Genomic DNA, 54,552 nt, shown 5'->3' with positions numbered 1-54,552 from the left:
GTGCAAATAACCTGATGGTTGAGAGATATGGTAGAACCCTGCTAGTAGTTCTTCAGTCAGGTTATGTCGGTGGTAGATCAGTGTTAGGGCTCCATGAGCTCAGCCAGCAGGGCTTCGATGCGGTGCTCCTGGCCGGTTTCCCGCAGGGTGTCCAGGGCAGAATCCAGGGCGGCGGCCGCTGAAGTGGGCAGGTGGGCGTCCTTGAAGATGTCCCGGGCGGTCAGAAAAGCCTGGATTGCGGCCTCAAAATTACCCCGCTCATGCTCCACCTCGCCCATGAGGACGCGCAGGTTGGCAGCCTGGCGCGGGTAGCCCAGTTCCAGGTAGGTGGTGGCAAGCTCCCCCAGCAGGGCCTCGGCGGATTCTTCGGCCGGGCCCCCGGCTGCAATCAGGCGGCCGGTGAGCTCCTGGGCCGCCAAGAAGAGAAGCAGGCTTGCCTGGTTGTGCGGGCCAGAATCAGTAACAGTAAGGGCCTGCTCGGCCCGTTCCAGGGCCAGGGAAGCGGCGTCTACTACCTCATCGAGTTGCCCGGTTTTTTCGGCGGCCAGGCACCAGAGTCGCACTGTCTCTACCAGGTAGGCCGGGTCAGCGTCCTGCCCTGCCAGCAGGGCGAAAGCCCCGGCAAAATCCCCGATCCCCAGTAGGTCTTCGGCCTCGGCGAGCACAGGGTCGGCGGGTTCTGAAAGGACGGCCGCGCCCCCGGTGAGGGGCTGGGGGGAGGATGGCGCGGGGGCGGCACTAGTGCCAGGGTCACCTGCCCCGCTGGGAAGGACCAGGGGTGCCAGGGCCGGGGCCTTCGTGGCGTCTTCGAGGTTTTCGGTGAAGCGGGTGTTGCCTGCCCGGCGGTCGAAGGCCGCCGCGAGGGGGCGGGCTTCGGCCAGGGCCCAGTCGTAGAGCTCCCGGAGGGTTTCACGTGAAACATCGGTTTTCGGGTTGTTTTTCTGTCCTCCACCCGGGCCAGCCCCCTTGGCACGGTAGGGTGACAGGCCGGTGGGCATATCCCCGTGCTCCTCTAAGGCCCAGGCTAAACCTGCAACGATGTAGCGCAAAAAGTTCCGGTTATCCCCCGGATCCCCGGCCAGGGCCAAAGACCGTTTGCCGTGATCAGCCAGGAGCTTGAAGGCTCTCTCAAGGAGGCCGCCCCGGGCTAGCACTTCAAACTCAACCCCCAGGTCGTCCGGGTCATACTGGTCGCGGGTCGCTTGGGCCCTCAGTAGGTGCCGCCCAGCGTCCTCCCCCCGGCCCAGGTGCAGGTAGGCGACCGCCAGCTGCCGGTGGGACGAGGAGGGCTCACGGTTGCAAAAATCTTCGGTGGGCGGGCCCATCTCAACGGCCCGCTCAAAGTCACCGTCGACCACATAATCGCGCAGAATCCCGCCGTGTTTGCAGGAGCCGCAGTCCATCTCGTCCTCACCGTGGGAGAGCCAGCGGGCCCGCCATTCTTCTGCCTCTTCATCCCGGCCAATGTGGGCAGCCCACATGTATTCGGCCCTGTCAGGGGCGGTATCGCCTAGCCCGGCCAGTCGGTAGCGTTTCCGCATTTCATCAAGGAGGCCCCTGGCCTGGGCCTGAGAAATCTGGGGCCAGGCGGTGATGTCACCGGCGATCCACTTGAACTGCCAGAAGAGCACGTTGGTGGTTTCGGCATCAAAGTATTCAGGGTGGGCATCCCACAGGCGCAGGAGCTTGGAGAAGACGGCAAAGGAGGCCGGACTGGGCTGCCCAAAGACATAGGCCTCGATTAGGGCCAGGTAGGCGGCGGGGAGGGCCGGGGCCGGGCCTTCCTTTTCGAGGGTGCGGACGATGTGTTCGGCAGCGGCGGTACGGGCGGTACCCAGGGGCATCCCCCGGACACTGTCGATTTTACGGTGGGCTTCGTCAATGGACCACACAGTGTTCTCCCTTGTAGTTCTAGGATTCTGCGCGGAGGGCGCTGTCGAGTAGGGTAGCGAGGCTATCGCTGAGGAGGCGGGTTTCAGCCCCGTGCAGGCCCTCCCCGGCCAGCATGAGGGCCGAGAGGTAGAGGGTGGTGAGCCCCGGTTCGAAGGCAGGGTTGTGGGGCTGGTGGAGCAGGCGGCGAACGTTATCGTTGGTGTCGTTGAGCACCAGGGTGCGGGTCGGCTCTGCCCGCTCCTCGGTGAAGGCCCCGAGCAGGCCGCTAAAGACGTCGTCGGCAGCTTCAGCTTCGGTGGCCAGATCGCGGGCCCGTTCCGCCTCGGCGTCGCGGAGGAGGACGGCAGGTACGTCGGCCGGGTCAAAGGCCCGCAAGAGGACGCCGCAGTCGTGCTCAGCCAGGACGGCGCGGGCCCGATCCAGCCCGGCCAACACCTCAAATTCGCGGGCCATATCGACCGGGGTGAGGGTCTGGGAGACGTCAGAGCTGGTGAGCTCAGCGACCTCCCAGGACGGGCGGGTAGCCAGCTTAGCGAGGAGGTCAGCGTCGTAGACGTAGCCGCCATTGACGACCCAGAGCCCCTGGGCGCGGGCAACCGGGGCAATCCGCCGGTAGGCCTCGGTGGTGGGGGTGTAGAGGATACGACCGGCCTGTTCGGCCACGTCAGCGAGGGTCGCTGGCCCGCCGGTGGTTTCAAAGGGCAGGGCGCGGGCTACGACGTCGAGCATGTCATCGCTGGCGAGGGCCACGGCGCGTAGGGCCAGGGAGTGGGTCTCGATAAAGCGCAGGCTTTCGGGGCTGGGTTCGGCCAGGGTGGCGGTAATCCAGGCTTTGAGCTGCTCGCCGATAGCTTCGCGGGTGAGCAGGAGGATTTCGTCCTCCCGCAGCTGCTCGCGGGAAGCCGTGGGGGTCAGGGCCTCGGAGTTGACGACGGCCCGCACGAAGAAGGCCCAGTCGGGTAGGAGGGTGTCTTCACGGGTGCTGACCAGCATGTTCTTGACGTAGACGCGGTGGCGGCCAGAGCCGGGGGACACCGCCTGGGGTAGGACGTAGGCAACCCCGCTGGTGCCGGTAGCCGGTACGTCCAGGTCAATGGTGGCCAGGGGGTTGAGCCCCAGGGTTTTGTCGGCGTAGGTTGCCAGGGCCAGGGCGCGTTCGTGCTGGTTGGGCTGGCCGGGTTCGGTGCCGGACGCCGCCCAGGGCAGGGTGTGGTGGGAGATCCGGCGGGGCACGCGGCGGCTGCCTGCCGTGACCATGACCGACACCTCTACCGGCAACATATCAGCGTAGTCCCTAGCCAGGGTTAGGATGGTTTCTTCAGCCACCCAGTGCTCAGCGTCGCGGCGGGCCTTGAGGCGGATAGTGGTGCCAACCTCGGTGCCGGGGCCGGTGCCGTCCTGCTGGGGGGCCAGCTCTTTCACCTCAAAGGTGCCGTCAGCGTGGCCGACCCACTGTACCGGGGAGGAGCCGGGCCGGGCGCTCAGGGAGGTCACCTCAATCTGGTCGGCAATAAGGAAGCAGGCCAGCAGGCCAATGCCGAACTGGCCCAGGTACTCGGCCCGGCCCTCGTTGAGCACCTCATCCCGCTTGGAGGTGCGGCCAATCGTGGCCAGGAACTCTTCAGCCTGCTCGGCTGTCAAACCTACCCCGGTGTCGGTAATGGTGACGCCGGTGCCGTCCTCCCAGGGGTCAAGGACGACGCGCCCCGGGGCTTGGGGGTCAAGCTCCCGGCGGGCGGTGATAGCGTCCACCCCGTTTTGAATGGCCTCGCGCAGGTAGACCTGGGGGCCTGAATACAGGTTCTTCGACAGCAGCTCAACCAGGCCACCTAAATCAACCTTAAACCGCTCTGACATGCGCTTAGTCCCCCTCGGTGTCGAAGGTTGAGGCTACCGCGTCGAAGTATTCCAAGGAAGTCTGCACGGCCGCTTTCAGGTGCTCTTCAAGCTGTTGGGTCGTCACCCCGCCCGCATAAACCATCGACAGCTCGGTGGGGAGCACCAGGAACCCACCCTGCTCCCCCTCCCGCACCGCATGAACAAGGACCTTGGGGAAGAGATTCTGCTGGTTCCAGTAGTTGGTGAACTCAGCCAGCGGCCCCGCCATATCCAGGGGGAAGGTGCCCCGGTAACTGCCCCGGACACTAAAAAGGCACCCGGTGGGAAGCTCCGTGAGGGTGTAGTAGAGGTAGCCTTGCGCAAAGTGCACGACGGCAGTGCCTGCCTCGTCGATTTCAGGGTTGAGCTCTAGGCGGTTGAGGGCTTCAAGGACGCGGTCGTCCGTCAGCGGGGCAGGGGCAGTAGCCAGGGGCTGCACGGTATCAAAGTAGCCCATGTTTCCTCTTTCGACGGTGGAAGGTAACGGCAGGGACTTCTCTATCCTATAGGTTCAGGCAAAGGTGGGGTTGGGGTGGAGGACGGATGTGGACGCTGAGATCTGTCGAGACCGCCCTACAGATTGCTGATAGCATTTGCTATCTTAAAACTATGGATACCGTGCAGTTAGCCCGGGAGGCTCACACCGCCCAGCAAAAGATAGAAGAAGGACGCCAGCAGCTTGTGAACGCTGTACGTTCGGCTTATCGGGCGGGCATGTCACAGCGGGCTATCGCTCAGGTTGTTGGACGAAGTCAACCAGAGGTCTCCCGTATCATTCATTTTCACGGAACCTCACCTCACGGCCGCGTTCTCAGAGAGCGCCGGGCAGAGCTCATAGACTATTTCGAAGAACACGGGGTAGATAACGTAAGGGTCTTTGGGTCTGTAGCAACTGGCCAAGATAAACCCACATCAGATATCGACCTGCTTGTCACAGCGCACAAGCCGCTCGGCTTACTCGCACAGAGCCGTTTGCAGGCTGAAGCTACACAGATTCTGGGCGCCCCCGTTGATATTGTTTTTGACCACGCGATTCGCCCTGATGTGCGTGACCGAATTGTGAATGAAGCGGTGCTCTTATGAGCAGAACAGTTCAAGAGATACTCGATGAATCCCTACTGCATCTTGACTACGTGCAAAGATATGCTGAACGAGACTTAGATGACTCTCTTGTGCTCGATGCTATTGCCCTGAGGCTCTCTGCGGCCATTGATGTGCTCAACCGGTTGCCAGGAGCTATTAAGGATGATTTATTCGGGGCAACCTGGCCACTTATGTATGGCATGAGAAATAGAATCGCTCACGGTTATGCCCTGATCGATAGTGCCATGGTTCAGGTAACTGTTACCGAGGAAATTCCTAATCTCATTGCCATCATCACCGCATATAGGCAGAGCCTTTAATCCTCTACGCCCCTTCGCTCCTACCTCCGGGACGATACACCGGGGACAGAAACGAACTGCGGGGTTTCCTTCGAGATGCGGAAGGAAGAACCGCATCTCGAAGGAAACCCCGCAGTTGGCAGAAGGACGGACGCCGGGCGGGGCTAGGCGCTCGCCAGGGCGTTGCGGCGGGCCTGGCGTTCTGCCTCAGTCTTATCCTCGCGGCGGTGGCGGATCCAGATGCTCAGGGCGGTGCCCGCAACAGCCAAGGCAATCCAGCCCAGCAGCCAGGCGATACCTGACGTCAGGCCGATAGAACCGCCAGCGATCAGGGATCGGAAGGCTTCTAGGGCATGGGTCAGCGGCAGCCAGGGGTGGATAGCCTGCAGGAAGGCTGGGGCAGTCTCAATCGGGTAGGTACCGCCCGCCGCACCGATCTGCACCACGGTCAGAATCAGGGCGATGAAACGGCCGGGGGCATCCAGCAGGGCAATCAGAGCCTGGTTGATGGCCAGGAAGGTGATGGAGGTCAGGACGGCAAAGCCGGTCAGGCCCCAGAAGTTCCTCTCTTCAATGCCCACCCAGTAGTGGATAACGGTAGACATCACCGTGCCCTGAACAATACCCATGAGGAGCACCGGCACCAGGGCCCCGCGCAGGGTCCGCAGGCCGGAGTGACCGCCGCGGGCGAACTTGCGGGAGATAGCCGGGTACATCATGAAGTAGGCAATCGCGCCAACCCACAGGCCCAGGGTCATGAAGTAGGGGGCCAGACCGTGACCGTAGGTGGATACCTCGTTCAGGCGGGTCTTTTCAATGGTGACGGGGTCGCTAGTCACTGCACTCAGTTCACTGGCCTGGTCAGTGGTGTAGCTGGGAACCTGCCCTACGGCCTCCCCCAGGGAGGTTGCCAGCTGGGTGTTGCCGTCCTCTAGCTCGTTCAGGCCGCTGGCCAGGGAAGAGGCCCCGTCTACGGCTGAGCCTGCCCCCTCATCGAGGCTGGCAGCCCCGCTAGCTAGGCTGCTTGCCCCGTCGCTTAGGCTGCTAGTGCCCTCGGCCAGGGTCTGGGCGCCGTCCTTGAGGGTGGCTGACCCGCTGGCCAAGGAGCTGGTGCCCTCAGCCAGGGTGCTTGCGCCGGAGGAGAGGGTGCCGGTGCCTTCAGCCAGGGTGTTCGCCCCGCTGGCCAGTTCACCGGTGCCTGAGGCGAGCGAAGCGGCCCCATCGTTGGCTTGAGAAATAGCGGTGACTAGGGAGTTCAGGCTAGTGGATAGGGTGCCCGCCTTGCTGTTGAGGGTAGCTGCCCCCTCACTAAGAGTATCTGCCCCGTCCGAGAGGGAGGTGGCCCCGCTAGCTAGCTGGCTGGCCCCGCTGTCTAGGGCGGACGCCCCCGCCGCCAGCTTGGTCAGGCCACTTGAGTCGCTGCCCACCAGGGTATCGGCCCCGGTTGAAAGCTGCCCGGCGGCTGTATCGACCGCGCTCGCGCCACCGGCAAGGGTGGACGCTCCCGTGTTGAGCTGCTGCAGGGCAGCAAGTTTCTGCTCATCGGTGAGGCTACCCCAGTTATCGATGAGGGTCTGGGCACTGGTGGAGAGCTCCTGGGTGCCCTCGGCCAGGGTGCCTGTAGCGGTATGGAGCTGACCGGCCCCATCGGCAAGGGTCTGGGCACCGGTGACGGCGGCGGCCGCCCCCTCAGAGAGGGAGGTGGCTCCGCTGGCAAGCTGCCCGGCGGCGTCCTCAAGATTCTGGGCTCCGCTGGCCAGGCCGTCCGCGCCGGACGCCAGGGCGCCGGTGCCCTCGGTCAGGGCGGGTAGCTGCTCGGGCAGGGCAGATACCTCAGAGTTAATCTGGTTCAAGCCGTCCGAGAGGGAGGCGGCGCCGCTGGCCAGGCCGTCCGCGCCGGACGCCAGGGCGCTTGCCCCGCTGTTCAGGTCGGTGGCCCCGGACGCTAGGGAGCTAGCGCCGTCGTTCACCTGGCTAGCCCCGTCGGCGAGAGAAGCAGATCCGGTTGCCAGCTCACCTGCACCGCTCTTGACCTGGGTGGCCCCGTCCGCAAGGGTGCTCGCCCCCGAGCTCAACTCGCTACTACCTGACTTGAGATCGGTCAGGCCCACGACCAACTGGTCGGAGCCTTCCTGGGCACTGGTGGAACCCTCAGCCAGCTGGCTGGCCCCGTCCGCCGCCTGCCCCAGAGAATCGTGAATATCGGTAAAGCCCGCGTAGATGTTATTGAGGTACTCGGTGGACACCTGGCTAGCCAGGGTATCGGTGACCGCTGTGCCCAGGGAACTGGCGATATTACCCGAGATGATATTGGAGCCGTCATTGGTGGCGATGGTCAACGTAGCCCTCTGGGCTGCCTCAGCCTCGTTTTCAGAAACTGACGCGACGTTGGCAGAGAAGTCGGCGGGAATGGTCAGCACCGCCTGTACCTCACCCTTTTCGAGCTTGGCCTGAGCCTCATCAGCGCCCATGGTGGACCAGTCAAAGTTCTGCGAGCTGTCGTTGCTCAGCAGTTCATCGGTCAGCTGCTGCCCCAGGCTAAGGGTGTCGCCGCTTGCTGTGGTGGCTGGGGCGTCCTCATTCACAATCGCCGCCGGAACGGCATCAATCGTGCCCGTAGGGTCATAGTTCGACCAGGTCAAAATGCCTGAGTAAATCGAGGGAATAATAATGACGGCCAGCAGCACCAGGTACTTCATGGGGCTGAACCTGTCGTGGAGTTTGGGACGTTTAGCGCGCGTCGACGGCACGGGATTCCACCTGCTTTCAGGGTGTAGGGGCAGTAAAAGTAAGGGGCGGGCTAGGAGATAGCTGCCTGCATCATCTGGGCCAGGCGCTCGCCGGTGGCTTCTGCGGTGTGCTCGCCGGTGAAGTCAGTGGCTAGCCAGTGCACGGCGAGCCAGGCGACTCCGGCAGCAACGAACTGGGCGTAGTTGCTGGTCAGGCTGGGGGTTTTGGCTGTGAAGCGTTCGGCGACAGCCGGGCGGCTGAGGAACCGGTGGCTGAGGAAGTCGATGAGTTCGGTGACCAGGGAGGAGTTACCTGAAAATGCCAGCACCCTGCGGTAGAAGACGGCGTCGGCCTGGAGCTGCTTGAGCAGGTTGATGCTGACCTCGCTGGTGAAGACCGCAACGGACGCGCCGGGGTCAGCCGGGAGTAGGGAGTCGAAGGCGGCACTGAGTTTGGTGAGGGCCGCGGCGTGGACGAGTTCGTGCACGTCGGTGAAGTGCTGGTAGAAGGTAGGGCGGCTGACCCCTGCCGCCTTGACGAGCACGGTGATACTGAGATTGCCGGGGTCGCTGGTGCTGAGGGCCTCGGTGGCAGCTTCGATGAGGGCTGCGCGGGAGCGGACCGGACGCGGGTCGGCGGCGCGGGCGTCCTCTGCGGCGGGTGCCGGGATGGGGGTCATGGGTTTTCCTCTGCCAATAGTTTTTCTTACAAATGTAAAGTTTACATCTGTAAGAAAAATTGGCAAGTAGGCTGGCGTGGAAACGAACTGCGGGGTTTCCTTCGAACTGCGGAAGGAAGAACCGCATTTCGAAGGAAACCCCGCAGTTGGCAGAAGGACGGACGACGGCGCCGCCCGGCAAAAATAGCCAGGGCGGCGCCGTCCTTGGGGAAAGAAAACGGAAGCTGGGCGCTTCTACCAGTTCATCACTTCGGACTCAACGCCCATAATGATGCGGTCAGCGTCGCGTCCTTCGCGCAGGAACTGGGTCATGCGGTCAGGGGCGATCGCAATGCAACCCCAGGACTGGTAGGCAGCCACACTCGCGGCGGCCCCGGAGTAGGGGATGGTGTGCAGCATGATGGCAAAACCTGCGGTGCCTGAGGGTACGGAGCCGTCCAGGTTGCGGTTGTAGTTGATCATGAGGCCCTGGCGGTAGTCGCCGCGGGTCATGTAGTTCCACATGTTTTCGTTGGGATAGCCCAGGGCGCCGTTTTCGATGTACCTGTTGTAGTACCAGGTGTTGCGGTCGCCGCCCCAGCGGGAGTTACGGTTGATGGTCTTGTAGTCGCTGAAGCCGCTGCCGGGGTTTGCGACGCCGAAGGGGGTGGAGAGGCTGAAGGAGCCGGTGGGGCTGTAGGCGCCAGCGGTGTTGCCGGTGACGCCAGCGGGCAGAAGCTCACCGGTCTCGTAGTCGCGGATCCGCTTCCAGGGGGCCAGGAACCCGCTCTCACCAAAGGCGGCGGGGGTGCTCCACTTGAGGGTGTACATGCCGTGGGTGTTCTGGCAGGAGTAGAACATGCCGTGGGAGCCCACCGGGTCGTTACGGTAGGCGGAGTAGCGCGGGGCGAGAGCCAGGGCTACCTGGCGGGCCCCCTGGGCGGAGTATTTGGAGCGGCCATTGTTGAGGGCGTGGCACTTCTGGGCCTGGTGGCCGTGGGTACCACCGCCGTAGTTGTCCCAGGTAATGACGCCGAACTCGTACTTTTGGTAGCAGCGGCCGTTGGAGCAGGTCTCAGCTGAGGTGGGGAAGCCGTAGCGGCGAGGGGTGTCTACCCCGCCCGCACGGAAGTTCCCGTTGGACGCCCAGTAGCTGCCGATAGCACCGCCGAAGTAGACGTAGTGGGTGCCGGTGCCCCAGTTGGTCCAGTAGATGCCGCCGTCCTGACGGGTGGGGCTGTAGAAAAGCTGTTCGGCGGCTTGCCCGTTGTGGTGGGAGATTTCGTCGCTGACGGGAATGCCGTAGCTGGATTTCATGCCGCCGGCTGCCAGCCAGGTGCTGCGGATTGCGCCGAAGAGGCCGTGGGTGCCGTAGCCCGGTGACCATACCACCGTGCCGTGTTGGAAGTCCTGGTAGCAGGAGTTGTGGATGAAGCCGCATTGTTCATCGCTGGTGGGGTAGCCGTAGGCGCTACCGGCGGCACCCATGCGGTTCCAGAGGTTGCCAATGGCTCCGCCCAGGTTGACGTAGTGGGTTCCGGTTCCCCAGTTGGTCCAGTAGATGGCGCCTGCTCGCCCTGCGGGGGTGAGGAAGCGCTGTTCAACCGCCTGGCCACCTGACCGGGCAATTTCTTCGGTGGAGGGGATGCCGTAGCCGGAGGTCATGCCGCCAGCGGCTTTCCAGGTGCTGCGGATGGCGCCGTAGAGCAGACGGGTTCCGGTGGACGGCGACCAGACGAGGGTGCCGCGTTCGAAGTCCTGGTAGCAGGAGTTGTGGATGAAGCCACAGGTTTCGTTGCTGGTGGGCTTACCGTAGGGGGCTTTATCGAGTCCTCCATCGGCCTGGTATCGCTGGCCGATGGCGCCGCGCCAGTGCACAGTGTAGGTGGGGTTGGCGGCGGCTGCCGCTATCGGGGTTTCGGTGGCTGCCGCTGGGGCAGCGGGTGCCTGGTTGACAGTTTGTTCGCTGGCCTGCTCTGCAGTGGCGGGGGTTGGTGCCGAGTCTGTGACCGGGTCAAGGGTGGGGACGTCGGTCGGTGAAGGTGCGGCGGACGTGCTGCCTCCACCGGACGTTGCGGGAGCTGTCTGTTCTGTGGTTGAGGCGTTCGACGCGACACCGGGAGCAGACGCCGGGGTGGACGCGGCGCTGGTGGCCGTGCTGGTGCTGACGGACTGCGCCGCCGGGATGGCGGGCGCGGCCTCCTGGGCTGTAGCCGGTGCGACCGCCCAGCTGAGCCCTGTGAGCAGGGTAAGTGAGAGGGCAAGTCCCTGGGTGAGTTTCATGGTGTTCTTTCTCATCGGGTGCGTGTGTGGTGCGGTTAGAAATCTGTTTGAACCGTAAGGGTTTGGGTGGGCTCAAGGGGGTTGAGCAGGGTGATGGACAGGACGCTGGGGGCCTGGTCGGTGGGGAAGAAGAGGGTGAGTTCTTGGCTCTTTCCCGGTTCGATGATCCCGTAGGTGGTTTCGGCTCCGTCGCTGGTGAGGGCGAAGCCGGTGACTTCGGTGCCGTCGTCGAGCTTGAGGGTGGGGAAGCTGAGGGGAGCGGCGTCGATGGCCTGGTTGGAGGTATTGGCAATTTTAAGGTTGACCTGGACGCCTGCGGTGCCGGCTAGGGTGCGGCCAGCGGGTTGGCTGAGTTCAGCCTGACGGGCGTCGGTGATGTCAATGCTGATGGCGTCGAAGCTGAGGGTGGCGGTATCTGCTGGGGCGCTAGCGTCGGTGCTGGCATCGGTGGACGGTGCAGCGGCTTCGGAAGTAGCTGCCTCGCTGGATCCGCTGGTGCTTGCGCTTGAACTGGCACTCGCACTGGTGGACGCGCTGGGGCTGGGAGTGGAGGGGGCAGTGCTGGACGTGCCGCTACAGGCGCTGAGGGCCAGTAGGGTAAGTGCGGTTAGGGTTGCCCGAAGGATGTGGGTGCGCATGGGGTTCCTCTGGGTGGTGCGTATGTTGTTCTCATTGTAGGACGTGAGCTACGAGATAGCTCCGAACATACGCGAGTTGCGGGGTTTCCTTCGAACTGCGGAAGGAAGAACCGCATCTCGAAGGAAACCCCGCAGTTGGCGGCAGGGGTGGGCTATCGGAAGGAGACACCTACAGCAGGCTTGGTATTCTGGTGTTGACGGGTAAAGAGGCCTGTCACACACCACAAGGAAGGATGCAGCAGTGATCCACCCGCTCGATGTCAGAAGCACCCAGCCCGGAAGGCTCTTTCGCAGATTCCTTACCCTGCCCGCGCTAGCGGCGGCGGGCGTCCTCACTTTTGCACCCCTTGCCTTCGCACCGGCCCAGGCAGCAGACCTGCCTGCCGCCCCGGCCTCCGGCAATATTCGGGACGACGCCAACCTGCTCACCGATGCCCAAGAGGACAGCCTCAACGACCTCATCGACCAGAAAAACCGCGGCACCGACCGCGCCCGCTTCGCGATCTACACCACCAGCCAAAGCCCCGCTGACCTACCCGCTTACGCCACCGACCTGGGCAACGCCTGGGGCGTCGGCGATCAAGGCAAAGATAACGGTGCTGTGCTGGTCATTGATATGGAGGGCCGCGAAACCTTCATCGCGGTTGCCGACGGCGCCGGGGACTACATCAGTGACTCCGAGGCAGAAACCATCGCCAACGACGTCCTGGGCCCCTACCTGACCGAGGGCAACTATGCTGCCGGGCTTGAGGCTACTATCGACGAGGTCTACACGGCAGCAGAAACCGAAAGCACCGACAACAGCCTTGTGATCTGGGGTGTTGCAGGAACCCTGGGTACCGTTGCTGCCATCATTGTCGGGTGGATTGGGCTTGACTATCGCAAGGTCAAGCGGGCTGCCGAGGACGAGATGCGCCGGGCGAAAGAAGAAAACCCCGGCCTGAGCATTCCCGATGAGATGCGCCGCGACTACATCAAATACCGCTACGCCAACCGCACCGCCCCGGCAGACCCCGACCAGCGCGAGGCTGAGCTGGCTGAATACGAGGCGGAAACCAAAGAAACCTACACCCGCTACGCCCCCACTTTCAACACCTGGCTACCCCTCTACGCAACCATGCCCCACCTCTACTCGGGTACTAACTTCGTACCGGAAAGCTCGGACGCCTCAGGGGCCAGCTTCTCGGGCGGCTCATCCTTCGGCGGTGGCGGGGGCTTTAGCGGTGGCGGGGGAGGCGGCCGCTTCTAGCCCCCAGCCCCGTCTCGACACAACGAAAACTTCACCCGCATGTTTTGTGAACCTGTAGGTGAAGTTTTCGTCTATCGCAGGGGTGAAGATTGGGTTAGGACGCTCCTGCCCGGCTGGCTAGGTCCAGCAGGGCCCGGTGCACGGTGGTGTCGCCGGTGAGTTCCGGGTGAAAAGAGATACCCAGCAGGTGGCCCTGCTGCACCCCAACGACCTGCCCGGCGTGACGGGCCAGGACGGTGACGTCCGCCCCCACCCGGGTAACAATAGGGGCACGGATGAAGGCAGCCTTCACTGATACCTGCCCGCCTGCATCGGTAAGCTGACCGGAGCCGTTGGCCCCGGCTTCACCCCAGATCAGCTCGGTTTCTGCCGAGTCAACCTGGGAACCAAAGGCGTTACGGCGCACGGTCACATCCAGCAGACCCAGGGTCTGTTGGTCGGCGGCCGGGTCCTCAATCTCACGGGCCAGAAGAATCAGCCCAGCGCAGGTTCCCAGGGTCGGCAGGCCGCCCGCAATAGCCTCAACCAAGGGTTGACGCAGGCCAAAAATCCTAGTCAGCCGGTCAATAGTCGTAGACTCCCCACCGGGAAGCACCAGAGCATCTAGATTTTCTAAGTGCTCCGGACGCTTGACCCAAACCACCTGCGCCCCCAGCTCCTCCAGCAGGGACGCGTGCTCAGCAACCCCACCCTGAAGGGCAAGGACGCCTACAACAGGGCGAAAAATCATTTTTACCAGCCACGCTCCGCCAGGCGGTGCGGGGCAGGTAGGTCTGCCACATTGATACCCACCATAGCCTCACCCAGCCCACGAGAAGCGTCCGCAACAGCAGCCGGATCATTATAAAAAGCGGTAGCCTTCACAATAGCCTTGGCGCGGGCCTCAGGATTACCCGACTTAAAAATGCCAGAGCCAACGAAAACCCCGTCCGCACCCAGCTGCATCATCATGGCCGCATCCGCCGGGGTCGCCACACCACCGGCAGTGAAAAGGACAACCGGCAGCTTGCCAGTCTCGGCCACCTCACGCACCAGCTCGTAAGGGGCAGCAAGCTCCTTGGCCTTGACGTAAAGCAGGTCGGGGGCAGTGGCGTGCAGGGCCTGCAGCTCAGCGATCTGGGTCTTAATAGTGCGAATATGCTTGGTGGCCTCAGAGACATCACCGGTGCCAGCCTCACCCTTAGAACGGATCATAGCCGCACCCTCGGTGATACGGCGCAGGGCCTCACCCAGGTTGGTAGCACCGCAGACAAAGGGCACCTTAAAGGCGTGTTTGTCGATGTGATTGACATAGTCAGCAGGGGAAAGCACCTCGGACTCATCAATGTAGTCCACCTTGAGGTGCTCAAGAATCTGGGCCTCAACGAAGTGGCCGATCCGGGCCTTAGCCATAACGGGAATAGAGACAGCGTCAATGATTCCCTCGATCATGTCGGGGTCGCTCATGCGGGCCACGCCGCCCTGGGCGCGAATATCGGCGGGGACGCGTTCGAGGGCCATGACAGCCACGGCGCCGGCGTCCTCAGCGATTTTTGCCTGTTCGGGGGTGACGACGTCCATGATGACGCCACCCTTGAGCATGTCGGCCAGGCCGCGCTTGACGAGGGGGGATCCGGTAATGGTTTTGTTTTCAGTCATGGTTTCTAGGGTGCCCCGAAAGGGTGGACTAACAATAGAGCCAATTTATTGCAAAGTTTTTAGACCATGGGCGGGTTGTTTCTGGGGGCGGCGGTGGGCGGGGTTGTGTCCCCTACCGAGTCTTTTGGGGACAAATGGGGGACAAATTAGGGGACAGACCTGTGGGTAAAGGGGGTGGATGCTGGCTTGTTGGGACAGTTTTTCAGAGTTTTGGGGGACAAAATCCCCTCGCTTATTTGAGATAGTTAGATAATAATTCTAAATAGGGTGCCCGTGAGGGCGCTTGGAAAAATTAATCTAAAAAATTTTTTGACCCTACAAGACGGGTCTGACAAGGAAAAATGAAAACACTTTCATATGAAAGTATCACTTTTGTCCCCAAAGTGACTTGTTTTGTCCCCCAAACGTCCGTAAAGTTTTCTACCGAAGCACGAAGGGCTCCCCAAGCCCGGGTTCCTCCCCAAGGAACCAGATCCTCCCCAAGGATCATGCAACACCCCAGGGTTCTCCCCAAGAACCCACCGCCCAGACAACCCACACGAAACACGAAAGAACCCCAAACAATGCTTTCCGTATCCCGCCGCAACTTCCTGTCCCTGACCGCAGCAACCGCAGTTGCAACCGCGCTGTCCACCCAGGCTGCCCAGGCCGCCACCGTTGCTACCCCCATGAACGGTGCCAACCTCAAGTCAGGCGTCCTGCGCGTTATGCCCCTGACCGACGTGAACTACACTTCACCCTTCGCTCAGGCCTTCACCAACGCAGGTTCCTTCACCCCCTCCGGCGTCAAGACTTCCGACGCCCTGGTTGAAGCCACTTTCACCACCTCCCGTCCGGCAACCGGCGCTATCTACACCCGCGTCCTGGCCCGCCGTTCCGCTAACGGCCGCGACTTCTACGCTGGCCTGCTGGAAATCACCAACACCGGCCGCCTGCGCATCGTTATCGAACGTGTCATCAACCACCGCACCACCGTTGTTGCCCAGAAGTTCCTGACCATCAAGGCACCTGCCGGAACCTTCTCCTTCGACCTGGCCCTCTCCGTCCGCGCCACCCGCCTGGTTGCCCAGGTTCTGATTCCCGGCGCAGCCGCTGAGACCCTCATTTTTGACGACGTCAACGTCCCCCTCGCTTCCACCCCCGCAGGTGTCGGCACCGCAGCCTCCGTCTACGCAGGCAAGACCGCACCCGCCACCCACGCCATCGAGCTGACCGCCGCTAAGGCTGATAACTGGGGCGAGCACCGCGGTGCCCTCACCGCCGCTGGCTGGGGCCAGATGATTTTCGAGGACGACTTCAACACCGGCGCCATTGACGGCACCAAGTGGAACGTCCGCGACAAGAAGTACCTGAGCTACGACTCCGGTGTAAACCTCAAGGAAGCTGTCACCATGGGTGACTCCTCCACCAAGATTTGGCTCAAGAAGCTGGCTACCCCCGTCACCTACAAGGACGGTAAGCTGCGCGAATGGGCTACCGGTTACATCGACACTATCGGCAAGTTCTCCTCCGAGTACTTCCGCCTGGAATACCGCGCCAAGCAGCCTGCTTCAACCGTTGAGCACATCGGCGCCTGGGGTGGCATCTGGATGCGCCCCGACAAGACCTCCCTCCTGGGCGAGATCGACATCTCTGAGTCCTACGGTTACACCTCCGGCAAGCAGAAGATCGACATCTCCAACCGCTCTGAAGGCACCGTTCACTACGGCCAGCAGCAGGGCAATACTGCCAAGAAGAACGCTCTGATTCCTGTTCTGGGTCAGAACCTGGCAGATGAATACCACACCTGGGCTATCGAGAAGACCCCCGCTGGTATCAAGTTCTTCTTCGACGGTGTTGAGTACCTCTTCGTGTCCTCCACCGACCCTCGCTACCAGGCCGCTCTGCCGGTCGGCGAGAAGTTCAATATCCGCCTGTGCATGCAGGCAGGCAACGCGTACTGGGGCGGTCTGGCTTCCACCACCGCTGACTGCGCGATCGAAGTTGACTACGTACGTGTTTGGGAGTACGTAGGCTAGTCAGATTCCCTGGGAAGAATCTGGTGCACATGAGGCGTCGGAGCCAGCAGCTCGGCGCCCCACGTGTTTAAAAATTGAATATGTTTGGGTGAAGATGTCTACCGCTGTTTGGGTGCGGTAGGCATCTTCTTTTGTGTCGGCAGGCTGCCTGGGATGAGGCGGTAGTATCAGGGGGTAGGGCCGCAGGCCCCGGGCTAGCTGGCCTACTGGTTGCGAGGATAAGGAGGGGCTTGTGGCTGGATTTTCTCGAGGGGACGAGCTGCCGGTGAGGGTGGTGCGGTCGGCGCCGGGTTCTTTGCCGTCGCAGATCGCAGAGCAGGTGCGGGCCCTGATTTCAGATGGTTTTTTGGTGGCCGGTGATCTTCTTCCGTCGAGCCGGTCCCTGGCTGAAAGACTTAATGTTTCACGTGGAACGGTTGTTTTTGCTTATGAGCAGCTGGTGGGGGAGGGCTACCTGGTCACCGCCCGCGGGGGGACGCGCGTCGCTGAGGGCCTAACCTTCGGCGCTACTATCAGCCCTGCCCGCCGTAGCCCGGACGGGCCCGTCCTTCCCCGGAGCCCTAGGCAGCCTGAGCCTATCCTGCCCCCGCAAGCTGGCCCCCACCGCGACGTGGCGCAGACCCATAAAGGCCTTATCGATTTGAGGCCTGGCGCCCCAGATACCTCCCTGGTGGCCTCGGCTACCTGGCGGGCTGCCTGGCGGGAGGCCGCTGCAACTCCGGGGCCTGCCTACCCGCCGGCTGGATCCTTGGCCCTGCGGGTGCAACTGGCTGACCACCTGCGGTTGATGCGGTCGGTGCTCCGCAGCCCCGATGATCTGATTGTGACTGCCGGTGCCCGTGACGGTTTCCGCCTGATTCTTACGGCCCTCCGCCAGCGGGTGCGGTCGCGGCCCCTGCGGGTAGCTGTTGAGGAGCCAGGTTACCCCTCCCTCCACCGAATCCCCCTGGCCTTTGGGCATGAGTTGGTGCCCGTGCCCGTTGACGAACAGGGCCTGAACCCGGCCTACCTGCCCACCGGGGCAGCCCGTCCGGATCTTGTTCTGGTAGCCCCTAGCCACCAGTATCCCCTGGGGGCCTCTATGTCTGCTGCCCGCCGCCTGGAACTGCTTGCCTGGGCCCGGGAGCACGATTCCCTCATTGTTGAGGACGACTATGACTCAGAATTGCGCTACACCGGTGACCCCCTGCCGGCTTTGGCTTCCCTCGACCGGGTGGGGGGCCGAGGCGCTGAGGGAGGGGACCGGGTTCTAACCTTGGGGTCCTTCTCGAAGACGGTGACGGGGGGCCTGAATCTGGGGTTTGTGGTGGCCCCCCAGCACCTGCGGGATGACCTGCTTGATTTGCGGGCTGACTTGGGAAATCCTGTCTCGTCCCTGGTGCAGGACGCCATGACCTCCTACCTGGCTGTGGGCGGCCTGCGCCGCCATACCTCCCGCATGAGGCGAATCTATCGGGGCCGACGGGAGCGGGTGGTTGATGCTCTGACCGGCCTACCGGGGGTGCAGGCCCTGCCTATGGACGGGGGGCTCCACGCTGTGGTTCACCTGCCCGCCCTTCCCCCTGCAGGGGAGGACACCCTGGTCGCCCGGGCTGAGGAGGCCGGGGTGCTGGTAGCCCCCCTGGGGGCCTACTGGTCGGCCTCGTCCGGCCCGGGTGCCGTCCGGGTGGGGACGGAGCCAGCCCACCCCCAGCCCTTGACCGGCCTGGTCCTCGGTTTTGGTGGGGTGCCAGACCGCAAGCTGGATGAGGGGCTGGGGATTTTGAGGTCGATTCTGCAGGGGGTATGAGGGGGTTCGTCTGCTGCCTAGGTGCTTCATAGGGTGGGCTGAATCCGTTGGGGTGGTTAGACTGGTGGGGTGACTTCTCAAGATCAGTTCCCCGTCTCTGCCTCTGACCGTCCTTACCCTCTTGAGGGGGGTGGTGCCCTGGCCGGTGCCCTGGTGCGTCCCACCCTGCTTCATGCCCTGGTTTTCTTGGCTTTTGGTTTGACCACTGTCTTTTGGCAGGAGCCGACCCTGGGTGTTATTACCGTGATGTTGGGCCTGTACCTGCTGGGTTATGCGGGGGCGTCCTATATAACGTCGGCGACCTGGCGTCGGGCTACTGCGGATGGGGCTACCGCCCAGGCTTTCATGTCGGTTGCCCTGATTCAGGCTGCCGGTGGTGTGCTTGCCCTGGTGGCTTCGCGGAGTGAGTTCTGGCTGACTGTGATTGCTTCGTGCGCCCTGGGAGTGACCGGGATTCTGAAGCTGTTAGCTGGTATGCGGACTCAAGGTATGAACCCGGCGGCCCGGGACTGGCAGTTGGAGGGGGCTGTGGTGACCCTGTCGGCAGCGGCCCTGCCGGTGGTGTCTGAGATTGGCGATAAGGCGATTATGGGGACGGCCGGTGGCGGCGCCCTGATTGCCGGTATTTTCTTGCTGGTTGGGGCCTTGACCCTGCGGGGCGAGGCCCGCCGCTCCTAGTTGTTGAAGTGTTGTTTCTCTTCCTTATCCGGCCTTGACCTGGGTAAATGATCCTTGTGGGCGGTTTTTGTGCTCTTGGGGCTGCAGGGAGTTGTTTAATAGTTGTTTTTATTAGGCCAGCAGCGCCAGGGAGGCTTCATTACCTCGCGCAGGTATCGTAACGCTAAATACGGATATTCCCAGCGCCCGGAGCATCCGGGACCGTAACCTGGTGGCCAAGGTCTGCCATGTCCATGACGTGAACTATGGCGTGTATGGAGTGAGGGAAATATTGGCTGTGGGTTACAGATATTACTTATGTCCGAACTCGCGCCGCGTTTGTCACCGACGTATTCCTCGCAAAATTGTGGGCTGGGCGCTATCAGATTCCATACGCACAGAAGTGCCACCACTATAGGCGTCGAACCAAGCAATCATCAGTGCGAAGGAAACAACAGAGCTGATTCCACCACAGTGATTACGGAATCCAGTACGTCAGTATTGTGCATAACGAGCGCCTCAGCGAGGCAGGTATCACCCCATTGGCGGGAACGGTTGGGGATTCCTATGATAATGCGCTAGCCGAGAACGTCAATGGCTCTTACAAGAACGAGCTCATCCATAACCGTACGTGGCGCGATGTGCTCGAGGTGGAAATCGCTACTTTTGGGTGGGTGAGCTGGTGTGGCGACGGTCTTTTCCGGTGTAGCTTGAGGTTATTTATAGAGATTAACACTCATATTTTTGCCGCCTGGTGGGGCCATTGTCTAGCTGGTGAGGGTTGGGTGCGGACCCCCTTATAAGTATGCCTCGTAGAAGGAAACCATATCGTTTCATGTGATGTGAAATGATATGGTTTCCTTGTTGAATGGCGGAGAGCACTAATCCTTGTTCCTGCCGATGTTCTTCTGTAGATAGCCGAACCAGCCAAAAAAATTGAGCGCTAGTACGCAGGGTATTACATAGAGAAAGAGCCCTGTCCAGGAGAAGGTTATGTCCTCAGTGCTGTTTCTGACTAAGAGGTCTATGTTGAACTGGAGTCGTAGGAAGTAGATGAAAAGTCCTAGTGCTAGCCCAAAAATGTTCAATGGAACAAGGTGTTTCCAGAGGGTATCTTTCGAACGGGCTGTATTGCTCATTTATACCCTCAGATCTTTGCAGGCGTTGACGATAGCTGTGTAGCCTAGGGCACGTCCAAGAAGAAAACCCATCTCTTTGCCCCATTTTTCTGTAACTATATCTTGCAGATTCTGCTGGCCTTGGTTATTGAGGATTTCGCTCATTCCTTGGGCAAACTCGGTAACTCCACCTATCACTTCAATGGCACTCCAAACCACTCCGATAGCTGTACCTCGCTTTACAAGCGTTGTAACAACAGCCTTTGCATAAGCGCTAGCTGCTCCAATGTCAATATTGGGTGTAGTTACCCCCGAGCTAACGAGGGGGAGATGGAAGCTAGCAGAGCATCTTGAACGGCTGGGGAATCATAGGGTAATTCTTTGAGGTGGTTTGGCAGATTATGATAAGCGTTGACAACTTTTTGAAGTTCAATGGCAAGTTCAGTTGCGTCAGAATCTAGCCCCTTTGCTTGGGCTTCAGCTCGTATTTCCGAAAGTGGTCTGTAGGGCAGGTTGGCAGGTGTTGACTGCTGCGTTGTTTCATTGGTGCTAACTGAAGCGGGTTGTGGGTGTTGCGTCGTTGCGTGTGCTGTGGGAATCAGGCCCGCCATAAGGGTTAGGCTGGTTGTGGTGACTAGGAGAGTGCGGGTCAGCTTTGAAAGCATGATCATTCCAATAGGTTGTAGGTACAGGACTTCGTTGTGATGTACGTCTTAATTAATATCAAGTAGATGAGCTGAAAGCAAGCTTGCTTATTGAAAGGCTTGTTCATAAGGAGGTAGGGGCATGTCTCACCAACTAGATAGTGAAGTGCCCCAGGTTTTTTCCGTCTAAATAGATAGGAAAATCTGAACCATGCCCAAGAAATTTGATCAAGACGCGAAGAGTCGCATTGTCCGAATGGGGGCATGGGTTCATGAAAAGGCTCATGACGGCGGGGTGATTGCGGCTGAGGTCGCCTATAAGTATGGGATGGAACGCCAGGAGGTCGCTACCTTGTTACGGCGATTGCGCAGGCAGGGTCTTGTGAGAATTGATCCCCCTGGGCTGTAGAAAGCTCTGGGTGGGCTTGGTGCCTGAGCAAATTGGGGGCTGACCCCGTAAACTGGTGGGTAGTTTGTATTCAGGAGGATTGGTTTAGTGACTGAGAAGAATAAGGCCCCGCAGGGTAAGTTGAAGGCTCAGGTGAGTGGCCCGCTCATTATTGCTTTTGTGCTGGCCCTGGTGGCTTTTGGCGGTATTTCAGTGTTTGGTGCCGGTGGAACGAATAACACCCCGAATTTTGCTCTGGCGGCTACTGTTGCCGGTGCTGTTTTTGTGGTCACCTTGGTCATGTGTGCGACTCTTATTTTGGTGGAGAAGCCGAATGATCCTTCTTTGGGTGAGGGTACCGGCATTAACCGGTCGTCTGCCAAGTTGTACGCGGAGGCTAAGGCCCGCCGTGAGGCCGAAGCTAAGCGTCGTGAGGCTGAGGAGAAGGAGCGCCTGGCCCAGCGCATTGATGAGGCGAATGCTGCCCAGGACGGCCAGCAGTAGGCCCGCGCGGTAAAAGCTAGAAAGGCCGGGGGCAGGTACCAGTGGTGGTACCTGCCCCCGGCCTTATTTCTTAAGGTTCTTAGGCCTCGGGGGTTCGGAGGACCCCGTCGAAGTAGGCCGCTAGGGCTGCGTGGTCTGTCAGGGGCAGGACGGCGCCGACGTACTGGTCGGGGCGCACGACGACCACAACGCCGTCGCGGGAGAGCTTACGCTCCTCGAAGATATCCTCGTCAGGTAGGGCGCAGTAGATGTTCTCCCAGTACTCAATCTGGTAGGTGCCAACCAGCGGGCGGAAAGCTGCTGGTACATCGGTCACCTCAAAATCAGTGTAGTTCTGCTGGTAGACCACCACCGGCTCAATCAGGGCGTCAAAATCTTCCCCTTCAGCCCGGTAGCGTACAAAGGGGGAGGTGGCGTCCTTGGTCAAAAAGTCACTCAGGGCCCGCACCGAAGAATCAGCGGACGCAGGGTGGGCGGCGTCCGCAAAAACATAGAGGCGGTAGCGCCCATCGGCCATAGCCTCGTGGCCCAGGTGGCGGGCAAAAGCATTCTCACGGCGGTTGACTCGCGCGGAGCGGAACCGCTTACCCACGGGGAAGCCCTCAGCCAGGTGCTGGTGCTCAGTGCCACCGGTCAGAAGAGAGGGCTTGTACTCGGTCATGAACCCGGCCGGGAACTCGGCGGTCTTGACGTAGAACTCCTCAAGGTACTCGGGGCTGGGCAGGTCCTCGGGCTTGGTGGCCATGAGGGTAGACCACTCTTTATCGAAGTCAATCAGGTTCTTGGCAATCTCCTGGCGCTCGCCGGAGTAGGTGTCGAGCAGGGCCTCGGGGGCGCGTCCTGAGAGCACATGGCCAAGCTTCCAGGCGATGTTGAAGCCGTCCTGCATGGACACGTTCATGCCCTGGCCTGCCTTGGCTGAGTGGGTGTGGCAGGCGTCGCCGGTAATGAAGACGCGGGGGGTGCGGGTGCCCCGATCACAGGTGTCGACGTCGTCAAAGTGGTCGGTGAGGCGGTGGCCCACCTCGTAGACCGAGTGCCAGGCCACGTTCTTCACGTCGATGGAATAGGGGTGGTAGATGGCGTTGGCGCGGTCGATAATTTCTTCGATGGGGGTGGAGCGCACGGCGTGGTTGTCGTCGAGGGGGACTTCGCCCAGGTCAACGTAGACACGGGCCAGGTGGCCACCCTCGCGGGGAATGTGCAGGATGGAGCCCTTGGTGGAGGTGATAGCGCACTTCATGCGCCAGTCGGGGAAGTCTGTATTGACGACGACGTCCATGACGCCCCAGGCGTGGTTGGCGGCGTCGCCCGAGAGGGTGCGGCCGATGGCCTTGCGGACGCCGGAGCGGGCCCCGTCGCAACCGATGACGTACTTGGCGCGAACGGTGCGTTCTTCGCCGTAGCGCTCGCCGGTGGTGTGGCGGACGGTGACTTTCACGGGGTAGTCCTGCCCGTCCTCAATGTCTAGGCCGACGAATTCAATGCCGTAGTCGGGGGTGATTTTGCCGGGGGAGTTGCGGGCGAAGTCTGCGAAGTAGTCGAGAATACGGGCCTGGTTGATGATGAGGTGGGGGAATTCGCTGATGTTTTGGGGGTCGTCGGGTGTGCGGGTGGTTCGGATGATGTGGTCGGGGTTGGCCGGGTCGGGCTTCCAGAAGCTGGTTTCGGTGATGTGGTAGGCCTCGCGGATGACTTCTTCGGCGAAGCGGAAGGCCTGGAAGGTTTCGACGCTGCGGGCCTGGATTCCGTCGGCCTGGCCGAGTTCGAGGCGGCCTGCCCGGCGTTCGATGATTCGGGTGCTGACGGTGGGGAATTGGGAGAGCTGGGCGGCGGCGATCATGCCGGCGGGGCCGGAGCCGACGATGAGGACGTCCATTGTCTCGGGGAGCTGGTCTGGGCGGTTGATACCGTGCCCGGCTGCTTCTTCGATTCGGGGGTCACGGGAAACGTAGCCGTTGTGGTGGAAATGCATGGGTGTCTCCTTGGGCGGGTGCGGCTTTGCACCGGACTGTGAGTGTGATGGGTAGCACCTATTGTGCTTGAATCATATACGATATGGGTTTGGGGTGGCAAGGGTTTAAAAGATGGGATTCTTGTTGGCGCACCCCTGGTGTGCCCTGGGCTGCTGCCCTGTGCGGTTACCGCCCGTCTTGGTGCGAGTGGTTTTTCAGTGGGTCTTGATATGACCTAGGTTACTTGCTAGGCTGGGGGCAATCATATACGATTTCTCGTGAAGTCCACCGAGCTCAAAGAGGAGGCTCAATGACCACCGCCCCCGTTCCCGTCACGCCCGGCAAGATCATTGCCGTCCATGTGGCCTACGAATCCCGTGCTGCCCAGCGGGGCCGCCGTCCGGCCCAGCCCTCCTACTTCTTCAAGCCCACCAGCTCCCTGGCAGGCTCCGGCGCCCCCGTCGAACGCCCCGAGGGCACCGAGCTCCTCGCCTTTGAGGGGGAAATCGCCCTGGTCATCGGCACCCCGGCCCGCCGTGTCTCCCTCGATGAGGCCTGGAACCACGTCGCCTATGTCACCGCCGCCAATGACCTCGGTATCTACGACTACCGCCCCGCTGACAAGGGCTCCAACGTGCGCTCTAAGGGGCGCGACGGCTACACCCCCCTCGGCCCCGGCCTTATCGACGCCCGCACGGTGTCAGAAGACCAGCTGCGTCTTCGCACCTGGGTCAACGGCGAGCTGGTGCAGCAGGACGACACCGCTGCAGCTAACATGATCTTCCCCCTCTCCCAGTTCGTCGCTGATCTCTCCCAGCACATGACCCTAGAGACCGGTGACGTCATTCTGACCGGCACTCCGGCAGGGTCTTCCGTACTTGCTCCCGGCGATACGGTGGAGGTAGAGGTAGACGCCCCTGACGCTCCCGGAGCCCCCACATCAGGCCGCCTGGTCACCCCTGTTATCGCAGGTGAGGGCGGGTTTGACGAGGCCATCGGCACCCTACCCGCCGTAGACGAGAAACAGACTGAAGAGGCCTGGGGCTCCCGCGAAGCTGCCGGCCTGCCCCCGCTTGCTGAACCGGCCCCCGTCCTGACCGACGACCTGCGCCGTCTCCTACAGGCCGTACCCACCGCCGGGCTCTCCGCCCAGCTCCGCGCTCGCGGCCTCAACAACGTCGTCATTGAGGGCGTCTACCCCCAGACGCCCGGCACCAAAATCGTCGGTACCGCCAAGACCCTACGCTTTGTGCCCAACCGCGAAGACCTCTTCAAGACCCACGGCGGCGGCTACAACGCCCAAAAACGCTGCTTTGACGAGGTCGCCGAGGGCGAGATTATCGTCATTGAGGCCCGCGGGGAGTCCGGCTCCGGCACCCTGGGCGACATCCTGGCGCTGAGGGCGAAAGGACGCGGGGCCGCCGGCGTCATTACCGACGGCGGGGTGCGCGACTACGCGGCCGTCAAAGAAATCGGTCTGCCCGTCTTCACCCAGGGACCCCACCCGGCCGTCCTGGGACGCAAGCACGTCCCCTGGGAGGTCGATGTCGCTGTGGCCTGCGGTAACGCCACCGTCCTGCCCGGTGACATCATCGTCGGCGACGACGACGGCGCCATCGTCATCCCCCCGGCCCTCGCCGCCGAAGTCGCCCAGGCAGCCTTCGAGAAAGAACATGAGGATGCCTGGGTCGCCGAGCAGGTAGCCGCCGGGCACCCGGTGGACGGGCTCTTCCCCCCTACAGGAGAATGGAAGGAAAAGTACGCTACCTGGCGTGCTGAAAATCCACCTACCCAGCCCTAACTCCTGGAGGAGCCAGCCGTGACCACCCCCGACACCCCCCGCACTGCCACCCCCGTGAAGGTCGACTACATTGCAGCCCCTCCGGGCCTCTCTAAAGCTGAGATTGCCTACCAGAAAATTCGCGGAAGAATCGTCTCCCACGAGCTGGCCCCCGGGCACCGTCTCACCCTCTCAACCCTGGCTACCGACCTCGACATGTCAGTAGTTCCCGTGCGGGAGGCAATCCGCCGTCTTGAAGCCGAAGGGCTGGCAACCTTCGAACGCAATATCGGCGCCAAGGTGGCCATGGTCGACGAATCAGCCTACACCCACAGTATGCAGTGCCTGGGGCTACTGGAAGGGGCAGCCACCTCAAAATCTGCCCCCTACCTCACCGCCCAAGACCTCCAAGAAGCAAAGGACCTCAACGCCCAACTCGAAGCCCTCCTCGAAGACTTCGACCCCAAAGCCTTCACCGAGATCAACCACCGCTTCCACCAGAAACTCTGCTCAGCCTGCCCCAACGACAGGCTTCTGGAACTGGTCGAAGCCGAATGGAGCCGCCTGGGAAACCTGCGAGAATCAACCTTCTCCTTTATCCCCGCCCGCGCCGCCCAATCGGTTGCCGAACACGCTGAAATCATCCGGCTTATCGAAAGTGGAGCCAGCGAGAACGACATCGAACGGGCTGCCCGCGACCACCGCAAGGCAACCCTGGCCAGCTACCTCACCAGCAAAGAACCCCAACTCACAAGCCCCTAGACCACCAGCTCGTACAAACGAAGGAGTTTCATCCATGAGCACCCCCGCACCCGCCAAGCCCGCCGGCCTCCCCGAGCGCATCCAGCACTACATCAACGGCCAGTTCGTCGACTCCATCGACGGTGAAACCTTCGACGTGCTCGATCCCGTCACCAACCAGCCCTATATCCAGGCTGCCTCGGGCAAGAAGGAAGACATTGAAGCTGCCGTAGCTGCTGCCCGCACTGCCTTCACCGAAGGCCCCTGGCCCCGTATGCTTCCCCGCGAACGCGCCCGCGTGCTCATGAAGATTGCCGACATTGTCGAATCCCGCGAGGACGCCCTCGCCCAGATGGAATCCTTCGACTCCGGCCTGCCCATCACCCAGGCCAAGGGCCAGGCTCGCCGCGCCGCTGAAAACTTCCGCTTCTTTGCCGACCTCATCGTCGCCCAGACCGACGACGCCTTCAAGGTCCCCGGCCGCCAGGTCAACTACGTCAACCGCAAGCCCATTGGCGTAGCCGGCCTGATCACCCCCTGGAACACCCCCTTCATGCTGGAGTCCTGGAAGCTGGCTCCGGCCTTGGCAACCGGCAACACCGTCGTCCTTAAGCCCGCCGAATTCACCCCCCTCTCCGCCTCCCTCTGGGCCGGAATCTTCGAAGAGGCAGGCCTACCTGCTGGCGTCTTCAACCTGGTCAACGGCTTCGGCGAAACCGCAGGTGACGCCCTGGTCCAGCACCCCGAGGTCCCCCTCATCTCCTTCACCGGTGAATCTAAGACCGGGCAAATCATCTTCGCCAACGCCGCCCCCTACCTCAAGGGCCTCTCCATGGAACTGGGCGGCAAGTCCCCGGCCGTTGTCTTCGAAGACGCCGACCTCGAAACCGCCATCAACGCCACCATCTTCGGTGTCTTCTCCCTCAACGGCGAACGCTGCACCGCAGGCTCCCGCATCCTGGTCCAGCGCAGCATCTACGACGAATTCGTTGAACGCTACGCAGCCCAGGCCAAACGCGTCAAGGTTGGTCTGCCCTCAGACCCCGCCACCGAAGTCGGCGCCCTCGTCCACCCCGAACACTACGAAAAGGTCATGTCCTATGTAGAAATCGGCAAGTCCGAGGCCCGCCTGGTTGCAGGCGGCGAACGCCCCGCCGACTTCCCCGAAGGCAACTTCGTCCTCCCCACCGTATTCGCCGACGTCGCCCCCAACGCCCGCATTTTCCAGGAAGAAATCTTCGGCCCCGTCGTCGCCATCACCCCCTTCGACACCGACGAAGAGGCCCTGGAACTGGCCAATAACACCAAGTACGGCCTGGCCGCCTACATCTGGACCTCCAACCTGCAACGCGCCCACAACTTCTCCCAGGCCGTTGAAGCAGGTATGGTCTGGCTCAACTCCAACAACGTCCGTGACCTGCGTACCCCCTTCGGCGGCGTCAAAGCCTCCGGCCTGGGCCACGAAGGCGGCTACCGCTCCATCGACTTCTACACCGACCAGCAGGCCGTCCACATCAACCTCGGCGAAGTCCACAACCCCGTCTTCGGCAAGGCCGACTAACACCCACCCCACCTCCGCGGCCGCCGGGTGCGCACCGTAGCCGCCCGGCGTCCGCCCCACCTAAGAAAGCAAAAACCCATGTCACCTACCTTTGTCGACTACCCCGTCATCGTGCCCGACGAAAACGCCCCCGACATCGTCCGCTGCGCCTCCATGGAACTGGTCGTCACCGACCTCGAACGCTCCCGTAACTTCTACGTCGATGTGCTCGGCCTTGTTGTTACTGAAGAAGACGACAACACCATCTACCTGCGCTCCCTGGAAGAATTCATCCACCACAACCTGATTCTGCGCAAGGGCGATACCCCCGCTGTGGCCGCCTTCTCCTACCGTGTCCGCACCCCCGAAGACCTCGATAAGGCAGAAAAGTTCTACACCGCCCGCGACTGTGAGGTGCGCCGCAAGAAGGACGGCTTCGTCAAGGGCCTCGGCGACTCCGTGCGAGTGCTCGACCCCCTCGGCTTCCCCTACGAATTCTTCTACGAGGTGGAGCACGTCGAACGCCTGGCCTGGCGCTACGAACTCCACACCCCCGGCGCCCTCGTCCGCCTTGACCACTTCAACCAGGTCACCCCCGACGTCCCCAAGGCTATTGAATACATGGAAGACCTGGGCTTCCGCGTCACCGAAGACATCCAGGACGAAGCTGGCACCTCCTACGCCGCCTGGATGCGCCGCAAGCCCACCGTCCATGACACCGCCATGACCGGTGGCGACGGCCCCCGTATGCACCACGTCGCCTTCGCCACCCACGAAAAGCACAACATCATCGCCATCTGCGACAAGCTCGGCGCCCTGCGTCTTTCTGACCACATCGAACGCGGCCCCGGCCGCCACGGCGTCTCCAACGCCTACTACCTCTACCTGCGCGACCCCGACGGCCACCGCGTCGAGATCTACACCCAGGACTACTACACCGGCGACCCCGACAACCCCCGCGTCACCTGGGACGTCCACGACAACCAGCGCCGCGACTGGTGGGGCACCCCCGTCGTCCCCTCCTGGTACACCGACGCCTCCCGCGTCCTCGACCTCGACGGCAACCTGGTACCCCTGGTAGAGCGCACCGATGACTCCGAAATGGAACAAACCATCGGCGCCGACGGCTTCTCCTACACCCGCGCAGGCGAAGAAGACATGCCCGACTGGAAGAAGGGCGAATACAAGCTGGGCCACCAGCTGTAGGGGGTTCCATGCTCACTCAAGAACAGCTCACCAAAATTGCCGATGACCTGGCCGAGGCCGAGGCCAAGCGCACCATGATTCCGCGCCTGACCGCCACCTACCCCGACATGACCGTCGAAGACTCCTACGCGGTACAAAACATGTGGCGGGCTCGGGGTGAGGCCGCCGGTCGCCGCCTGATCGGCCGTAAAATCGGGCTGACCTCCAAGGTCATGCAAGAGGCCACCGGCATCACCGAACCCGATTACGGGGCAATCTTCGCCGACCAGGTCTACGAAAACGGCTCGGTCATTGAGCACGCCCAGTACTCCAACGTGCGTATTGAGGTTGAGCTGGCCTTCGTCCTCAAGGACGACCTGACCGGGCCGAATACCACCATCTTTGATGTTCTGCGGGCTACCGAATATGTGGTTCCGGCCCTAGAGATTCTCAGCTCCCGCATTGAGATGGAGGGCCGCACTATCGTCGATACCATCAGTGACAACGCAGCCCTAGGTGCCATGGTCTACGGAGGCAACCCGTTGGACCCGGCCTCTATCGACCTGCGCTGGGTCTCAGCCCTGCTCTACCGCAATGAGCAGATTGAAGACACCGGAGTGGCTGCCGCCGTCCTCAACCACCCGGCTAACGGTGTTGCCTGGCTGGCCAACAAGCTGGCTGCCCACGGGGATTCTTTGAAAGCCGGTGAGATTATTTTGGCCGGGTCTTTCACCAAGCCCATGTGGGTTCACCCGGGCGATACCGTCCACGCCGATTACGGGGACTTGGGGGCGGTAACGTGTCGCTTCGTCTAGACCCTCCCTTTGGCCAGCACCTACAGACCCTGGGCCGCCCGGCGGCGGGCATGTGGGTTTGCTCGGGTTCGCCGGTGGCCGCTGAAATCTGCGCGGGTTCCGGCCTGGACTGGCTGCTCATTGACGGTGAGCACGGGGTTGTCAGCCTGGAGACTGTGCAGCAGCTTCTGCAGGTCACGGCCGCCTACCCGGTGCAGACCATGGTGCGCCTGCCCTCCCTGGATGTGGTTGCTATCAAGCAGTTCTTGGACGCCGGTGCCCAGAACCTGCTCATTCCCATGGTCGATACTGCCCAAATGGCTCGGGACGCGGTGGCTGCTACCCGTTACCCTCCGGCGGGGGTGCGCGGGGTGGGCTCTGCCCTGTCCCGCTCAGCCCGCTGGGGTGGGGTGCCCGGTTACCTGACCGATGCTGAGAAATATATTTCGCTTTTTGTGCAGATTGAGTCTGCGGTGGCTGTAGCTAATGCTGAGGAGATTTGTGCGGTGGACGGCCTGGCTGGGGTTTTTGTCGGTCCTTCAGATTTGGCGGCCTCTATGGGGTTGCTGGGCCAGCAGAACCACCCGCAGGTGGTGGACGCTGTGAAGCGGGTTATCGCGGTAGCCCGTGCCGCCGGAGTGAAGGTGGGCGTGAATGCCTTTGACCCGGTGCAGGCTGAGGACTACTTAGCTGCCGGCGCTGATTTTATTCTGGTGGCTGCTGACGTTCAGCTGCTGGCCCTGGAGTCGAAGAAGCTGGCTGCCCGCTTCATTCAGGACGCCGCCCCCGGCTCCACTGATGTGGGCTACTAGGGCCGCGCCCCCGCGTCCTGCCCCCCGGTGCCCCCAGACACACGAAATGCGGGCTTTCCTTCGAGATGCGGTAGGAAGAACCGCAGTTCGAAAGAAACCCCGCATTTTATAGAGCTGATAGGGTTTCACATTTCACAAGTAGCTAGCAACTACTTGGTTTGATGTTCACCCTGAACACACCTTCTTACTATTCACGATCAAAAGCGGCGTTACCCATAACGAGGAGACCCCACCCGTTGTAGCTTGAAGTGTTAATCTTGCGGGTAGCTGTGGCAACAACGTGCACCGAAGACTTCCCACGGACGTCAACCTTTACAGGAACATTATTGCCGTGGTTAACGGTACGTTTAAAAACTTCACGTCCATAGGGTTGTGTATCGAGGGAAAACCTATATTCAGCGTACGTCAAGTGATATAGAAATAAGGTTTGATTGTAATGCGTAAAACTTTTGGCTTCCTGGCGGCCCTGCCCCTGCTGGTCCTGCTGTCGTGCAGTCGTGGAGTTGGCGGTGATAGCGAAGCACCTCTCCTAGCTATTGAAGAGTTCCAAGAGGACCTACCCGTCCTCAAGGTCAATGGTGCCCCCGTTGAGCCTTTCTATTACGAGTGGCATTCAGCTAGCCTGAGTGAAACTAAAGAACTTGTGCAGGACCCTCACCTCATTCCGGTGCTGGGCGCAGTCGGTGCGCCTCGCACGGTAAGGGTTATCTCTACTGTTGAGCCTGTATTTGCTGAGATCAATATCTTCCGTGGTTCAGTGAGCGAGGTTGACCTTGATGGGGATCCTGACCAGGTTATTGAGGTCACCCCGGACCTCCTGCGAGCCACCGCTGAGGGGTACCTGCTAGAACATCATCTGGTAGGCCAGGATCCGCTGGTCGTGACCATGACTTACCAGTTCCATACTCCACCCGGCTATGAGGATCAGGGCATGACCAATGTCGTGGCCTGGATTTTCGAAGTCTCCTAGGGGTTCAGGACGCCGCCCCCGGTGCCACCCCCAGACACACGAACTGCGGGGTTTCCTTCGAGATGCGGTAGGAAGAACCGCAGTTCGAAGGAAACCCCGCAGTTTGCGCTCTTCGCGCTCAGGGTGCCTATCTACTTACCCCGAAACACCGGCGTCCGCTTCTCTGTGAAAGCGGCGAAACCCTCGGCGTAGTCCTCAGAGGAGCACAGGTCGCCCTGGGCCTTGTTCTCAGCTTCAACAGACTCCCAGAGGCCGACCCGGGCGTCGCGCACCTGGGCCACCAGCTGCTTCGAAGCTACAAAAGCCCCGGTCGCCCCGGCTGCCACCCTGGCCACCTTCTCGCGGGTAAAGTCCAGTAGCTCCTCGGCAGGAACAGCCCGGCTAAAGAGCCCGGCAGCCACCGCCTCAGCCCCAGAGATCAGGTCAGCCGTATAAATCAGGTCCAGAGCCCGGTGGGCACCCAGCCGCTCTACGAAGAGGGCGTGCCCGCCAGAGTCTAAAGTGGCCCCCAGGTTGGCAAAGGGGGAGCCGATCTTGGCGTTCTCAGCCACATAGACCACGTCCGTAGCAATGGCCAGCCCCAGTCCCACCCCCAGGCAGGCGCCCTGCACCGCCGCAAAGGTCGGGGCGGGGAAGGTGCTCATCTTCTTCAAAAGTGGGGTCACCTTGTCGGCCAGGTAGCCGTAGGCGTCGTCCTCGGCAGGCACCAGCCCGGCAATATCCCGCCCGGCACAAAAACCTCGTCCTTCCCCGCGCAGAAGCAGGGCACGGACGCCTGCTGCAGCTGCCTCGTCGTAGGCGGCAGAGAGCTCGGCTAGGGCGGCCTCGTTGACGGCGTTCATCTTTTCGGGGGCGTTCAGCACCACCTCGGCGACAGCGCCATCAATGGTCACATCAATCATTCAGGATCTCCTAGGCGTCGAAGTCCACGGTTACGGCGTCGGAGCAGGGGCGGGTCTGGCAGGTGAGAATGTAGCCTGCCTCGACCTCGTCCTTTTCCAGGGCGTAGTTTTCCTCCATTTTGACGTCGCCCGAAACCACCTTGGCGCGGCAGGTTCCGCAGACGCCACCGGCGCAGGCGAAGGGCACGTCGGCGCGTACGCGCAGGGCGGCGTTGAGAATGGTCTCGTTGGCGGAGATGGGGGATTCAACGGAGGAGGAGGTGCCGTCCAGGTTGAAAGAGATAGCGTAGTTGGCCCCGGACGGGTCGGCTTCGACGGCCCGGCCCTGCTGACCGGCGGGGGTTTCGGGCTTGCCGGTGGTGAAGAGTTCGAAGCGGACGTCGTCCTCGCGGACGCCACGTTCGGCCAGGGTGTCGCGGCAGAGCTGTACCAGTTCGAAGGGGCCGCAGAGGAACCATTCGTCGGCCTTATCCACCTGAATCACATGGTCCAAGATGGCATTGAGTTTTTCATCGTCAATGCGGCCGCTCATGAGTGGGTTGATCCGCTGTTCACGCGAGAGCACATGGTGGACGGCGAAGCGGGTGGGGTAACGGTCCTTGAGGTCGCCGATTTCTTCGGCGAACATGACGTCCATGGCGGACTTGTTAGCGTAGACCAGGTCAAAGGTGCTGGTGGGGCTGGCCTTAAGCACGGTGCGGGCGATGGCGATGATGGGGGTGATACCCGAGCCGGCAGCGAAGGCGACCATGTGCTCACCCCCTGCAGCGGCGGCGTCCTCAGCGATTTTGTCGGGGTCGTTGAGGCTGGTGATGGTGCTCTTGGAGACGAAGGCACCCTGGGGGTTCATGACGTCGATCTGGTAGCCGGGTTCGAGGGTGTCGTTGGCCCAGTTGGAGAAGAGGCCGCCGAAGTCGCGCTTGATGGCCACGCGGATTTCGCCGGGGGTGGGTTCGGCGCAGATGGAGTAGGAGCGGCGGACTTCCTGCCCGTCAATCTGGGCGCGGAGGGCCACATACTGGCCGGGGAGGTAGTCGTAGTCGGCGACGAGTTCGTCGGGCACAGCGAAGGTGACTTCAACGGAGTCTTGGGTGAGTTTGCGGACGCCGGAGACGGTGAGGGTGTTGAAGGTGGCCCGGCGGCGGGTGCTGGTTTCAGTCATGACTTTTCTCGTTTGTGCTAGTGGATTTTGAAGTAGTCGAAGGGCTCTGAGCAGGATTCGCACTGGTAGAGCGCCTTGCAGGAGGTGGAGCCGAAGCGGGTGAGTTCGCGGGTGGCTAGGGAGTGGCAGCGGGGGCATTTGACGGCAAGTCCCAGGCGGACGGGGCCCGCGGCGGCGGTGCCGGTGGGAGGGGCGATTCCGTAGTCGGCCAGGCGTTTTTTGCCTGCTTCACTCATCCAGTCGGTGCTCCAGGCGGGGGTGAGGACGGTTTCAACGCGGGGCGTCGGTGCCCCGTGGGCGGTGAAGACCTGGCGGATGGTGGTGGTGATGGCGTCCATAGCCGGGCAGCCGGAGTAGGTGGGGGTGATGACGACCACCGGCTGGTCGCCCTCGTAGCGGGTGGCCCGTAGAATCCCGAGGTCTGCGATGGAGAGAACTGGGATTTCGGGGTCGGCTACGCGGGCGGCCAGGTTCCACAGGGTGGGGTCGGAGCCTTCGGGGGCGGGGACGCTGCTGTCGGTTTCGAGGGCGGGGGCTGTGTAGCCTGAGTCGGTGTCGAAGCCGAAGCTGAAGTCGACGCCTGCGCTAGCTTCTTCGCTGCTGACCTTGGGGGCCGGTGAGGTCACGGGGTGCCTCCTGTGGGTGGGTGGTGTGGGGGAAGGACGCTGCTGGTCCGGTTTTACCAGGTGGCGCCGGGGTGGGCGCGGGCCAGGACCTGCATTTCTGCCAGGATGTGGCCGCGGGCCTCGCTCATGACGCCGGAGCGGTCGCCGCCGCGGGCCTGGGGCACATCGGGTACCTGCAGCTGGGCTTCTTCGATGGTGGCGGTCAGGCGCCTGTCGAAGTTCTCGCGCAGGGTGGAGGGGAGCACGGCGATACCGGGCAGGGCGGCTGCGTCGTCGAAGTCGTAGAAGAGTTCGTCGATGTAGGGCCACATGTAGTAGAGGCCTTCTTGCATACGGCGGTTAGATTCTTCGGTGCCGATACCCAGGCGCAGGGTCCAGGCGGTGGCGTGGTCCTGGTGGTAGGCGACTTCTTTGAGGGCTTTGGCGGCAATCGCTGCCAGGGTGGGGTCTTCAGACTTCACCAGGGCTGAGTAGAGCTCATGCTGGTAGTAGCTGAAGATAAGCTGGCGGGCGATAGTCTGCCCGAAATCCCCATTTTCCTGTTCGGGCAGGCGGGCTGAGCGGAACTCTTCTTCGTCGCGGAAGTAGGCCAGGTCGTCCTCGGTCTTGCCCCAGGCGGTGCCCGCGTAGGTGAGGAAGAAGCGGGCGTGGCCGATCAGGTCGAGGGCGATGTTGCCCAGGGCGATGTCTTCTTCGAGTTCGGGGGCGCGGGAGATCCAGTGGGATAGGCGCTGGCCGAGCATGAGGGCGTCGTCGCCCAGGGCCAGGGCGTAGCGGGCGACTTCTTCGCTGGCCTTGACGCCGGAGGCGGCGATGTCTTCAGCGATGATGGATTCGCCTTCGCTGTGGCGGGTGGCTGATTCGAAGGAGGCGTAACTCATAGGTGCTTCACCCCTTCGCTCTTGGTGTAGTAGGTGGCGTGGCGGTAGCTCTTGCCCTGGGAGGATTCAAAGAAGCCGCCCTTGGAGTCTGGGTCGGAGGCCAGGATTGCTTCGGCGGGGACGACCCAGACGCTGGTTCCTTCGTTGCGGCGGGTGTAGAGGTCGCGGGCGTTGCGCAGGGCCATGGTGGCGTCGGGGGCGTGGAGGGATCCCGCGTGGACGTGGGAGAGGCCGCGGGAGGACCGGACGAAGACCTCCCAGAGGGGCCATTCGTTGGATTCGGGCAGGTGTGTGATCTTGTCGGTCATGGTTAGGCTCCTAGCAGTTCGGAGTGCTGTTCAGCGGTTTTACGGGCGTAGGCGGCTGCTGCTTCGCGTACCCAGGCGCCTTCTTCGTGGGCGGCGCGGCGGCGCTGCATGCGCTGGACGTTGCAGGGACCCTGGCCTGAGATGACGGAGTTGAACTCGTCCCAGTCCAGCGGGCCGTAGTCGTAGTGGCCGCGTTCTTCGTTCCATTTGAGGTCGGGGTCGGGCAGGGTAAGGCCGAGGGCTTCTGCCTGGGGGACCAGCATGTCGATGAAGCGCTGGCGCAGCTCGTCGTTGGAGAAGCGCTTGATGTTCCAGGCCATGGACTGCTGGGAGTTGGGGGAGTCGGCGTCCGGCGGGCCGAACATTTGCAGGGCGGGGCCGTAGAAACGGTTGACGGCGTCCTGGGCCATCTTCTTCTGGGCGGGTGTGCCGTGGGAGAGTTCGTAGAGGATCTCCCAGCCCTGGCGCTGGTGGAAGGATTCTTCCTTGCAGATACGAACCATGGCGCGGCCGTAGGGGCCGTAGGAGGCGCGGCAGAGGGGGACCTGGTTGCAAATGGCAGCCCCGTCAACCAGCCAGCCGATAGCACCCATGTCTGCCCAGGTGCGGGCGGGGTAGTTGAAGATGGAGGAGTACTTGGCGCGGCCGTCTAGGAGCTGCTCGTTGAGAATATGACGCGGGGTGCCCAGGGTTTCGGCGGCGGAGTAGAGGTAGAGGCCGTGGCCGGCTTCGTCCTGCACCTTGGCCATGAGAATAGCCTTGCGCTTGAGGGAGGGGGCGCGGGTAATCCAGTTGGCTTCGGGCTGCATGCCGATGATTTCAGAGTGGGCGTGCTGGGAGACCTGGCGGGTGAGGGTTTTGCGGTACTTTTCGGGCATCCAGTCGCGGGGCTCGACACGGGAGTCGTCGGCAATGAGTTGGTCGAAGTAGGCCTGCTCGGCGGTGGTGTCGGCGGGCGCGACGTCCGCTAGGGCGGTGAGGCCTTGGCTCTTCGTCGTTGAAGTCATGAGGGGCTCCTTGCGGGTGAGGGGGTGTGGTTCCCTAGTCTCAAATAATTACTGACCGTTCGTTCAGAATATATTGCGGACGGGGGTGCGGTCAAGAATGTGGGGCGTCACACGTTGCGTGTGTTGCCAGCTCCTCTTTCTTGAAGATGTGGCACCCCACCAGGGTGGGTACATGTCGAGGCGGGAAGTTGGGGGAGAGGTGTCAAACCTGCCCCGCGTAATATCTCGGGTGACTCTAGGAACTCACCCCCTTTTTATGTATCGTGTGAGCTGATGCACAGCAACATGTGCTCCCACCCACTGAAAGGAGCTTCAAGGATGAAGCAGCTCACCCACTACGTCGGCGGCGCCCACCGCGAAGGAACCTCAGGTCGCTTCGCCGACGTCTACAACCCCAGCACCGGCGAGGTTCAGGCCCAGGTGCCCCTGGCGTCCGCCGACGAAGTCCGCGAGGTTATCGCCAATGCGGCAGAAGCCCAGGTTAAGTGGGCAGCCACCAACGCCCAGAAGCGGGCCCGAATCCTGCACCGCTTCGTTGACCTGGTCAACCAGCACGCCGACGAGCTGGCAGAAATGCTCTCCCTCGAACACGGTAAGACCGTAGCCGACGCCCACGGCGACATCCAGCGCGGCCTCGACGTCGTCGAATTCGCCACCGCCGCCCCCCACCTGCTCAAGGGCGAATATTCCGACGCCGTCGGCACCGGTATTGACGTTTACTCCATGCGCCAGCCCCTGGGCGTCGTCGCCGGTATCACCCCCTTCAACTTCCCGGCCATGATCCCCCTCTGGAAGAGTGGCCCCGCCATTGCTGCCGGTAACGCCTTCGTCCTCAAGCCCTCAGAACGCGACCCCTCCGTCCCCCTGCGCCTGGCAGAGCTTTGGACCGAGGCCGGCCTGCCCGACGGCATCTTCAACGTCGTCAACGGCGATAAGGAAGCCGTCGACACCCTGCTCGATGACCCCCGCGTTAAGGCCGTCGGCTTCGTAGGCTCCACCCCCATTGCCCAGAGCATCTACGAGCACGCCGCCCGCACCGGCAAGCGTGCCCAGTGCTTCGGTGGCGCCAAGAACCACCTGATCATCATGCCCGACGCCGACCTCGACCAGGCCGCCGACGCCCTCATCGGCGCTGCCTACGGCTCCGCCGGTGAGCGCTGCATGGCCATCTCGGTTGCCGTACCCGTCGGCCAGGCCACCGCCGACGCCCTGGTTGCAAAGCTGGTCGAACGCACCAAGACCCTCAAGGTCGGCCACGCCCTTGACCCCGAGGCTGACTTCGGCCCCGTCGTCGCCGCCAGCGCCCTCGAACGCATCGAAGGCTACATCGCCGCCGGTGAGAAGGAAGGGGCCAAGCTCCTGGTGGACGGCCGCGGCGTCAAGGTCGAAGGCCACGAGGGCGGCTACTACGTTGGCGCTACCCTCTTCGATGAGGTCACCACCGACATGTCCATCTACCGCGAAGAAATCTTCGGGCCCGTCCTCTGCGTCGTCCGCACCGAAAGCTTCGAAGAAGCCCTGGCCCTGCCCACCAACCACGAGTTCGGCAACGGCGTAGCCATCTACACCCGCGACGGCGACACCGCCCGCGAATTCGCCCGCCGCGTCGACGTCGGCATGGTCGGTGTGAACGTACCGATCCCCGTGCCGATCGCCTACTACACCTTCGGCGGCTGGAAGGCCTCCGGCTTCGGCGACCTCAACCAGCACGGCCCCGACGCCTTCCGCTTCTACACCAAGACCAAGACCGTCACCAGCCGCTGGCCCTCCGGCATTAAGGAAGGCGCCAGCTTCGTCATGCCCACCGGCAACTAGGAGGCCCCCGTGACCGATACGCCCGGCACCCAGCCGACCGAGAGCGTCCTGACCGAAAAGCGCGGCAGCCTGGGGGTTATCACCCTCAACCGCCCCCGCGCGGTCAACGCCCTGAACTACGAGATGATGCAGCTCATGAACGCGGCCCTCGACGACTTCGAAACCGACGAGAGCGTGCAGGCTGTGCTTCTGCGCGGGGCAGGCGACCGCGGCCTCTGCGCAGGCGGCGACGTGGTAGCCCTCTATCAGGCCACCGGCGAAGACCCCGCCCAGGGGGTTGAGTTCTTCCGCGTGGAGTACGCCCTTGACCTGCGGATTGCCCGCTACCCCAAGCCCTTCGTCGCCCTCATGGACGGCCTGGTGCTGGGCGGCGGCGTCGGCGTCTCTGCCCATAGCGCCTACCGGATCGTCACCGAACGCACCCGCACCGGCATGCCCGAAACCGTCATTGGCTTCTGCCCCGACGTCGGCGGCCTCAACATCCTGGCCCGCGCCCCGCAGAACCTGGGCACCCTCATGGCGGTCACCGGCCTGCATGTGACCGGGGCGGACGCGCTCGCTGTCGGTATGGCTGATTATTTCGTGCCGTCTGAGAAGCTCGACGAGTTGGCTTCTGCCCTGGAGAAAATTACCGGGGCGGACGCCGTTGAGCAGGTAATCTCCGGGTTTGCGCAGCAGGCCCCCTCATCCCAGCTGGTGGAGAACGCCTCCTGGATTGAGGGCGCTTTTGCCGCAGATTCTGTGGAGGAGATTATTGAGGCGGTTCAGGCGGTGGCTGAGTCCGGTGAGGACGGGGCCGAGTACGCTGGTACGGTTCTGGCAGCCCTACAGAAGAACGGGCCGACCGGTATGAAGGTTGCCCTGGAGGCTGTGCGCCGGGCCGGGAGCCAGAGCCTGGCTGAGACCCTGAATCAGGATTTCGTGACCTCCTGTAACGCCCTGGCCCATCACGATATGCGTGAGGGTATCCGGGCCCAGGTGGTTGATAAGGACCGTAACCCGCAGTGGTCCCCTGCCAGCTTGGCTGAGGTCTCGCGCGAGGACGTCCTGGCCTTCTTCACCCCCACAGAAGCGGGGGAGCTGGGCCTAGTCTAGGCTCCATCCTTCCAGCACCCCCTTGGTTCTCTCTTGACCCCCGTGATTCTCTCAGGGGGCAAGAGAGAACCAAGGGGGTGTTGTTTTAAGTCTTTAAAGAAACTGCGGGGTTTCCTTCGAACTGCGGTAGGAAGAACCGCATCTCGAAGGAAACCCCGCATCTGGCGGGAGCCATTACTACCCGCCCGGTCTAGGCCTGGTCTGTGAGCCTAGCCCTTGAGGTCCGGGAAGTCCGTGTCAGCGAACTCGTGGCCGTAGCCCTCGGTGGTGGTGCGGGCGGCCAGGGCAGCGGCGGTCTTCTCACCGTGACGGCCGTGGAACTCATTCTCACGGGCCCGCAGCTCGACGCGACGGATCTTGCCTGAGATAGTCTTGGGCAGTTCGTAGAACTCAATACGGCGAATACGCTTGTAGGCGGCGAGGTTCTCACGCAGGAAGCCCAGGATGTCCTTGGCGGTCTCAGTGGTTGGCTCGTGGCCTGCAGCCAGCACAATGTAGGCCTTGGGCACAGCCAGACGGATCTCATCGGGTGAGGGCACGACGGCCGCCTCAGCAACTGCCGGGTGCTCAATTACCACGGATTCCAGTTCGAAGGGGGAGAGCTTGTAGTCAGAGGCCTTGAAGACGTCATCGGCGCGACCAACGTAGGTCAGCACCCCGTTCTCGTCCCGCTCAGCAATATCGCCGGTGTGGTAGTAGCCGTTGCGCATGGTGTCAGCGGTTTTTTCCTCGTCGCCCTTGTACTGGGTCATGAGGCCCAGCGGACGCTTGGAGAGGTCAATGCAGATCTCACCCTCGGTCTCGGAAATCTCGTCGGTGGCCGGGTCGATCAGCACGATTTCGTAGCCGGGCAGGGGCTTGCCCATGGCCCCGATCTTGATGGGCTGGCCGGGAGTGTTGGCGATTTGAACGGTGGTTTCGGTCTGGCCGAAGCCGTCACGAATATCGACGCCCCAGGCTGACTTGACCTTGGAGATAACCTCGGGGTTCAGGGGCTCACCTGCGGCAACGACCTTGGTGGGCGGGGTCTTCAGCTGGCTCAAATCAGCCTGAATCAGCATGCGCCAGACGGTGGGCGGGGCGCAGAAGCTGGTGACGCCGAACTTTTCCATGTTCTGCATGAGGGCCCCCGCATCGAAGCGGGAGTAGTTGTAGATGAAGACGGTGGCCTCGGCGATCCAGGGGGTGAAGATGTTGGACCAGGCGTGCTTGGCCCAGCCGGGGGAGGCGACGTTCAGGTGGACGTCGCCGGGGCCCATACCGATCCAGTACATGGTGGAGAGGTGGCCTGCCGGGTAGGAGGTGTGGGTGTGCTCTACCATCTTGGCGCGGGAGGTGGTGCCGGAGGTGAAGTACCAGAGGAGGGGCTCATCCCCGCGGGTTTCGGCGTCGGGGGTAAAGTCTTCGGACGCGGTTGCGGCGTCGAGGTAGGACAGGTGGGGGTGCTTGGTGATAGCACCCTCGGTTTTGCCGTCGGTCTGGATGACGGTGAAATCACCGTCGACGCGTTCGAACTTGGCGACGTTCTTGCCGTTGGTGATGACCCAGGCAACTGTGCCTCGGGCGATGCGTTCGTCGAGGTCAATGGGTTCGAGCATTTCGGTGGAGGGCATGAGGATAACGCCCAGTTTGATGCCTGCGAGCATGAGTTCCCAGAGTTCGACCTGGTTGCCGAGCATGAGGATGACGCGGTCGCCGCGCTTGACGCCGACGGAGCGCAGCCAGTTTGCGACCTGGGAGGAGCGGGCTGCCAGTTCTGAGAAGGACCGCTGGACGTGGCTGCCGTCCTGCTCGGCGATGATGAGGGCGGGGGCGTCCTTACGCTCGGGGTTTTCGGCGATCTTGTCGAACCAGTCGAGGGCAAAGTTGAAGTGTTCGAACTGGGGCCAGACGAACTGTTCGCGGGCGGCTTCGTAGTCTTCTCGGAGGGCAACGAGTTGGTCGCGGGCTGCGCGGAACTGCTCTGTAACGCTCATGGGGGAACCTCTCTGTTGGGTGGCCACCTATCGGGCAAGTGGCTTGTATCACTAGTAAGTGCTGTGTGTCACTATAGGTGACGGCATGGAGGTCTACAAGCACTTTTCAAAAATCTCTACATATGCCCTAGACGCTGTCGTAACGAAGCGGTATTTTTCTGAAGTTTGTTCAAAAAATGCCGATAGGCCGGTAGATTCTGTACTAAATATGGCTTAACTCACACGCCTTCCGTTTGGTCTGGTATCCGGCCCGGAAGGTTGCAGACGACGACGTTGCATGACACGAGGAGAATACGAATGACGAGCACCCATATCCGCGGCATGGTCAAAAATCCGCCCGAAAAGCCCCTGCCTTTCCCTGACATTGATCCCTTTGGCGTCCTGAACCTCCTTCCCGAGGATGAAAAGGAATGGTTCTTGCGTATCCGGAAGTACCTGCAGGAGGAAGTGCGTCCCCAGATCGTTGACTACTGGAACACTGAGGAGTTCCCCCTGCACCTGCTGAAGGGGATGGCTGAGGTGGGCCTGGCCCGCCTGGAAACCAGCGGTACCTCCTGGCTCTTCCGCGGCCTGGCCTATGCTGAGGTGACCCGCGTGGACGTCTCCCTCTCGGCCCTGGTGGGTATCCATAATGAGCTGGTGCTGGGCATGATTAACCAGCTGGGCTCAGAAGAGCAGAAGGCTGAGATGCTGAAGAAGCTTGAAACCTTTGAGCTGACCGGGGCTTTTGCCCTCACTGAGCCTGATCACGGCTCAGATATTGCCGGCGGCCTGGAAACCAGCGCCACCTTTGACGGCGAGAACTGGGTTATTAACGGCGCTAAGCGCTGGATCGGCATGGGCACTATTGCTGACTTTGCCCTGGTTTGGGCCCGGGACACCGCCGACCAGCAGATTAAGGCTTTCATTGTGCCCACCGATACCGAGGGCTACGAGGCCGAAAAGATCTGCAACAAGATTGGCCTGCGCGTCATGCAGAACGCCCACATTACCCTCACCAATGTGAAGGTCCCTGCCAGCGCCCACCTGCCCGGCACCACTAATTTTGATGCTGCCAATGAGATGCTGCGTAACTCCCGCGCCTGGGTGGGCTGGCAGGGGTACGGTATCCAGCTGGGTATTTTCGATATTGCCCGCCAGTACGCCACCACCCGCCAGCAGTTCGGCAAGCCCCTAGCTAAGTTCCAGCTGATTCAGCGGAATATTGCCGAGATTATGAGTAACACCCAGGCGGCTTTGGGCCTGATGATGAACTGCGCCCGTATGCAGGAGGACGGCACCCTCGATATGGTCCATGCGGCTATGGCTAAGGCCACCACCACTAAGCTGGCCCGTCAGAGCGCCTGGTTGGGGCGTGAAATCCAGGGCGGTAACGGCCTAACCACCGATTACGAGATGGCTAAGTTCTTTGGCGATGCCGAGATTCTTTACACCTACGAGGGCACATATGAAATCAACTCCCTCATCGTGGGCCGGGCCCTGACCGGCTACTCAGCTTTCGTCTAAACCTTTGTAAGGAACACAGTATGGATTTGAAAAATACTCTTGCCTTGGTCACCGGTGCCGCCTCAGGTATTGGGGCGGCGACCGCGGCCGCCCTGGTCGCCCGGGGGGCCCACGTCTATGGCCTGGACCTGCCTGCAGGTATTGAAAAGGCCGGGGAGGTTGACGGGGTTACCTTTATTCCCGCTGACGTCACCGATTATGCGGCAGTTGCGGACGCCCTGGCGCAGGTTGCTGGGGACGGTCGGCCCCTGCGGGTGGCGGTGAACTGCGCCGGTATTGCGCCGGGGGCCCGCGTCCTTTCTAAAAAGGGCCCGCATGACCCGGCTGTTTTCGCCCGCACGGTCAATATCAATATGAATGGAACCTTCAACGTGCTGACTGCCGCTGCTGCGGTCATGGCTGAGCAGGATCCGGCTGAGGGGACTACCTGCCGGGGCGTCATTATTAACACCGCTTCTATTGCCGCCTATGAGGGGCAGATTGGGCAGATCGCCTACGCCGCCTCGAAGGGCGGGGTGGTGGCGATGACCCTGCCTGCTGCCCGCGATTTGGCCCAGTACGGTATTCGGGTGAATACGATTGCCCCCGGCATTGTGGACACCCCGCTGATGGCCGGTATTACCGAAGAGTTCCGCGAGGAGCTGGCCAAGAACGTCCCCTTCCCCCAGCGCCTGGCCCAGCCTGCTGAGTTTGGCCAGCTGGCCGTCTTTATTGCTGAACACGACTACATCAACGGCGAGACAATCCGCATGGACGGTGCCCTCCGGATGGCCCCGCGCTAACCCCCAAATTTTAAGGAGTAAAAATGACTACCCTACCTACCGTTGCTTTCATCGGCCTGGGCCACATGGGCGGCTACATGGCTGCTAATCTCGTCAAGGCAGGTTACACCGTCCACGGTTTTGACCTGGTGCCTGCCGCCCTGGAGGTTGCCGAGTCGAAGGGAATTAAGGTTGCCGACAGCGGGGAAGCTGCTGTGGCCGCCTCTGACATTGTCATTACCATGCTGCCTGCTGGCCAGCATGTGCTGGGAGCCTATCGGGGGAAGGACGGCGGCGGCCTGCTGGGTGCGGCCAAGCCCGGTACCATTTTCATGGATTGCTCAACCATTCAGGTAGACCACTCCCGTGAAGCAGCTGCCCTGGCCCAGGAGGCCGGTATGCGGGCGGTAGATGCCCCTGTCTCTGGTGGCATGGTTGGTGCTGAGCAGGGCACCCTCACCTTTATGGTCGGCGGTGCTGAGGCGGATGTGGACGAGGTACGCCCCGTCCTTGAGGCTATGGGCAAGAAGATTGTTCATTGTGGCGCTAATAGTGCTGGCCAGGCCGCAAAGATTTGCAATAACATGCTGCTGGGTATCACCATGGTGGGTGCCGCTGAAGCCTTCCTGCTGGGTGAGAAGCTGGGTCTTGACGCCCAGGCCCTCTACGACGTGATTTCAACGTCCTCCGGTTACAGCTGGGCTGTGAACGTCAACTGCCCTGTACCCGGCCCCGTTCCCACGTCGCCAGCTAACCGCGACTACGAGCCCGGCTTCGCTACAGCCCTGATGAGCAAGGATATGGGCTTGGCTGTGGCGGCCCTTGAAACTGCCGGTGTCAAGGGCGAACTGGGCAACCATGCTGCTGATATCTACGCTGCCCTGGTTGAGGCTGGCCGTGGCACTAAGGACTTCTCTGACGTTATCAACGCAATCCGCGAGGCAAGCAAGTAGAAAGGGCTGCTGCTATGACCACCTATGAGAATATTCTGGTTGAAACCCGCGGCCGGGTGGGGCTGATTACCCTCAACCGCCCCAAGGCCCTGAATGCCCTCAATGATGCCACTATGCGCGAGGTTGTTGCCGCCGCAACCGACTTTGACCGTTCCCCCGAGGTGGGGGCTATCGTCCTGACCGGTAGCGAAAAGGCTTTTGCGGCTGGTGCTGATATTAAGGAGATGTCGTCCCAGACCTATGCCAGCATGTATGAGGCCGACTGGTTTGCCCACTGGGATAACCTCACCCGCCTGCGCACCCCCATTGTGGCCGCCGTCAACGGCTATGCCCTGGGCGGTGGCTGTGAGCTGGCCATGATGGCTGACATGCTGGTGGCAGGTCCCTCCACCAAGTTTGGCCAGCCCGAAATTAACCTGGGGGTCATTCCCGGTATGGGTGGCTCCCAGCGCCTGACCCGCGCTGTGGGCAAGGCCAAGGCCATGGACCTCTGCCTGACCGGGCGCTTTATGGGGGCGGAGGAAGCCGATCGGGCAGGGCTGGTTTCCCGCCTGGTGGAGCAGGACGCGGACGTCCTGTCCACTGCCCTCGAAATGGCAGAAACTATCGCTTCTAAGTCCAAGTTCGTGGCCCAGGTCTGCAAGGAAGCCGTCAATGCCGCTTTTGAGACCACCCTGGCCCAGGGGATCCAGTTTGAGCGCCGTACCTTCCACGCTCTTTTTGCTACCCACGACCAGAAAGAGGGTATGGCTGCCTTTGTTGAGAAGCGGGAGGCTGAGTTCAAGCACCGCTAGGGTCTTCTGACTGAGGACGGACGTGCGGGGCACCTTCCCTGCCTGATGGCGGGAGGTGCCCCGTATGTCGTCCTTGTGCGCAGGTGGCGCAGGATGTTACCCCCTGCCCCAAGGTCAGTGTTGCACGTTACATCAAAATGTGTCAGGCTTATGGGGAGATGAATAACTGACCAAATGTTCACTAAATCTGCAAGGAGGCAACGTGGCCACTGCACCCCCCATGCTTGAAGGCGATTACGCCACCGAATGGATGGGAATCCGTCTGGTCCACCTAGAAGAAGGGCACGCCATTATCGAGATGGACGTCAAGCGTGACATGCTCAACGGCTTTGGCTTCATCCACGGCGGCATGACCTTCGCCTTCGCAGACACCGCCTTTGCCCTGGCCTGCAACCACCACGACCCCGAGGAATACGCCAAGAGTATCACCGTCGGCGCTGGCGTCGATATTAACTACATTGCCTCGGCCTATGAGGGGCAGACCCTTAGGGCTGAATCCCGGCTGACCGCCCGGTACGGCCGGAACTCCATTGTGGACGTTACCGTGACCTGCGGCGAGAAACTCATCGCTGAGTTCCGTGGCCGCGGTCGATCTATCAACCCTCCAACCCCCACGGAAGGATAGCCTCACCATGAGCACCTATAAGGCCCCTGCCTGTAGCGTAGAGAACCCCTACACCCCGGCCCCCCGCGCCACCGACCCCGGCGCCCCGGACCCCGAGGAGTTGATGAGCCGGGACCAGATTGAATCCCTCCAGTTTGAGCGTCTGCGCTGGACCCTGCACTACGCCTACGAGAACGTCCCCGCCTACAAGGAACTCTTTGACAACCACGGCGTCCACCCCGGTGACTTCAAGGAGCTGGACGACCTCAAGCTCTTCCCCTACACCGACAAGGAATTCCTGCGGAAGGCCTACCCCTTCAAGGCCTTTGCGGTTCCCATGACCGACGTCCGCCGTATCCATGCCTCCTCCGGCACCACCGGCCAGCCCACCGTCGTCGGCTACACCGAAAACGACCTCGCCACCTGGAGCTCCCTGGTGGCCCGCTGCTTCCGCTTCTCAGGTATTAAGCCCGGCTACAAGGTGCACAACGCCTACGGCTATGGCCTCTTCACCGGCGGCCTGGGCGCCCACGCTGGTGCTGAGCGTCTGGGGGCAGCTGTGATCCCCATGTCCGGCGGTCAGACCGAGAAGCAGGTGCAGCTGATTCAGGACTTCCAGCCTGACGCCATTCTCTCCACCCCCACCTACCTGCTGACCATTGCTGACGCCTTCCGCAAGCTGGGGATCGATCCTAAGGAAACCTCCCTCAAGACCGCTGTGCTGGGTGCTGAACCCTGGACTGAAGAGATGCGTCGCGAAATCGAGCAGACCTTCGGCACCCTCAAGGCCTGCGACATCTACGGCCTGTCTGAGGTCATGGGCCCCGGTGTGGCCGGTGAGTCCTATGAGTCTCAGGACGGCTCCCACATCTGGGAGGACCACTTCCGCCCTGAAATCATCGACCCCTTCGATGACACCGTGCTTGATTTGGGCCGCCCCGGCGAGCTGGTCTTCACCTCCTTGACCAAGGAGGCCCTGCCTATTATCCGCTACCGCACCCACGATTTGACCCGCCTGCTGCCGGGTACTGCCCGCCCTGGCCACCGCCGCCTGGGCCGTATCACCGGCCGCAGCGACGACATGATCATTCTGCGCGGCGTCAACCTCTTCCCCTCCCAGGTTGAAGAGCTGGCCCTGCAGCAGCCGGAGCTGTCACCCCACTTCGCCCTGGAGTTGACCCGCCCCGGTCGTATGGACGAAATGACCGTCCGGATTGAACGCCGTGAGGACGCCAGCATGGAGGCTGCTGAAGAGGCTGGCAAGCGTCTGCTGCACGACATCAAGACCAAGATCGGCTCTACCTGCCGGATCGAGGTGCTAGACCCGGACGTCCTGCCCCGCTCCGTCGGCAAGATCCGCCGTATTTACGATTACCGTAACAAGCCCAAGGGTAACGAATAAGCCCACCCGCCTGCGGGCAGGTTTGTTAGCATGTAGGGAGCTCCCGTGCGGGGGCTCCCTACAGTGTCTGTGCAAGGAGATGAACCACCTGTGAGCAACCGCGTGTTACCACCCGCTAAGCGGGGCCGTCCCGGTTATGACCGCCAGGAAGTGTTGCGGGTGAGTGTTGAGGTCTTTAACGAGCACGGCTATGACGCAACCAGTATGGACATGCTGGCCAAGCGCCTGGGCTTGACGAAGAGCGCGATTTATCACCACGTTTCCAGTAAGGAAGAGATCCTTAAGGTTGCCCTTGACCGGGCCTTGGATGCTCTGGAAGAGGTTTTTGAGGCGGGCGAGAGTTTAGAGGCGGACGCCCGCGAGCGGCTGGAGTTTGTGGTGCGCCAGACCGTGTTTGTGTTGGCTGAGCACCTGCCCTATGTGACCCTGCTGCTGCGGTTGCGCGGTAATTCTCCGGTGCAGCAGGCTGCTTTGGATAAGCGTCGGGCTTTGACCGGCCGCCTGGCTGCCCTGGTAGGGGCGGCTCAGGAGGCTGGGCAGGTGCGTCAGAGTGCGGACGGACGCACCCTGGCCCGCCTGATTTTCGGCATGATTAATTCCCTGGCGGTCTGGTATGACCCGGCCCGCGGTGGCGACATCGAGGCCCTGGCTGACACTGTGGTGGATATGGCCTTTAGGGGAATAGCGGCAGACTCCCGCCCCTAGGGGTGGTGCAGGGTATCGTAGACCTATGACTGAAACCCACTCCGCGCCTACCTTTCCCGGCTTGAGTCCGGCGGGGGCGCACGTCCGCTCCACTAATCGCGGGGCAGAAATGCCCAGCCCGACCGGTAGGGGCACTACTGGCATTAATAAGCAGCCGGTAGATTCGCTGGAGGTTTTTGCCCCGGCACCCGGCTACGGTTCTGGTTCTGGGGTGAGCGGGGATTTTGTGGGGGACGCCAAGCACCACGGCGGTGCTGACAAGGCGGTTTACGCCTTTGCTCGGGAAGAATTGGATTACTGGGCCGGGCACCTAGGTGAGCCCCTGGGCAACGGGCAGTTCGGTGAGAACCTGACCACCGAGGGTATTACCTGGAGCCGGGTCCTCATTAATCAGCGCCTGGCGGTGGGCACGGCCGTGCTTGAGGTATCTGTTCCGCGCCAGCCCTGCCGCACCTTTGCCGACTGGCTGGGCCACAAAGGCTGGGTAAAAACCTTTACTGAGCGTCAGGACGCCGGCGCCTACCTGCGCGTTATCCAGCCCGGTACCATCACTGCCAGGGATACTATTACGTTTCTGCCTGCCCCCGACCACGGGGTAACTATGGGGCAGGCCTTTGCGGCCGCTATGGGCGACCGCGCCGCCATGCAGGCCGTGGTAGAAGCAGGTTGCTACCCGCCTTTCTACCACGACCGGCTCCTGGCTAAACTGGGGCGTTAGCTGGCATCAGCCTCGGCCATCGGCCAGGTCTTGGCCACCAGGGTTAGCACGTCGTAGGTGGCGACGATTTCGTCCTTCTGGTTGTGCAGCACCGCGTCCCAGGTGACCTCGCCGTATTCGTCGGTCACGCGCGGGGTAATCTTCTTGGCGGTAAGGCTCACGCTCGTAGCTGACCCTCTTGCCCAACCTCGCAAGCTCGGTTGATTCGCTCAAGATTTCTACTTCGCTTCGCGGAAATCTTGGCTCATCCAGCCAGCAGCTTCGCTATGAGCCTGCCTTACCTACCCCTTATGAATACCCCTTTTTATTAAAAAAGAAATTTTATTTTTCCATTTTCCTCCTCCCATATATTTTGGAAAACATCGCTTTCTCGATATTTAAAGAAAACTATAACATGGTGAGGAAAAACCACTAAATATTCATCCGAGAAGATATCTGCACTTTGTAAATCTTCAAAAACACCTATAATTGTTTGCGGAAACCCTTCAAGCAGTAAAATGTATCCATCGAATTCTTCTTCTGGAAATGAAAATGGTGATTTTTGACTGGGAGATTTCAAAGGGACGCACCGAGTCACCCTTTGAATACCTACCCAGTGATGTTCCTTCACGGGGTAGAAGTTGCACATCTTGAGGTTTTGCTGGACACAAATGTAGTCAATTGAGACATTTGGGAAATATTTTTTATGGAGATTTACATACCTCTCCACTTGATCTAGATCATTGAATACAGCAGCAATCTCATCGATTTCTCGAAAAATTATATAAATATTTTTAGTATCCACAGTCCAGGGTGCTTTTTATAGTATGAACGGATGTCTGCAAAATTCTTGTTCCAATCACTATTCTTCCAGAAGAAGCATGAAATCCCCAGATAATAAGAATAACGACCTCAAACACGTAAGGATAATAATTTTCGGTACAAATCTAGCGGAAACTTAGATACAGGCATTAGCCCACCAGATGCCCTACAGACACGCCTGAACGATGTACATTTCATGCAATGAACTCCTTGAGTACTTGGCCAGCCATCTTTGGCTGAACTTGGAATCAAAAGTGGAAGCTCTTAGGGGAACTCTAGCAGGACCATCTAGGAATACACAAGACCCTTTTGACATTTCTCCCTGGGAAGTCCAATCACAAAGACAGGCCAGGCCCACGGTGCACGTTGGCCTGGCCTAACCTATTTACTGTTCCCTGGGGCACACCAGCCTATTCGGCTGTCTCTGCCATAGGCCAGGTCTTGGCTACCAGGGTTAGCACGTCGTAGGTGGCGACGATTTCGTCCTTCTGGTTATGTAGCACCGCGTCCCAGGTGACCTCGCCGTATTCGTCGGTCACGCGCGGGGTAATCTTCTTAGCGGTAAGGGTCACGCGGATCGAATCATCGTAGGTGACCGGGGTGATAAAGCGCAGGTTCTCCAGGCCGTAGTTAGCCAGCACCGGTCCCGGGGCCGGATCAACGAAGAGCCCGGCAGCCCAGGAAACCAGCAGGTAGCCGTGGGCCACACGACGGGGGAAGAAGGGGTTAGCTGCCGCAGCCTCCTCGTCGGTGTGGGCGTAGAACTGGTCCCCAGTTTCGTTGGCGAAATCAGTGATGTCCTGTAGCTTGACCTCGCGCAGGTCAGAAGCGAACTGGTCGCCGATGGCCAGCTCGGCCAGGGACTTGCGGAAGGGGTGTACCCCCTCGCCCGACTCTACTTGGGCGCGGGTGACGGTTGCGGCGTCCGCCCCGGGGTGCCACACCCCGGTCAGGGCAGTGAGCTTATTGGGGGAGCCCTGAATGGCGGTGCGCTGCATGTAGTGCTTCATGGCGCGAACACCGCCGAGCTCCTCGCCGCCACCGGCACGGCCGGGGCCGCCGTGTACCAGGTGGGGTACGGGGGAGCCGTGGCCGGTTGAGGTCTTGGCGTCCTCGCGGTCCAGTACCAGGACGCGGCCGTGGTGGGCGGCAATGCCCAGGGCCAGCTGGGTGGCGGTGGTGTCATCGTGGGTGCAGACCGTAGCCACCAGGGAACCCTCACCCAGGGCGGCCAGCTCAACAGCCTCGGCCAGGTCGGTGTACTCCAGGACGGACGTCACCGGGCCGAAAGCCTCCACGGAATGAACCTCGGGGGTGCGGGCGTCCTCAAAGGTCAGCACCGTGACCGGGTAGAAGGAGGGGCCCTCGGGGGCCTCGCCGCGGAAGGCAATCTTACCGCCGGCCTCCACCAGGCGGGTCACAGCCTTTTCAACCTCGGCCTTCTGCTCGGGAGAGGCCAGGGAACCCATGGTTACGCCCTCTTCGCGCGGGTCGCCAACCACCACGCGTCCGGAAATCTTACCCGCCAGAGCCTCGACCACCTCAGCCGAGCGTCCGGCAGGCACCAGAACCCGGCGGATAGCGGTACACTTCTGGCCGGCCTTAGCGGTAATCTCCACCATGACCGACTTGATAAAGGCCTCGAACTCGGGGGTGTCGGCGGTGGCATCCGGGCCCAGAATGGCGGCATTCAGGGAGTCAGTTTCGGCGGTAAAGTGCAGGCCCTTGGTCTGCACGCTGGGGTGCTGGCGTAGGGTGCGGGCGGTGGCGGCCGAACCGGTAAAGGCGACGTGGTCGCGGTAGTCCAGGTAGTCCAGCAGGTCGCGGGCAGAGCCGGAAATCAGCTGCAGGGAGCCCTCTGGCAGCAGGCCCGAATCCAGCATGAGACGCACGGTCGCCTCGGTGACGTAGCCGGTGGGGGTGGCGGGCTTGACGATAGTGGGCATACCGGCGATAAAGGCCGGGGCGAACTTCTCCAACATGCCCCAGATGGGGAAGTTAAAGGCGTTAATCTCAACGGCCACCCCGGGCAGGGTGGTGTAAATGTGCTCACCGATGAAGGAGCCGTCTCGGGAGAGCTGCTCAACGTTGCCGTCGATGATGACGCGGGAGTTGGGCAACTCACGGCGGCCCTTGGAGGAGAAGGTGAAGAGGGTGCCGATACCGCCGTCCACGTCGATGTAGTGGTCGCGCTGGGTGGCACCGGTGGCAAAGGAAAGCTCGTAGAGCTCGGCCTTGTGGTCGGTCAGGAACTGGGCCAGCTGCTTGATGATGAGGGCGCGTTCGTGGAAGGTGAGCTTACCCAGGTTGGCCTGGCCGGTGGTGCGGGCGTAGTCAATGGCCCCTGCGGTGTCGATTCCCTCGGTGGAGACCCGGTAGATGGGCTCGCCGGTGATGGCGTGGAGGACGTCCTGGGTTGAGCTGGGGTTTTCCGGGGCCCACCAGGAGCCCTTGATGAAGCTGGGAACAAGGGTGGGGGTGCTCGTCATCGAGTGCTTTCCTTACTGTGAGACGGCCATGCGAATAAATGACCGAACGTTCAGTTATTGCTATAAACTATAGTTCATATCACAGGTGAAAGAAAGCCCTGCGCCCCGACGCAGGTTCATAGGAAAGGACGGCCATGACCGACGCACCCACCCCCGGCGAGCAGGTAGAGCTCTGGAAAATTACCTTAGGTGAACTGGACGAAAAAATGGGGGTAACGGTTCTTGAGGAGTCAGCAGAACGGGTAGTGGCCACCATGCCGGTGGAAGGAAACCGCCAGTCCCTGGGGCTACTGCACGGTGGAGCCATGCTGGCTTTGGGGGAGGCCGTGGGCTCCTGGGGGGCGGTGATTCATGCTTCGTCCATGGGTAAGGTGGCGGTGGGCGTGGACGTGAATGCCACCCACCACAAATCCTCAAAGAGCGGCACGGTGCGGGCAACCTCGTCCGCCATTCACCTAGGCCGCTCCCTGACCACCCACGAAGTCATTATCACCCACGAGGAAACCGGCGCCCGCCTCTGCACCCTGCGGATCACCAACTTCATCAAGTAGGTACCACCTCAGTTGGGTAGGTACCATTTAAATCAGAAAAACCCACCTAGTTCGTGGGTTTTTCTGATTTAAATGGTACCTACTGGGGAGGGGTTGGCTTAGAAATCCCTAAGTTCTTCAAGAGACTGTGCAAAGCGCGGCTCCATGACGCTCACGCTGTGGGCATCTAAGCCGTTCTTTCTAGCTTCTGAGACAGCCCCCTCAAGAACCGAGTACGCCGTCCGCAACCACTGCCTCGCCGTAGCTTCGGTTAACCCACAAAGACTAAGGATCTCCCGGTGAAGAACATCATGCAGGGCGTAATCCTCAGAGCCGTACAGTGACAGCTGATGAAAAGCCTCATCGGGTGTTGGATTAACGTCAAAGCTAGGAGCTAAGGACCAAGCCCCAGAAACGTGCAGGAACCCGTGGTTTCGTAGATGATCATCGGTATTGCCCAATAGATAGCCGAAAGCGAGGCGCCGCCACAACTCCCCTGTCTTGGCCCCATGCTCACGTGCAAACTCCAACAAATCAACCCAGTCGCCACCATCGCCGTCCTGGGCTTCGAGGGCGGTCATAGCAGAAATATAGGGAATGCGTGCCCCCTGAGGGGTGCGGTCAAAACGTCTTTGGAGATAAATCCGCCGGGGGTTTTCAGCCCCGTCTGTAACGGTCAGGGTTCGCCCCTGCGGTACAGTAATGCCAACTTTCTCCTGCAGAGAGCGTGCCGTAAACTCCCACCCCATGATGTCCCAGTCGTCTCCGATAGGCTTAGGGAACTTAGCCAGCCATAGCTGACCGTTAATCTTCACATTCGCCTTGGGACGAGCCCCGCCTAGAGAACCGGTTGCCCGAAAAAGCCGACGGGTCTGTAAATCTGGAATGTCAGTAAAGTTCTGTTCCACAGCATCTGCCGTTGATAGGAGCTGGGGTAAATCCACCTCAGCCGGAACGCCTGTTCCATCTGCTGCTTGGGCCACGCCCTCAAGCCAAAAACGCGTAGCCCCCTGTCTGCTGGCGTCATTTACCCCGAGAAGGTAGTCGTATTCCCCAAGACCAGTCTTACCTGCTGCTCGCTGCAGAAGCTTGCGCCCCCAGCGGTCGGGGGCGCTATCAGAAAAAGGCCCTAGCCCGTCAAAGGCCTGTGGGCCTGCTACAAGGGGTAGGGAAGGAGCTAGCGCAAAAGCACGCGGGTGAGCAAGGTAATCTGTGGTGTACGAAAAGACCCCGTTTCGATACGCGGGATAAAGATACCCGGCGACTACTTCTTGAGTGCCGATAAGGGTTGTCACAGTGACTTTAGGGTTCATTGCGCCGCCTTACCACTTTGGGGAGCTTCTCGTTGGCTCGGAGCTTGCCCACGTCGGTGAGATAAGGATCGGTTGCGGTAACAACTCCATCGAGCATGCCCAAGACTTTCAAGACCGTGAGCAGAATGTCGGAGCGAACGGGTTGACCAGACTCAATCTTTCGTAAGGTCACTACCGTGGTCCCTGCTCGTTCTGCGACCATTTGGGCGGTAAGACCCAGAAGTTTACGCTGGGCGGTTAGATTTTCGCCCATGGTGCGCTGTGCCCGACGGACGGGTAGGGGAATGTAGCCCACTGAAACCTCCCTTAAACAGAAACTTTTCTTTCAGTATAAGCCCCATAGTGAAAGAAAAGCTTCTGTTTGAGGCCAGGTAACCGCCTCTGCACCCTGCGGATTACCAGCTTCATCAAGTAGGTACCACCTCAGTTGGGTGGGTACCACTTAAATCAGAAAAACCCACCTAGTTCGTGGGTTTTTCTGATTTAAATGGTACCTACCGGGCGGGAGGGCCTAGCTGTAGTCGTAGAAACCCTTACCGCTCTTACGGCCCAGCTCCCCGCGGGCCACCATATCGCGCATGAGCTGCGGCGGAGCAAAGCGCTCACCCAACTGAGACTCAAGGTACTCAGCAATGCCGAGGCGGACGTCCAACCCCACCACATCGGTCAGGGCCAGCGGACCAATGGGGAACTTATAGCCCAGCACCATAGCGTTATCAATATCCTCCGGGCTGGCCACCCCCTCCTCAACCATACGGATAGCCTCAAGAGCAATCGCCACACCCAGACGCGAAGAAGCAAAACCGGGAGCGTCATTGACCACCACCGGGGTCTTGCCCAGGCCCTCAACCCAGAGGCGGGCAGCCTCCTTCAGCTCGGCAGACGAATGCTTAGACTGCACCACCTCCACCAGCTTGGACGCCGGCACCGGGTTAAAGAAATGCAGGCCAATAAAGTTAC

At 61.4% G+C, this 54,552-nt stretch carries 47 protein-coding genes and 2 pseudogenes (1 of these 49 running past the window's edge); 25 read left to right on the top strand and 24 right to left on the bottom strand.

Translation table 11 applies throughout. The annotated features are described in order from the left end of the window. Window positions 1–83: 83 nt before the first annotated feature. The 3 genes from ACMXX3_RS05620 to ACMXX3_RS05610 are packed head-to-tail and all read right to left on the bottom strand — an operon-like array spanning window position 84 to window position 4,228. On the bottom strand, window positions 84–1,892 hold the full coding sequence (locus ACMXX3_RS05620; protein WP_421083763.1) for a hypothetical protein: 1,809 nt from the start codon (window positions 1,890–1,892) through the stop codon (window positions 84–86). A 19-nt stretch (window positions 1,893–1,911) separates the two neighbouring features. Further along, window positions 1,912–3,750 carry an HSP90 family protein gene (locus ACMXX3_RS05615; protein WP_421083762.1) on the bottom strand — a complete coding sequence of 613 codons (1,839 nt, stop codon included), beginning with the start codon at window positions 3,748–3,750 and terminating at the stop codon, window positions 1,912–1,914. Window positions 3,751–3,754: 4 nt separating this feature from the next. Then, on the bottom strand, window positions 3,755–4,228 hold the full coding sequence (locus ACMXX3_RS05610; protein ID WP_421083761.1) for a YbjN domain-containing protein: 474 nt from the start codon (window positions 4,226–4,228) through the stop codon (window positions 3,755–3,757). Window positions 4,229–4,380: 152 nt separating this feature from the next. Here ACMXX3_RS05610 and ACMXX3_RS05605 point away from each other — a divergent pair, with 152 nt between their 5' ends. Beyond that, complete coding sequence (locus ACMXX3_RS05605) at window positions 4,381–4,854, top strand: nucleotidyltransferase family protein (protein ID WP_421083760.1); 474 nt, start codon at window positions 4,381–4,383, stop codon at window positions 4,852–4,854. Next, entirely contained in the window at window positions 4,851–5,174 is a 324-nt protein-coding gene (locus ACMXX3_RS05600; protein WP_421083759.1) for a DUF86 domain-containing protein, read from the top strand. Before ACMXX3_RS05605 ends, ACMXX3_RS05600 begins: the two co-directional genes overlap by 4 nt. Before the next feature lie 143 nt (window positions 5,175–5,317). Here the strand turns inward: ACMXX3_RS05600 and ACMXX3_RS05595 are convergent, their stop codons facing one another. The 4 genes from ACMXX3_RS05595 to ACMXX3_RS05580 all read right to left on the bottom strand — a co-directional run bounded on the left by ACMXX3_RS05595 (window position 5,318) and on the right by ACMXX3_RS05580 (window position 11,462). Beyond that, window positions 5,318–7,903: a YhgE/Pip family protein gene (locus ACMXX3_RS05595; protein WP_421083758.1), complete on the bottom strand. Its 2,586-nt coding sequence runs from the start codon at window positions 7,901–7,903 to the stop codon at window positions 5,318–5,320. Window positions 7,904–7,953: 50 nt separating this feature from the next. Then, on the bottom strand, window positions 7,954–8,562 hold the full coding sequence (locus tag ACMXX3_RS05590) for a TetR/AcrR family transcriptional regulator (protein WP_421083757.1): 609 nt from the start codon (window positions 8,560–8,562) through the stop codon (window positions 7,954–7,956). A gap of 234 nt (window positions 8,563–8,796) precedes the next feature. After that, a complete protein-coding gene (locus ACMXX3_RS05585; RefSeq protein WP_421083756.1) occupies window positions 8,797–10,824 on the bottom strand; it encodes a hypothetical protein in 2,028 nt (675 codons plus the stop codon). 35 nt (window positions 10,825–10,859) lie between these two features. Then, window positions 10,860–11,462: a hypothetical protein gene (locus ACMXX3_RS05580; protein ID WP_421083755.1), complete on the bottom strand. Its 603-nt coding sequence runs from the start codon at window positions 11,460–11,462 to the stop codon at window positions 10,860–10,862. A gap of 241 nt (window positions 11,463–11,703) precedes the next feature. Between ACMXX3_RS05580 and ACMXX3_RS05575 the strand changes: the two genes are divergently transcribed. Continuing rightward, window positions 11,704–12,711: a TPM domain-containing protein gene (locus ACMXX3_RS05575; RefSeq protein ID WP_421083754.1), complete on the top strand. Its 1,008-nt coding sequence runs from the start codon at window positions 11,704–11,706 to the stop codon at window positions 12,709–12,711. Window positions 12,712–12,805: 94 nt separating this feature from the next. Here the strand turns inward: ACMXX3_RS05575 and pdxT are convergent, their stop codons facing one another. Beyond that, window positions 12,806–13,441, bottom strand: coding sequence for a pyridoxal 5'-phosphate synthase glutaminase subunit PdxT (gene pdxT, locus ACMXX3_RS05570; protein ID WP_421083753.1), 636 nt, complete (start codon window positions 13,439–13,441; stop codon window positions 12,806–12,808). Window positions 13,442–13,443: 2 nt separating this feature from the next. Beyond that, window positions 13,444–14,349 carry a pyridoxal 5'-phosphate synthase lyase subunit PdxS gene (pdxS, locus tag ACMXX3_RS05565; RefSeq protein ID WP_237201160.1) on the bottom strand — a complete coding sequence of 302 codons (906 nt, stop codon included), beginning with the start codon at window positions 14,347–14,349 and terminating at the stop codon, window positions 13,444–13,446. A gap of 563 nt (window positions 14,350–14,912) precedes the next feature. On the opposite strand from pdxS, the gene ACMXX3_RS05560 reads away from it, so the two are divergent. The 4 genes from ACMXX3_RS05560 (at window position 14,913) to ACMXX3_RS05545 (ending at window position 21,467) form a co-directional block, all read left to right on the top strand. Then, window positions 14,913–16,367, top strand: a complete 1,455-nt coding sequence (locus ACMXX3_RS05560; protein ID WP_421083752.1) for a glycoside hydrolase family 16 protein — start codon at window positions 14,913–14,915, stop codon at window positions 16,365–16,367. A gap of 232 nt (window positions 16,368–16,599) precedes the next feature. Continuing rightward, on the top strand, window positions 16,600–18,156 hold the full coding sequence (locus ACMXX3_RS05555; RefSeq protein ID WP_421083751.1) for a PLP-dependent aminotransferase family protein: 1,557 nt from the start codon (window positions 16,600–16,602) through the stop codon (window positions 18,154–18,156). 69 nt (window positions 18,157–18,225) lie between these two features. After that, window positions 18,226–18,834: a hypothetical protein gene (locus tag ACMXX3_RS05550; RefSeq protein ID WP_421083750.1), complete on the top strand. Its 609-nt coding sequence runs from the start codon at window positions 18,226–18,228 to the stop codon at window positions 18,832–18,834. 2,237 nt (window positions 18,835–21,071) lie between these two features. Beyond that, a complete protein-coding gene (locus tag ACMXX3_RS05545) occupies window positions 21,072–21,467 on the top strand; it encodes a hypothetical protein (protein WP_421083749.1) in 396 nt (131 codons plus the stop codon). 79 nt (window positions 21,468–21,546) lie between these two features. Here the strand turns inward: ACMXX3_RS05545 and ACMXX3_RS05540 are convergent, their stop codons facing one another. Further along, complete coding sequence (locus ACMXX3_RS05540) at window positions 21,547–23,442, bottom strand: FAD-binding monooxygenase (protein ID WP_421083748.1); 1,896 nt, start codon at window positions 23,440–23,442, stop codon at window positions 21,547–21,549. Between the two features lie 290 nt (window positions 23,443–23,732). Here ACMXX3_RS05540 and ACMXX3_RS05535 point away from each other — a divergent pair, with 290 nt between their 5' ends. The 7 genes from ACMXX3_RS05535 (at window position 23,733) to ACMXX3_RS05505 (ending at window position 31,244) form a co-directional block, all read left to right on the top strand. Then, window positions 23,733–25,223, top strand: coding sequence for a fumarylacetoacetate hydrolase family protein (locus ACMXX3_RS05535; protein ID WP_237189444.1), 1,491 nt, complete (start codon window positions 23,733–23,735; stop codon window positions 25,221–25,223). A gap of 18 nt (window positions 25,224–25,241) precedes the next feature. Continuing rightward, window positions 25,242–25,964, top strand: coding sequence for a GntR family transcriptional regulator (locus ACMXX3_RS05530; protein ID WP_421083747.1), 723 nt, complete (start codon window positions 25,242–25,244; stop codon window positions 25,962–25,964). Window positions 25,965–25,998: 34 nt separating this feature from the next. Then, on the top strand, window positions 25,999–27,504 hold the full coding sequence (gene hpaE, locus ACMXX3_RS05525; RefSeq protein ID WP_421083746.1) for a 5-carboxymethyl-2-hydroxymuconate semialdehyde dehydrogenase: 1,506 nt from the start codon (window positions 25,999–26,001) through the stop codon (window positions 27,502–27,504). Window positions 27,505–27,582: 78 nt separating this feature from the next. Continuing rightward, on the top strand, window positions 27,583–28,689 hold the full coding sequence (gene hpaD / locus ACMXX3_RS05520) for a 3,4-dihydroxyphenylacetate 2,3-dioxygenase (protein WP_421083745.1): 1,107 nt from the start codon (window positions 27,583–27,585) through the stop codon (window positions 28,687–28,689). An 8-nt stretch (window positions 28,690–28,697) separates the two neighbouring features. Next, complete coding sequence (gene hpaH / locus ACMXX3_RS05515) at window positions 28,698–29,483, top strand: 2-oxo-hept-4-ene-1,7-dioate hydratase (protein ID WP_421083744.1); 786 nt, start codon at window positions 28,698–28,700, stop codon at window positions 29,481–29,483. Further along, on the top strand, window positions 29,468–30,274 hold the full coding sequence (locus tag ACMXX3_RS05510) for an HpcH/HpaI aldolase family protein (protein ID WP_421083743.1): 807 nt from the start codon (window positions 29,468–29,470) through the stop codon (window positions 30,272–30,274). Before hpaH ends, ACMXX3_RS05510 begins: the two co-directional genes overlap by 16 nt. Window positions 30,275–30,710: 436 nt before the next feature. After that, entirely contained in the window at window positions 30,711–31,244 is a 534-nt protein-coding gene (locus ACMXX3_RS05505) for a hypothetical protein (RefSeq protein ID WP_421083742.1), read from the top strand. A 131-nt stretch (window positions 31,245–31,375) separates the two neighbouring features. Here ACMXX3_RS05505 and ACMXX3_RS05500 read toward each other — a convergent pair whose 3' ends face one another. The 6 genes from ACMXX3_RS05500 to paaA form a co-directional block, all read right to left on the bottom strand. Next, window positions 31,376–32,146: an enoyl-CoA hydratase/isomerase family protein gene (locus ACMXX3_RS05500; RefSeq protein WP_421083741.1), complete on the bottom strand. Its 771-nt coding sequence runs from the start codon at window positions 32,144–32,146 to the stop codon at window positions 31,376–31,378. 10 nt (window positions 32,147–32,156) lie between these two features. Beyond that, the gene (gene paaE, locus ACMXX3_RS05495) at window positions 32,157–33,308 is read right to left on the bottom strand and encodes a 1,2-phenylacetyl-CoA epoxidase subunit PaaE (protein WP_421083740.1); all 1,152 of its coding nucleotides are present in this window, start codon (window positions 33,306–33,308) and stop codon (window positions 32,157–32,159) included. A gap of 17 nt (window positions 33,309–33,325) precedes the next feature. Continuing rightward, window positions 33,326–33,787, bottom strand: coding sequence for a 1,2-phenylacetyl-CoA epoxidase subunit PaaD (gene paaD / locus ACMXX3_RS05490; protein WP_421083769.1), 462 nt, complete (start codon window positions 33,785–33,787; stop codon window positions 33,326–33,328). Between the two features lie 200 nt (window positions 33,788–33,987). Further along, window positions 33,988–34,815: a 1,2-phenylacetyl-CoA epoxidase subunit PaaC gene (gene paaC / locus ACMXX3_RS05485; RefSeq protein ID WP_421083739.1), complete on the bottom strand. Its 828-nt coding sequence runs from the start codon at window positions 34,813–34,815 to the stop codon at window positions 33,988–33,990. Then, on the bottom strand, window positions 34,812–35,123 hold the full coding sequence (paaB, locus tag ACMXX3_RS05480; protein ID WP_421083738.1) for a 1,2-phenylacetyl-CoA epoxidase subunit PaaB: 312 nt from the start codon (window positions 35,121–35,123) through the stop codon (window positions 34,812–34,814). Before paaB ends, paaC begins: the two co-directional genes overlap by 4 nt. 2 nt (window positions 35,124–35,125) lie before the next feature. Continuing rightward, the gene (gene paaA / locus ACMXX3_RS05475) at window positions 35,126–36,130 is read right to left on the bottom strand and encodes a 1,2-phenylacetyl-CoA epoxidase subunit PaaA (RefSeq protein ID WP_421083737.1); all 1,005 of its coding nucleotides are present in this window, start codon (window positions 36,128–36,130) and stop codon (window positions 35,126–35,128) included. A 318-nt stretch (window positions 36,131–36,448) separates the two neighbouring features. Between paaA and ACMXX3_RS05470 the strand changes: the two genes are divergently transcribed. Both ACMXX3_RS05470 and ACMXX3_RS05465 read left to right on the top strand, forming a co-directional pair. Next, on the top strand, window positions 36,449–37,945 hold the full coding sequence (locus ACMXX3_RS05470) for a CoA-acylating methylmalonate-semialdehyde dehydrogenase (RefSeq protein WP_421083736.1): 1,497 nt from the start codon (window positions 36,449–36,451) through the stop codon (window positions 37,943–37,945). A 9-nt stretch (window positions 37,946–37,954) separates the two neighbouring features. Then, window positions 37,955–39,040 carry an enoyl-CoA hydratase/isomerase family protein gene (locus ACMXX3_RS05465; protein WP_421083735.1) on the top strand — a complete coding sequence of 362 codons (1,086 nt, stop codon included), beginning with the start codon at window positions 37,955–37,957 and terminating at the stop codon, window positions 39,038–39,040. A 209-nt stretch (window positions 39,041–39,249) separates the two neighbouring features. On the opposite strand, the gene ACMXX3_RS05460 is transcribed toward ACMXX3_RS05465, so the two are convergent. Then, window positions 39,250–41,016 (bottom strand): AMP-binding protein, encoded by a 1,767-nt coding sequence (locus ACMXX3_RS05460; protein WP_421083734.1) that lies wholly within the window; start codon window positions 41,014–41,016, stop codon window positions 39,250–39,252. Window positions 41,017–41,313: 297 nt separating this feature from the next. Here ACMXX3_RS05460 and ACMXX3_RS05455 point away from each other — a divergent pair, with 297 nt between their 5' ends. The 8 genes from ACMXX3_RS05455 (at window position 41,314) to ACMXX3_RS05420 (ending at window position 48,459) form a co-directional block, all read left to right on the top strand. Continuing rightward, window positions 41,314–42,522 (top strand): acyl-CoA dehydrogenase family protein, encoded by a 1,209-nt coding sequence (locus ACMXX3_RS05455; RefSeq protein WP_421083733.1) that lies wholly within the window; start codon window positions 41,314–41,316, stop codon window positions 42,520–42,522. Window positions 42,523–42,542: 20 nt separating this feature from the next. Then, complete coding sequence (locus tag ACMXX3_RS05450; RefSeq protein WP_421083732.1) at window positions 42,543–43,304, top strand: SDR family oxidoreductase; 762 nt, start codon at window positions 42,543–42,545, stop codon at window positions 43,302–43,304. A gap of 23 nt (window positions 43,305–43,327) precedes the next feature. Continuing rightward, a complete protein-coding gene (mmsB, locus tag ACMXX3_RS05445; RefSeq protein WP_421083731.1) occupies window positions 43,328–44,236 on the top strand; it encodes a 3-hydroxyisobutyrate dehydrogenase in 909 nt (302 codons plus the stop codon). A 14-nt stretch (window positions 44,237–44,250) separates the two neighbouring features. Continuing rightward, the gene (locus ACMXX3_RS05440) at window positions 44,251–45,030 is read left to right on the top strand and encodes an enoyl-CoA hydratase (RefSeq protein WP_421083730.1); all 780 of its coding nucleotides are present in this window, start codon (window positions 44,251–44,253) and stop codon (window positions 45,028–45,030) included. A 202-nt stretch (window positions 45,031–45,232) separates the two neighbouring features. After that, the gene (locus ACMXX3_RS05435; RefSeq protein ID WP_421083729.1) at window positions 45,233–45,655 is read left to right on the top strand and encodes a PaaI family thioesterase; all 423 of its coding nucleotides are present in this window, start codon (window positions 45,233–45,235) and stop codon (window positions 45,653–45,655) included. A gap of 7 nt (window positions 45,656–45,662) precedes the next feature. After that, window positions 45,663–47,036, top strand: coding sequence for a phenylacetate--CoA ligase family protein (locus ACMXX3_RS05430; RefSeq protein ID WP_421083728.1), 1,374 nt, complete (start codon window positions 45,663–45,665; stop codon window positions 47,034–47,036). 90 nt (window positions 47,037–47,126) lie between these two features. Next, window positions 47,127–47,741: a TetR/AcrR family transcriptional regulator gene (locus tag ACMXX3_RS05425; RefSeq protein ID WP_421083727.1), complete on the top strand. Its 615-nt coding sequence runs from the start codon at window positions 47,127–47,129 to the stop codon at window positions 47,739–47,741. Window positions 47,742–47,766: 25 nt separating this feature from the next. Next, the gene (locus tag ACMXX3_RS05420; protein WP_421083726.1) at window positions 47,767–48,459 is read left to right on the top strand and encodes an MOSC domain-containing protein; all 693 of its coding nucleotides are present in this window, start codon (window positions 47,767–47,769) and stop codon (window positions 48,457–48,459) included. Here ACMXX3_RS05420 and ACMXX3_RS05415 read toward each other — a convergent pair. The 3 genes and pseudogenes from ACMXX3_RS05415 to paaZ form a co-directional block, all read right to left on the bottom strand. After that, window positions 48,456–48,620: pseudogene (locus ACMXX3_RS05415) on the bottom strand (hypothetical protein); the annotation flags it as partial. The gene ACMXX3_RS05420 and the pseudogene ACMXX3_RS05415 sit on opposite strands and share 4 nt — an antisense overlap. A gap of 146 nt (window positions 48,621–48,766) precedes the next feature. After that, window positions 48,767–49,243 carry a hypothetical protein gene (locus ACMXX3_RS05410; protein ID WP_421083725.1) on the bottom strand — a complete coding sequence of 159 codons (477 nt, stop codon included), beginning with the start codon at window positions 49,241–49,243 and terminating at the stop codon, window positions 48,767–48,769. A gap of 427 nt (window positions 49,244–49,670) precedes the next feature. After that, entirely contained in the window at window positions 49,671–51,749 is a 2,079-nt protein-coding gene (paaZ, locus tag ACMXX3_RS05405) for a phenylacetic acid degradation bifunctional protein PaaZ (RefSeq protein ID WP_421083724.1), read from the bottom strand. A gap of 134 nt (window positions 51,750–51,883) precedes the next feature. Between paaZ and ACMXX3_RS05400 the strand changes: the two genes are divergently transcribed. Next, window positions 51,884–52,300 (top strand): PaaI family thioesterase, encoded by a 417-nt coding sequence (locus ACMXX3_RS05400; protein ID WP_237208523.1) that lies wholly within the window; start codon window positions 51,884–51,886, stop codon window positions 52,298–52,300. 98 nt (window positions 52,301–52,398) lie between these two features. Here the strand turns inward: ACMXX3_RS05400 and ACMXX3_RS05395 are convergent, their stop codons facing one another. From ACMXX3_RS05395 to ACMXX3_RS05380, 4 genes and pseudogenes are all read right to left on the bottom strand, one after another. Further along, window positions 52,399–53,262, bottom strand: a complete 864-nt coding sequence (locus tag ACMXX3_RS05395) for a type II toxin-antitoxin system HipA family toxin (RefSeq protein ID WP_421083768.1) — start codon at window positions 53,260–53,262, stop codon at window positions 52,399–52,401. 72 nt (window positions 53,263–53,334) lie between these two features. Continuing rightward, a pseudogene (locus tag ACMXX3_RS05390) lies at window positions 53,335–53,592 on the bottom strand (HipA N-terminal domain-containing protein); the annotation flags it as partial. Next, window positions 53,582–53,887 carry a helix-turn-helix domain-containing protein gene (locus tag ACMXX3_RS05385; RefSeq protein ID WP_237200703.1) on the bottom strand — a complete coding sequence of 102 codons (306 nt, stop codon included), beginning with the start codon at window positions 53,885–53,887 and terminating at the stop codon, window positions 53,582–53,584. The gene ACMXX3_RS05385 and the pseudogene ACMXX3_RS05390, both read right to left, overlap by 11 nt. Window positions 53,888–54,103: 216 nt before the next feature. Beyond that, on the bottom strand, window positions 54,104–54,552 hold the 3' portion of the coding sequence (locus ACMXX3_RS05380; RefSeq protein ID WP_421083723.1) for a 3-hydroxyacyl-CoA dehydrogenase family protein. It continues 418 nt past the right edge of the window; 449 of the gene's 867 nt are visible here — the last part of the coding sequence; its start codon lies off the right edge, out of view; it ends in the stop codon at window positions 54,104–54,106.

Source organism: Rothia nasimurium (assembly GCF_049068285.1).
GTDB classification, from domain to species: Bacteria; Actinomycetota; Actinomycetes; order Actinomycetales; family Micrococcaceae; genus Rothia; species Rothia nasimurium_I.
This window is presented reverse-complemented; position numbering and strand designations above follow the sequence as displayed.

What these genes read in the sequence shown, in the direction of transcription:
- ACMXX3_RS05540 (WP_421083748.1), bottom strand. Translation starts at nt 23,442, where the DNA reads ATGCATTTCCACCACAACGGCTACGTTTCCCGTGACCCCCGAATCGAA.
- ACMXX3_RS05615 (WP_421083762.1), bottom strand. Translation starts at nt 3,750, where the DNA reads ATGTCAGAGCGGTTTAAGGTTGATTTAGGTGGCCTGGTTGAGCTGCTG.
- ACMXX3_RS05610 (WP_421083761.1), bottom strand. Translation starts at nt 4,228, where the DNA reads ATGGGCTACTTTGATACCGTGCAGCCCCTGGCTACTGCCCCTGCCCCG.
- ACMXX3_RS05600 (WP_421083759.1), top strand. Translation starts at nt 4,851, where the DNA reads ATGAGCAGAACAGTTCAAGAGATACTCGATGAATCCCTACTGCATCTT.
- ACMXX3_RS05400 (WP_237208523.1), top strand. Translation starts at nt 51,884, where the DNA reads ATGACCGACGCACCCACCCCCGGCGAGCAGGTAGAGCTCTGGAAAATT.
- ACMXX3_RS05535 (WP_237189444.1), top strand. Translation starts at nt 23,733, where the DNA reads ATGACCACCGCCCCCGTTCCCGTCACGCCCGGCAAGATCATTGCCGTC.
- paaZ (WP_421083724.1), bottom strand. Translation starts at nt 51,749, where the DNA reads ATGACGAGCACCCCCACCCTTGTTCCCAGCTTCATCAAGGGCTCCTGG.
- paaA (WP_421083737.1), bottom strand. Translation starts at nt 36,130, where the DNA reads ATGACTTCAACGACGAAGAGCCAAGGCCTCACCGCCCTAGCGGACGTC.
- ACMXX3_RS05580 (WP_421083755.1), bottom strand. Translation starts at nt 11,462, where the DNA reads ATGCGCACCCACATCCTTCGGGCAACCCTAACCGCACTTACCCTACTG.
- ACMXX3_RS05500 (WP_421083741.1), bottom strand. Translation starts at nt 32,146, where the DNA reads ATGATTGATGTGACCATTGATGGCGCTGTCGCCGAGGTGGTGCTGAAC.
- ACMXX3_RS05450 (WP_421083732.1), top strand. Translation starts at nt 42,543, where the DNA reads ATGGATTTGAAAAATACTCTTGCCTTGGTCACCGGTGCCGCCTCAGGT.
- ACMXX3_RS05440 (WP_421083730.1), top strand. Translation starts at nt 44,251, where the DNA reads ATGACCACCTATGAGAATATTCTGGTTGAAACCCGCGGCCGGGTGGGG.
- paaE (WP_421083740.1), bottom strand. Translation starts at nt 33,308, where the DNA reads ATGACTGAAACCAGCACCCGCCGCCGGGCCACCTTCAACACCCTCACC.
- paaC (WP_421083739.1), bottom strand. Translation starts at nt 34,815, where the DNA reads ATGAGTTACGCCTCCTTCGAATCAGCCACCCGCCACAGCGAAGGCGAA.
- ACMXX3_RS05470 (WP_421083736.1), top strand. Translation starts at nt 36,449, where the DNA reads ATGAAGCAGCTCACCCACTACGTCGGCGGCGCCCACCGCGAAGGAACC.
- hpaH (WP_421083744.1), top strand. Translation starts at nt 28,698, where the DNA reads ATGCTCACTCAAGAACAGCTCACCAAAATTGCCGATGACCTGGCCGAG.
- hpaD (WP_421083745.1), top strand. Translation starts at nt 27,583, where the DNA reads ATGTCACCTACCTTTGTCGACTACCCCGTCATCGTGCCCGACGAAAAC.
- pdxS (WP_237201160.1), bottom strand. Translation starts at nt 14,349, where the DNA reads ATGACTGAAAACAAAACCATTACCGGATCCCCCCTCGTCAAGCGCGGC.
- mmsB (WP_421083731.1), top strand. Translation starts at nt 43,328, where the DNA reads ATGACTACCCTACCTACCGTTGCTTTCATCGGCCTGGGCCACATGGGC.
- ACMXX3_RS05505 (WP_421083742.1), top strand. Translation starts at nt 30,711, where the DNA reads ATGCGTAAAACTTTTGGCTTCCTGGCGGCCCTGCCCCTGCTGGTCCTG.
- hpaE (WP_421083746.1), top strand. Translation starts at nt 25,999, where the DNA reads ATGAGCACCCCCGCACCCGCCAAGCCCGCCGGCCTCCCCGAGCGCATC.
- paaB (WP_421083738.1), bottom strand. Translation starts at nt 35,123, where the DNA reads ATGACCGACAAGATCACACACCTGCCCGAATCCAACGAATGGCCCCTC.
- ACMXX3_RS05430 (WP_421083728.1), top strand. Translation starts at nt 45,663, where the DNA reads ATGAGCACCTATAAGGCCCCTGCCTGTAGCGTAGAGAACCCCTACACC.
- ACMXX3_RS05455 (WP_421083733.1), top strand. Translation starts at nt 41,314, where the DNA reads ATGACGAGCACCCATATCCGCGGCATGGTCAAAAATCCGCCCGAAAAG.
- ACMXX3_RS05420 (WP_421083726.1), top strand. Translation starts at nt 47,767, where the DNA reads ATGACTGAAACCCACTCCGCGCCTACCTTTCCCGGCTTGAGTCCGGCG.
- ACMXX3_RS05585 (WP_421083756.1), bottom strand. Translation starts at nt 10,824, where the DNA reads ATGAAACTCACCCAGGGACTTGCCCTCTCACTTACCCTGCTCACAGGG.
- ACMXX3_RS05590 (WP_421083757.1), bottom strand. Translation starts at nt 8,562, where the DNA reads ATGACCCCCATCCCGGCACCCGCCGCAGAGGACGCCCGCGCCGCCGAC.
- ACMXX3_RS05605 (WP_421083760.1), top strand. Translation starts at nt 4,381, where the DNA reads ATGGATACCGTGCAGTTAGCCCGGGAGGCTCACACCGCCCAGCAAAAG.
- ACMXX3_RS05460 (WP_421083734.1), bottom strand. Translation starts at nt 41,016, where the DNA reads ATGAGCGTTACAGAGCAGTTCCGCGCAGCCCGCGACCAACTCGTTGCC.
- ACMXX3_RS05560 (WP_421083752.1), top strand. Translation starts at nt 14,913, where the DNA reads ATGCTTTCCGTATCCCGCCGCAACTTCCTGTCCCTGACCGCAGCAACC.
- pdxT (WP_421083753.1), bottom strand. Translation starts at nt 13,441, where the DNA reads ATGATTTTTCGCCCTGTTGTAGGCGTCCTTGCCCTTCAGGGTGGGGTT.